Source organism: Streptomyces sp. NPDC001137 (assembly GCF_040298885.1).
Classification (GTDB): domain Bacteria; phylum Actinomycetota; class Actinomycetes; order Streptomycetales; family Streptomycetaceae; genus Streptomyces.
This window is the reverse complement of sequence record NZ_JBEPBA010000032.1, coordinates 1-57671: the sequence shown is the minus strand read 5'-3', so window position 1 is coordinate 57671 and position 57671 is coordinate 1. Positions and strand designations below refer to the sequence as shown.

Here is a 57671-nt window from a genome sequence, read left to right as displayed (position 1 = left end):
GCAGCCGCCCGAAGTCGCAGCCGCGCAGCTGGCCGCGCTTGCGGGCGACGCGGTGGACGGAGACGAAGTGCCGTGGCCGGATGACGACTTCGGCCGGGATGTCGGCGTCGCGCAGCACGCCTCGTACCTCGTCGGCGATCTCGGCGAGCGGGTCGTCGGCGCGGGAGGCGTTGTCGACGATCAACTCGCGTGTGTGCTCGTACTCTTCGGGGTGGAGGATCGCGAAGACCAGGTCCTCAAGCTCGGTCTTCAGCGCCTGGACGCCGAGCCGCTCGGCGAGCGGGATGAGGACGTCGCGGGTGACCTTGGCGATGCGCGCCTGTTTCTCGGGGCGCATGACGCCGAGGGTGCGCATGTTGTGCAGCCGGTCGGCGAGTTTGATCGACATCACACGGACGTCGCTGCCGGTGGCGACGAGCATCTTGCGGAAGGTCTCGGGTTCGGCGGCGGCGCCGTAGTCGACCTTCTCCAACTTGGTGACGCCGTCGACGAGGTAGCGGACCTCCGAACCGAACTCCTCGCCGACCTGATCGAGGGTCACGTCCGTGTCCTCGACGGTGTCGTGGAGCAGAGAGGCCGTCAAAGTCGTGGTCTCCGCGCCGAGTTCGGCGAGGATCAGCGTCACCGCGAGCGGATGCGTGATGTACGGCTCGCCGCTCTTGCGCATCTGGCCGCGGTGCGAGGACTCGGCCAGCACGTAGGCCCGGCGCAGGGGTTCGAGGTCGGCGCTCGGGTAGTGGGCGCGGTGGGCGTCGACGACATGGCTGATGGCGCTGGGCAGCCGGTCACGGGTGGCGGGGCCGAGCAGGGCGGCACGACCGAGGCGGCGCAGGTCGATCCGCGCCCGCCAGCGCGCCGCCGGGCCTGTTACCGGACCTGGGGTCGCGGGGTTCGTGGCCTCCGCACTCATGGGCACCTCCGGCTGCGTGGACCGGCGGACGGGGTGCCCCATGGCGGACACGGCTCAGGGGATGGCAACGGTCCCCCGTCCGGGCCGGTGCTTGATGCTACCGAGCCCATCACGTGCGGCTGACCGCCTCTCGCCGAGCGTGAAACGGATCACCCATTCGAGCGAAGGTCTGTAGGTTTACGATTTCGCGCCACGCGGCCGGGAGCCGCCCATGATTTCGAGCGTGCGGTCGGCGCCCCGGAGCAACTCCCGTGCACCATCCGGCACACAGGCCTCGGATCCCAAGCCGCCATCGCGTTCAGCGAACGTATGTTTCCAGCCACTCGGGGGCGATCTCGCCCTCCGCGACGATCACCGCGGGTCCGGTCATCTCGATCTCGCCGTCCGGGTGTTCGGTGATGACCAGGGTGCCGCCGGGCACATCGACGGTGTACGTCGCCGGGCTCCCGGTGACGGCCGGGTCGGCGCCGTCCCGGCGGGCGGCGGCCACGGCGACGGCGCACGCGCCCGTGCCGCACGAGCGGGTCTCGCCGGCGCCGCGCTCGTGCACACGCAGGGCGACGTGCCGGGGGCCGCGGTCGACCACGAACTCCACGTTCACGCCGTCCGGGTATGCGGAGGCCGGGCTGAACGGCGGCGGCGCGTACAGGTTGCCGGCGTGCGCGAGGTCGTCGACGAACGCGACCGCGTGCGGGTTGCCCATGTTCACGTTCCGCGCGGACCAGCTGCGCTCGCCGACGCTGACCGTGACGTCCCCCTCGGGGAGGCGGGCCCTGCCCATGCCGACGGTGATGTCACCCGCGGCGGAGCCGCTGTCGGATGCGGTCTTCGCGATGTGCACGCGCTTCACGCCCCCGCGGGTGGCCACCGCGAGATCGCCCTCGGCGACGTACCCGGCGCGCTGGAGGTAGCGCGCGAACACCCGCACGCCGTTGCCGCACATCTCCGCGATCGAGCCGTCGCCGTTGCGGTAGTCCATGAACCACTCGGCCTCGGCCGCCATGTGTCGCGCCTCGGGGTGCGCGGCGGACCGCACCACGTGCAGCAGACCGTCGCCGCCGATGCCCGCGCGGCGGTCGCACAGGGCGGCGACGGCGGCCGGGGGCAGGTCGATGAGGTTCTCGGGGTCCGGCACGATCACGAAGTCGTTCTCCGTGCCGTGGCCCTTGAGGAAGGCGATCCGCGTGCGCGTGCTCATTCCTCGATCGTAAGGGACCACTCCGCCGGGAGTGACAGACGGAGGGGACGCCGATTCCGTGCGGGCCGGTGGGGCTGGTCGCGCCCACGCGGCGAACCGCATGTCGACACAGCCCCGCGCCCCTTTCAGGGACGCGTCAGCGGAGCCTTGCCACGCGCCACACCGCCAGCACGATCACGGCGGCCACTACGACCACGTACGCCAGGACCACCCGCCAGTCCGGTCTGCGGCCGGAACCCCGCGGTGGGAGCCCTGGGCCCGTGTAGCCCACCCGGCGGGCGGCCATCATGCCCCAGCCGGCCGCGCAGGAGCAGATCAGCAGTCCCAGCATGGCGATCACGGCCCCGCTGTCGCCGAAGTCGAAGGCGAGCGGGAAGGCGAACATCAGGGACCCGACCGCGGCGAGGGCGACGATGGGGGCGAGCTGCCAGATGCGCAGGCGGCGCTGCGGGCGCAGCTCGACCTCGACCTCGGGGCCACCGGCGAACATCTCGTCCGGCTCGGGGCCGTCGGCGGTCACTCCGCCCTGCGTCTCGTCGGGCCCGTCGGGGCTCAGACGGTTCTCGTCCGGCTCCGGTCCACCGCTCTCGACGGTGAGGGGCTCGGTGCCTTGTGCGGTGTCGCGAGGGCCGGCCTCCATCGCCACGCGCCCTCCCAACTAGGACTCCACTTGGTCGATCGAAGCTCGATGATGGCACGGCACCGGATGCCGGAACGGCGGCCGGAGCGTCCCGATGCCATGACGTGATCAGGCTGTAACCGGTCGTTCGACCAACGCCAGTGCACGCTGCGGAAGTTCTGTGAGATCCGCCGCAGCCCCGCTCAGCCACTGCACCCGGGGGTCGCGCCGGAACCAGGAATCCTGCCGGCGCGCGAAGCGCTTGGTGGCGCGCACGGTCTCGGCCCGCGCCTCCTCCTCGGTGCACTCTCCGGCCAGCGCCGCGAGCACCTGCTGATAGCCGAGCGCCCGGGCTGCCGTACGGCCCTCGCGCAGGCCCTGCGCCTCCAGCGCACGCACCTCGTCCACGAGCCCGGCGTCCCACATCCGGTCGACCCGGCGGGCGATGCGCTCGTCGAGTTCCGGGCGGGCCACGTCGACGCCGATCTGCACGGTGTCGTAGACCGAGTCATGGCCGGGCAGGTTGGCGGTGAAGGGCTGACCGGTGATCTCGATCACTTCGAGGGCCCGGACGATACGGCGGCCGTTGCTGGGCAGGATCGCCTGCGCCGCCTCGGGGTCCGCGGCGGCGAGTCTGGCGTGCAGCGCGCCCGAGCCGCGCAGTGCGAGCTCCTCCTCGAGCCGGGCCCTGACCTGGGGGTCGGTGCCGGGGAACTCCAGGTTGTCGACGGCTCCCCGGACGTACAGGCCGGAACCGCCGACCAGGATCGGCCAGCGGCCTTCGGCGAGCAGCCCGTCGATCTTGGCGCGGGCCAGCTTCTGGTACTCGGCGACCGACGCCGTGACCGTCACGTCCCAGATGTCGAGGAGGTGGTGCGGAATGCCGCCGCGCTCCTCGGGCGTCAGTTTGGCGGTGCCGATGTCCATCCCCCGGTAGAGCTGCATGGAGTCGGCGTTGACGACCTCGCCTCCGAGCTGCTGGGCGAGAAAAACGCCCAGATCGGACTTTCCGGCCGCGGTCGGTCCGACGACGGCGATGACTCGGGGGGCGGGGGGTGCGGTGCTCACGGCACCAGTCTCGCAAACCCCGCGGGCGCTCCTCGAACGAGTTACGTGACGGCACGGGTGCCGGGTCGTTGCCCGTTGCGAGGTTCTCGCCGCCGGTTTCGGGGGGCGGCGACCCGGGCGGCGCAAACGGACGCACCGGACGACGCGGGATTTCGCCCGCACGAGTAGCGTATGGAGTGGATATGGGCGTTTTCGCACGGCTTCTGCGGAGGTCGAAGGCTACGGAGGAGGCGTCAACCGCCGAGGCTCAGGCCGACACACCGACGGCCGAGCCCACGGCTGAGGAGGCGGCAGAGGCGAAGGGGACGGCCGAGGCCGAGGAGCAGACCGAGGGCGAGCCGGAGGCCTCTGAGGCCGCCGAGTCCGCCTCCGGTGAGGGCGTCGAGATCCCCAAGCAGCAGTCCGCCGAGGAGGCGGCCGACAGCGACGCCGGCGAGGACGCCCGCACGTAACGGCCCCTGGTGGCGAGTGAGCCGCAGGGGCGTGCCGAGCCCGGGAACAACGGAAGGTGGACCATGGGTCTCCTGAACAACCTGAAAGCCAAGCTCAGCCCGGCCAAGGACAAGGTCTCCGGCCTCGCGCAGCAGCACGGGGACAAGATCACGCACGGTCTGGACAAGGCCGCGAAGGTCGTCGACGAGAAGACCAAGGGCAAGTACCGGGACAAGATCCACACCGGGACCGGCAAGGCCAAGGGCGCCATGGACCGACTCGCGCACAAGGACGACACGGGGGCAGGCGGTGGCACGACCGCACCGCCCGACTCCCCGCCGCCTGCCTCCTGAACGGCACGGCACACCGACGGACGGCCGCGGAGCCCGAGGGCTCCCGGCCGTCCGCCGTTTTCCCCCGGGTCTCTACGACCAGGTCGCGACCATGTAGCCCACGCCGTACGGCGCGTCCTCGTACAGCAGCGCGCCCGCGAGGTCCGTGCCCTCGGCCGCGCCCGCGAGGACCTGCCAGCAAGCCCGGCCCGATGCCTTCAGCTCGGACGCCAGCTCGGTGTCCAGTGCCTTGAGGGCCGCCACGTCCGCCGCCCCCAGCGCACGTGCGACCTCCGCGTCGAAGGGCGCCGCGCGCTCGTCGAGGTAACCGGGGGCCTTGAGCGTGCGGCAGGCGCTGGCGTCGCCCATGACCAGCAGCGCCACCCGCTCGGCCCCGGCGGCGATGTCCCTCCCGGTTTGAATACACCGCTCGGCTGCCAGAGGTTCCCCCACACCGAGTCCCTCGATCGGGGCGGCGGACCAGCCGGTGCGCTGCAACAGCCACGCGGCCACCGCCAGCGAGGGCGGAAGCGACCGCTCCGACGCCGGCGGGGCAGGGGCTTCGGCCGCGGCGTGCTCGGCCCTGCCGAGCCGTACGTCCACGTCGACGCCGAAGCCGCGGAAGGAGCCCTGCGCGCCCTCGGGATACGTGCCCGGGCCGCTCTGCTCCGCGGGACCGACGACGACGAGCCGGTCGGGCCGGGCGGCCGCGAGCACGCCGACCGCGTCCGTGCACGCGGCACGCGCGACGTCCATTTCGGCGGCGGCACCCGCGGCGACCTCGGGCACGAGCAGCGGCGGGCAGGGACAGACTGCGGCGGCGACAAGCATGATCGGCAGGGTAACCCCGCCGACCGGCGCCGGACACCGCGCCGGGCGGAGCGGTCAGTCGCAGCCGCAGCCGCTCCCCGTGGCCACCGGCAGCGGCTCGGGCACACCGATCTTCGGCAGGCCCAGCAGGACGCCTGCGGGCTTCGCCGCCTCGGCCGCGTTGCGCTTCTCCCAGGCGTCCCCCGCGCGCGTGCGGCGCACGTCGAGGACGGCTCCCTCGGCGAGGAGGTGGTGCGGGGCGGCGTACGTTATCTCGACGGTGACCACGTCGCCGGGCCGCACCTCCTGCTCGGGCTTGGTGAAGTGGACCAGGCGGTTGTCGGGGGCACGGCCGGAGAGGCGGTGGGTGGCGCCGTCCTTGCGGCCCTCGCCCTCGGCGACCATCAGCTCCAGAGTGCGGCCGACCTGCTTCTTGTTCTCCTCCCAGGAGATCTCCTCCTGGAGGGCGACGAGACGCTCGTAACGCGCCTGGACGACCTCCTTCGGGATCTGGTTCTCCATCGTCGCGGCCGGGGTGCCGGGGCGCTTGGAGTACTGGAAGGTGAAGGCCTGCGCGAACCGCGCCTCACGGACGACGTGCAGGGTCTGCTCGAAGTCCTCCTCCGTCTCGCCCGGGAAGCCCACGATGATGTCGGTGGTGATCGCGGCGTGCGGGATGGCGGCGCGTACCTTCTCGATGATCCCGAGGTAGCGCTCCTGCCGGTAGGAGCGGCGCATCGCCTTCAGGACGGTGTCCGAGCCGGACTGCAGCGGCATGTGCAGCTGCGGCATCACGTTCGGGGTCTCGGCCATCGCCGCGATCACGTCGTCGGTGAAGTCGCGCGGGTGCGGGGAGGTGAAGCGGACGCGCTCCAGGCCCTCGATCTTGCCGCAGGCCCGCAGCAGCTTGCTGAAGGCCTCGCGGTCGCCGATGTCGGAGCCGTACGCGTTGACGTTCTGCCCGAGCAGGGTGATCTCGGAGACGCCCTCGGCGACCAGGGCCTCGATCTCGGCGAGGATGTCGCCGGTACGGCGGTCCTTCTCCTTGCCGCGCAGGGCCGGGACGATGCAGAAGGTGCAGGTGTTGTTGCAGCCGACGGAGATCGACACCCACGCCGCGTACGCGCTCTCGCGGCGCGTCGGCAGGGTGGAGGGGAACGCCTCCAGGGACTCGGCGATCTCGACCTGGGCCTCTTCCTGCACGCGCGCGCGTTCCAGCAGCACCGGCAGCTTACCGATGTTGTGCGTGCCGAAGACGACGTCCACCCAGGGCGCCTTCTTCACGATGGTGTCCTGGTCCTTCTGCGCGAGGCAGCCGCCGACCGCGATCTGCATCCCGGGCCGCGAGGCCTTCTTCGGCGCGAGACGGCCGAGGTTGCCGTACAGCCGGTTGTCGGCGTTCTCGCGGACGGCGCAGGTGTTGAAGACGACGACGTCGGCGTCGCCGTCGGAGCCCTCGGGCGCGCGCACGTACCCGGCCTCTTCGAGCAGCCCGGACAAGCGCTCGGAATCGTGGACGTTCATCTGGCACCCGTAGGTGCGGATTTCATAGGTCATAGATGATCGAACGTCCACTGCCGGGCTCCGGTCGCTGCTGCTGGTCATAGCTCAAGGGTAGGCGCTTCGCGGAGCCCCTTGCCCCGGCGCTTCTCTCCTCCGAGTTTCCGGCAGGGCACGAGACATCAACGGCATCGCGCCGGGCTGCCCTTCCTGTGCGGGTCTGACCACGGCGTGACGCAACTCGTCCCGGCTCATCGGGCCCGGGGAGACGGAGTTTGTGACACGGGATGCCACATAGGTATATCCGGAGGAGACTCGTCAAGAAGTACAGCACCGACGCGACTACGCCGAGAGCCCCCGAAGTTACAGCGAAACACGGAAATAGAAAGGATATGCCGATATGTCGCAGGTCGAGGAGGTCGTCTCTGCATGGGAGCGCATCGTCAGTTGGCTTCGAAAGCGCGCTCCGGCCAGTGCGGAGGCGCTTCGCCCGGGGGCTTCGGATGAGGAGATCGCACGCCTGAACGAGCAGCTGGGATTCGAAATCCCGGCCGTTCTTGAGATCTGGCTCCGCCTGAACAACGGGAGTACCGCGAAGGATTCCGCCAAGCCCATCCCCGGTGGCGGGATCGCCCGTCTGCCACACCGTGATTCGATCATATTCCCGGGCGGTATGAGGTTCCTCGGCTGCAAGGAGATCGCCAACCGGCGCGCAGAGTATCTGCACATTTCCCAAGACATCGGAGACAGTGATTATTGGAAGTCACCCTGGCTCCCCATCATGGAGAAGAGCGACACGCCTCACGGAATCATTCTGGATGCGCAGAACCCTCACGGTTCACCTCTTCTAAAATTCCGCGAGGGTGACTATCCGAGCTTCTTCCTGGCATCTCTCGGTGATTTTCTCCACCCTCTGTCCGATCTGCTGGAGACCGGTGAGGCGCCTGAGTCTGTCATGGAGTACGAGCGATTCTCCGTTGCCGAGGGAAGGATTTGCTGGACGACTTGATCGGCAGAGAGAAGCAAGATCCGGCGAGGCTGGAATGCGCCTCACCGGATCTTTTCGCACTGTCAGGCCGCCTCAGTTGGGCTTGGCCACGTCAAGCCAGTAGTCATCCTTGTCCATGACTCGGTTGTTCCGGCGGAAAGTCGGAAACAGAGACATGGACTGTGTGTTCTGGTTGTTGGACATACTGGAGCGTCCGCAGACTTCCTTCCAGGTCGCAAGGGGGTAGCGCAGGTCCGGGTGGAGCCGCCACAGGCCATCGGCGTCCTTCTTGGCGTAGGTCTGAAGGCAGTCGTCACCGGAGCCGACAGGGTTGGTGCCGCCCAGAGAGGTGGGCGTGCCGCCACTCTGGTACGTCTTGGCAAAGGCCAATTCGTCGCAGCTCGCCGTGTCTTCCAGCTTGGAGGAAAGCTCCGGGGAAAGCGTGATGTTCTGGTTGCGTTCCCAGCTGTCCGGGCACATGAGGTCCCTGTTGGCGTCGCTCTGCATCTTGTTCGGATTCGTCGGCGACATCACGTTGTCGCCGAGGAAGGTCAGGGGTTGGCCCTGGCCCTTGAGTCCGAGGTGGGCAGGCAGCATGTGTTGAACCAGCCATGCGTGGGCCGCCGCAGCCGGGAACTTCTGGGAGTTCATGACGTACGTCGGCTTGTAGTAGTCGAAGATGCAGCCGGGCGTTGCGGTGACGTTGGTGTCGCAGCGCAGTTCGGTGTATCGGTTGGTGCCGATGGCAGCGACGTTCTCCGACGGAACGTCCGCGACGAGGGCTCCGAGTTCCCACGTCATGCCGAGGAGGTCCACCGAGCGGGATTGTCCCCAGATCAGGCCTATTTGTATTTCCCCGACGTGCCGGTCTCCTGCTGCCCAGTCCCAGGTGGCAGAGGTGTTCCAGATCTGTTTGGTGGTGGTGCAGTCGATGGAGCAGACGCCGGCCGAGGTGATGGTGACGGGTGCTGTCGCTCCCACACCGGTCGCGGCGGTGGGGATGAGTTTCAGCATGGCGTTGGAGGTCGCGCTGTCGGAGTAGGCCTTGAGTTCGGCCTGCTCGTCGAACTCCATGGTGCCGATGATGGCTTGGTCCTGGTCGACGATGACGACGGTGACGTGGTCCTTGATACATGCCTCGGAACGGTTGACCCACTGCTGACCGTGGTTGAAGGGCTCGTCGTTGCACCAGGGGACGAAGCCGTTCGGGCGTTGCACGTTGACCGCCTTCACAGAGACGGCGGAGGTGGCGGACGGTCCGGCCGGCCCGCTTCCACCGATGACGCTCATGCTGACATCGGTCGGCGTCGTGACGTCCGCCGGCTGTACGGCGTTGACGTCGGGGTCGTGGAAGGTCAGGTCGGAGGGGATACCGCTGTAGTCACCGGGCACGAACGCAACGGCGTCATAGGCGACGTCCTTCTCGGCGGTGCCGTCCGGTGTGGAGTTGGACAGTTGCACCTCCGGCACCTGGTCTCTGAAGTTGTAGGCGCCAAGGGAGACCCAGCTGTTGTTCTGGGCACCCTGGTCGATGGTCTTGGTCACTGCACCGAACGGTGTAATGACCTTGTACGAGGCGTTGGAGACCTGCGCGCCCGTGTCGGGGATGTGCACGTAGACCTTGGCCTGGCTGCCGGAGATGGCCGAGTTCAGCTTCCAGTCACCGAGGATGGTCATGCGTCCCCCGTCGCCGCCCAGGTGGTCGGTGTCACGTGCGTGCGTGTACCAGAAGTGACCCTGGTAGCCGCCCCCGACCTGATGCAGGTCGGCCTTCGCGTCGAACTGGCCGAAACCGGGGCCGGTGGCGTACGGGTCGGGGTAGAACGTGAACTGGAACGATCCCTCCGTTGTGGTGCTGCCGCAGTCACTCCAGGTGTTGGTGCCCGCCGGCACGGACTGGACGACCTTCGCGCCAGAGGGCGCACCGGAGCAGACGGGCGTGCCGTACTGGAGGCGGTTTCCGCGTCCGGGCTCGTTGATCAGGGTCTGGTACTTGATGTTCTCGAAGCCGCAGCTGGTGGCGCAGTCGGACTTCCAGGTGGCGTTGGAGGCGTTCCACCAGTACTGGGTGTAGCAGGCGGCGTTGGGGCAGTTGGGCGGGTTGGCTGTGTCGCAGTTGTTCTTCGTGTTGCAGAAGGTGTCCAGCGGTGGCGAGACGTGGGCCCGGCGGTATTTCGCGCTGGACGGATCGATGACGGTCCCGAGGGTGCCGTTCCAGTAGGCGGGGCGGAAGCCGGCGGAGGAGAAGCCGGACTCGCCCGGCCAGTCCTGGCGGCCGGAGGTGGCGTAGGAGTGGCCGGTGTCGATGGACCAGGCGGCCCAGCCCATCACCTTCTCCTCGTAGGGCCACTTCTGCGGCTGTGCGGCGTCCTTGGCGGCCAGCGGGTCGAGGTCCGTGTTCATGAAGGCCAGCCGGGAGGCGGGATAGACGGGGTTGGCGGGGTTGTTGTACCAGCCCAGGCCCCAGTTGCCGTTGGTTCCCGCGTCCGCCTTCTTGTTGAAGCCGAGGTTGTAGTTCCACACGGCGGTGAACCAGTTCTCGGGCTTGGACGGGTCGTCGTTGTTCACGGCGATCGTCTGGCCGGACTCGTGGACCTCGTTCCATTTGTCGGCGAGGATGTGCAGCGAGGCGGCGATGTTGGTGGCGTAGTCGATGGCGACCGCGCGCTGGATGTTCGGGTCGAGAAGTTTTTCGCCGTCCTTTGCGTATCCGGCTTTGCGCATGCCGTCGGTGACCTGGCCGACGCCGTAGCCGCAGTCGGACTTGTTCCAGTTGATGGTCCAGAAGGAGGCGAGGGAGCCGCCGGTCTGGTGTCCGTAGAAGCCGTCGACGGCCGCGAGCGGATTGCCCATCTGGCCGGGGATGGCGCCCGATTCGGCCTGCCACAGGTTGGATTCCTGGGCAAGGATGCCCAGTTCGACCTGCGCGGGTATGCGTTGTCCGCTGCCGGTGTTCAGCGGCGGGACGGGGAACAGCCCCTGTGGGTCGATGGTGGAGATCCCGGTCTGGGAGCGCCAGCCGCCCTGGGTGAGGTAGCCGGAGCGCAGGTTGCCCCGGATGGCCATGTCCACGGCCCATTCGACCTGGTTGGGGGTCGGCTGGAGGGCCTGGGTGTCAACGTCGTTGCGGGGCACGGAGCACCAGCGGTCCGGGTCGACGGGGTCGTGCTCGATGCTGGTGGTGTCGGCGGACGTGGTCGGCAGACTCATGGTCGACATCTGCGGCTTGGCGGAGCCGGTCAGTGCCGGCGAGGGCCTGCCGCCCGCGGTGGTGCCGGGCTCGGCGACCTTCTGCTTCGTCTGCCTGCCCGTGCCGGGGACGGTGCCGTTGATGATCAGGGCATGGCTGATGCGGCCCGGAGTGGTCGCGGCTGCGGGTTCCTTGGTCGCGGTCTTGGTGAAGCCGCGGCCGGCGTTCTTGATGTTGTCGATGCCCGCCTGCACGGCCGGGGAGACCACCGGATCGACGGCCAGGCGTCCGCGGGTGGAGACGTCCGCGTCGGGTGAGACGTTCAGGGGCTTGATGCCGCTGGCCGCAAAGCCCTTGCCGTGGCTGGCCTTTCCGGTGAGGTAGACCGTGCCGTCCGTGCCCTGACGCAGGTTCATCGCGGTGATCCTGCCGCTCGCGACGGTCGTCCTCATGCCGTGCGCGTAGCTTTGAACGCTGGCGTCGGTGTTGCCGGTGCGGTCGATGTAAGTGACTGTGCCGTCGCCTGCCACACGGATGCCGTACGGGGCATGCTTCGTGGCCGCCAGCACGCCTGTCCTGCCCTTGCGGTCGACGTGGACGAGCCGGTTGCCGGCGGCGGCGATCACACCGTCCTTGGTGGGCACCGCAGAGGTGATCTCGCCCGTCACGGTGGTGTCCGCGACGGTGGCGCCCTTCGTGTTCACCGTGACCAGACGGGACTTGGCGTCCCGGAGCGCGGTGAAGACGGCGGTGTGTGTGGCAGGGTTGCAGGTCGGGTCGAAGTAGGCCAGGGACGCGGTGAACGGCAGCTTGGTGACACTGCCGTCATCGAGATTCACGATCGCCGTGAACCCGCCGCCCATCATCAGGTCCGGTTTGTTCGTGAAGGCTCGGGGAGCATAGGCGACGGCCGCGTGGTGGTCGTCCATGACGCACTGGTTGCCGATCCAGGTGTCGGCCGGAAGCTGAGGCTCGCTCAGCACCGTGACCGTCTTCCACACATAGGCGTTCTTGCTGTCCGCAACGAGCAGATGCAGTCCGTCGCTGTCGGCGGCGGTGGTCACGGCCCGGTCGGTAGAGGTCTTCCAGCCCTTGCCCAGAGCGGAGTCCGGGGTTTTGACGGCACCTTTCAGGGCTGTGTGCGCCGGTTTCGAGGCCGTGGGCACGGGCTTGGGGCTGGGTTTCGCGGTGGCGGGCTGGGCTTGTATGAGCCCTGACAAAGCCGCGGTGACGGCGAGGAGCGTCACCGTGCTTCGTCTATGACGGGTTATCACTTATCCCCCTTCTTCTTTACGCTAGTGATGCGGGCATGACACGTATGAGGGGACGCCTCCATAGATGACCGCGCCCATACGTACGCATCCGCGGCGACTGCCGTGATGTTCGTTTCGGACCGTCGGCCGGGTCAGCGATTGGGCGAGTAAACGGTGAAGACGCCGCCAACCGGTGTGGACCGGCTATGAAGTGACATCACTGTGGCTTCTCTTCTGCACGTCGGTGATGGTGATGCGGACCGTGCCGGGAGGCAGGCTGCTCACACCGCCGATCGTGGCCTGGGTCGCCATGGTGCGGTGGGGCTCCAGGCCGCCGCTGGTGACCACCCGCCTGAAGGACGTCTTGGCGGCGCCGTCGCCGAACTCCACGGTGAAGTACACGCTGTACATGGCGGTTTCGTGGCCATTGTTGGTGATGGTGAAAGGGACCTGCAGCAGCTTGTAGGGAAGCCGATGCGGGGTGTAGGCGTGAACTTCGCCGTGTTCGGCAGTGGCTGCCGGCTTGCCGTAGCCGAAGGCGCTCGGCGCCCGCGTTCCGGCAGGCTGCGGAGTGACGAGCGTGGTGGGCAGTGGCCCATGATTCGACGACGGCTGCGATTCGGTGCTGGAAGCACTGGAGGTTTGCGTGGCGTGCAGGACGCCGTAGACCCCAGCACCAGCGAGGACGGCGGCTACGGCGGCTCCGGGCAAGATGCGGCGCAGACGTGGCATGGCTTTCCTACTTCCGGTCGACGAGGGGAGCGAACTCATCGCCGCAGTGACGGCGAATGCGCCTGCGGTGGTCTTCGCGCGTAGCGAGATGAGCTTCAAGAAAGTTCCCCCCTCCCCCTGGTCCGGCGTACCCAAGGTTCGCCGAAGACCCGATCAGGCAACTGGGCAGCCCAGTTGCCGGACCCGCGCACTCCACATCGGCCTGATTCCGAGAATTCCGTGAGAAGACCGCGAGGCCGTCGGGACGCTAACACGGCATGCTCATGACGTTCGATCATTTTTGCGATTTCATGGGCGGAGAGCGACAGGCGGTCTTCCTGCTGCTCACATGCCCGTCACCGAGCGCCCGTCGCGGCCCCCGCTCCGACGCCGCTGGGGGTCGAAGACCCATGCAAGCGTCTCGCCGGCCGTATGCGGACAGCTGTGCCAGACAGGGCTTCACGTACGAGCGTGTGGCCCGAGCCTCGAGAGGCCGGCCCCCGCGATGGTCCGGCCCCGTCGTGGGTCGATCGGCCGATGGACGACTGACGGCCCCCTCGCTCGCCGTCGAGGGCCGATCGGACGGCAGACGGGAGACGGCAGACCGCAAACGGCCCCCTCGACAGGCCGCCGCGGGAACGCAGGCACGTCCGACACCTGGGGCGACTGACTCAGGCCGCCGCAAGACTCACTCACCGTCGTGAATCGATCAGCCGGCGGACGACTGACGGCTCCGCCAACCGCCCGCTGCGGGAGGCACGCGCGTCGGACCCCCATGGGGCGAGCCGTTGGCCGGCCGCCGCGAAGCTCGTGCACCGCCGCGCGCTCATCAGCCGTTGAACGGCGGACCGTGCGCTCCCAGCACCGCGCGTACATCAGTCGCTGGACGGCAGGCCGGCCCCTCGGCAGCACCGCCCGCTCATCAGTCGCCGGACGGCGGACCGGCCCCTCGGCAGCACCGCCCGCTCATCAGTCGCTGGACGGCGGACCGGCCCCTCGGCAGCACCGCCCGCTCATCAGTCGCCGGACGGCGGACCGGGCCCCTGGCGGCACCGCCGCAAGGCCTCATATGCCGTCGGGCGCCCACCCCTGTCGGCGCAGTACCGCCGACACGTCCGGGGCCTCGTAGTGGTCGCCCTTGAGGACCTTGCCGTCGGCGCGGCGGGTGACCAGGCCGTCGGGACCCAGCTTGGTCATGTTGGAGCGGTGGATCTCGGCGATCACCGCGTCGAGGTCGATGCCGTGGACGAGGGCCGTGCCGTAGGCCACGTAGACGACGTCGGCCAGTTCGTGGGCGAGTTTGTCGAGCGGGCCGGTGACCGAGACCTCCGCGACCTCGGCGGCCTCCTCCGCGAGCAGTTCTCCACGGTGGGCGGCCAGCGCGGGCGACACCTCAGTGGGCGTACTGCGGGCGTCGAGCCCGACGGCGAGGTGGAATTGGCGAACCAGGTCGGCGGGCGAAGCACTCATACGGCCACTGTATCGACCGCCACTGACAACGCCCGGTCGTGATCCCGTTGTGACCCCTCCCCTGGTCAGCAGCCCTGGTCAGCACCGCGTTCCGGCTGGCAGGATCCCTCGCATGTCCCAGATGTTCCCCCGGATCGGCAGACGTCGCGCCCTGCAGGGCGCGGCTGCCGGCGTCGTCGCGCTCGGGTTGCTGCTGTGGTGGCTGCTGCCCCTGGGCGAGGCCCCTCCGAGCGGAACGATCACGATCAGCACGGGTACGCAGGCCGGGGTGTACCAGCAGTACGGCAAGCTGCTGCGCACGGCGCTCGACAACGACATGCCGGACCTGAAGGTGAAGCTGCTGACCAGCCACGGCTCCCAGGAGAACGTCAGACGCGTGGCGACCGGCAAGGCCGACTTCACCATCGCCGCGGCCGACGCGGTGGAGACGTACGAGCTCGCCGGCCACAACCCCGGCGCCGACCAGCTGCGCGGTGTCGCCCGTCTGTACGACGACTACGTACAGCTCGTCGTCCCGCGCGACTCCGACGTCCAGTCCGTCGCGGACCTCAAGGGCAAGCGGGTGGCCATCGGGCCGCCCAGCTCAGGTGTGCGGCTGATCGCCAACCGAGTGCTCAAGGCGGCCGGCATCGACGCGACGAAGGACATCACGCCGTTCGCCGACGGCATCGACACCGGGCCGGACCGGCTGAAACACGGCAAGATCGATGCGTTCTTCTGGTCGGGCGGGCTGCCCACTCAGGGGCTGCAGAAGCTCGCCGACACCTTCACCTTCCGGTTCGTGCCGATCACGCCCGACCTCGTCGCCGAGCTGCACAAACACGACCGTGCCACCCGCTACTACCGCGCCACGAACATGCCGGAGTCCGCCTACCCCAGCATCCAGGGAGGGTTCGCCGTGCCTACGCTGGCCGTGTCCAACCTGCTGATGACGCGCAAGGACATGGACCCCCGGCTCACCGAGTGGATGACCCGCACCGTGATCAGGAGCCGGGACGGCATCGGCACGAGGGTCCACTCCGCGCAGCTCGTCGACCTGCGCACGGCCATTTACACCGACCCACTGGCCCTGCACGAGGGCGCCCGGCGCTACTACCGCTCGGTCAAGCCGTAGCCGTTCCGCCTGCCCCTTCGGCCAGCCCGTGGCCGTTCCACCCCTTCGGTCAAGCCGTGGCCGTTCCGTCCCGTGGGTCGAGCCTGATCGGTATCGCCCCTCGGTCAGACCGCAGGGCTGTTCCTCGGCACGGACACCGTCACCGTGAGCCCGTGCGGCTCGTGACGGCCGTACGAGATCGAGCCGCCACCCGCGGCGAGCAGCGTGCGCGAGATGGACAGACCGAGCCCGGATCCCTTGATGTTCTGATGGCGGCTGCTGCGCCAGAAGCGGTCGCCGACGCGGGCGAGTTCCTCGTCGGTCAGGCCGGGGCCGTTGTCGGTGACCACGACCGTCGAGGTGTCCCCGTCGGCCGCGACCGTGACCTCGACGCACTCGTCCTCCGGCGTGAACTTGACCGCGTTGTCGATCACCGCGTCGAGCGCACTGGAGAGCGTGACCGGGTCGGCCCATGCGGTGGTCGGCGGGCAGTTTCCCACCAGGCGGACACCCTTGGCCTCGGCGGTCGGTGTCCAGGCCGCGACGCGCTCGGCGGTCAGCGCGCCGATGTCGGTGATCCGCAGGTCTGCCTCGGTGTGCTCGGCCAGGGCCAGGTCGAGCAGGTCGTCGAGGACCTCAGCGAGGCGCTTGCCCTCGGTGCGGACCGATGCGATCTCCTCATTGTCCTCCGGCAGTTCGAGAGCGAGCAGTTCGATGCGCAGCAGCAGCGCCGCGAGGGGGTTGCGCAGCTGGTGCGAGGCGTCGGCGACGAAGGCGCGCTGCTGCTCCAACACGTCCTCGACGTTGTCCGCCATCTCGTTGAACGAGCGGGCCAGGCGCCGGAGTTCCGGAGGACCGCCGGCCGCCGCCACCCGGGACTTCAGACGGCCGCTCGCGATCGCGTGAGTGGTGGCGTCCAGCACGCGTACCGGCCTGAGCACCCAGCCGGTCAGCCGGAGCGCGGCGCCGACGGCCAGCAGCATCGCGGCGATCTCACCGACACCGATGACCAGCCAGCCGTGCAGGACCCGCGAACGCAGCGCCCCGGTCGGCGAGTCGGTGACGACGACCGCCACGACATCACCGTCCCGGATGACCGGTGAGGCGACGACCAGACGGTGGCGCTGCCAGGGCCACACCTGCTTGGGGTCGTGGCTGCGGCGGCTGAGCAGGGCCTCGGCGAAGGCATCGCGCACCTCGCCCTGGTCGGGGAGGAAGAAGGACTGCGGCGCCTGCGCCATGGGGATGTCGGTACGGCAGAACACCCCGGCCCGGATGCCGTAGACGCCGTAGTAGCTGGCGAGTTCACTGCGCAGGGTCTCCAGCCGCTCGTCCGTGGACGTACGCGTGGAGCTGCAGGCGTCGGTGACGAACTGGGCGAGGGACGCGAAGCGCGCCGTGTCGTCGATCCGGTCGACGACGACCTTCTGCTGCTGGGCGGAGGCCACGCTCACGGCGAGCGGGATACCGAGCGCGAGCAGCACGGCCGCCATCAGGACGATCAGCAGCGGAAGAAGACGAGTACGCACCCGTGCACGCTACGAGGACGGGGCGACAAGCCGGTAACCGACGCCGCGTACGGTCTCGATGAGGGCCGGCATGCGCAGCTTGGCGCGCAGGGACGCGACGTGCACCTCCAGGGTGCGTCCGGTCCCCTCCCAGCTGGTGCGCCACACCTCGCTGATGATCTGCTCCCGGCGGAAGACGACCCCGGGGCGCTGCGCGAGGAGGGCGAGAAGATCGAACTCCTTACGGGTCAGTTGGACAACCGAACCGTCCACGCTGACCTGCCGGGTGGGCAGTTCGATGAGCATCGACCCGAGGCGCAGCTCGTGGTCGCCGCCCGTCCCCGCGTCCTCGTGGACGCTGCGCCGGCTGACGGCGTGGATACGGGCGAGCAGTTCCCCGGTGTCGTACGGCTTCACCACGTAGTCGTCGGCGCCGAGGTTGAGGCCGTGGATGCGGGAGCGGACGTCGGAGCGCGCAGTGACCATGATCACCGGGGTGCTGGTGCGCTTGCGGATCTTGCCGCAGACCTCGTAGCCGTCCTGGTCGGGCAGGCCCAGGTCGAGCAGGACGACGCCGAAGCCGTCGCCCTCCGGAACGAGCGCCTGGAGAGCTTCCTCGCCGCTACGCGCGTGCGTGACGTCGAAACCGTGCCGCGCCAGAACCGCAGAAAGAGCGGCGGCGACATGGTTGTCGTCCTCGACGAGGAGCAGTCTCATCCGGGCCTCCTTCGGTTCATCGGACGTACGATCGGGGTGGGTACAAAACGCCTGGCACGCGCGCGTGCACCAAGGCAGTCACGCTGATTGACGAGTGCGCCGTCAAGTGGGTTCCGGTTGCGAGCCGCTTTAGTTACCCGGCCGAGACCGACCCCCTCGCAACTGCTACGACATGTGTCCGATTGCTATCGGATCGTGATGCTCAGATTCCCCTCAGATGTAATGACGCTGGTGGAACGGGGTTACTACTGTCCTCCGAAACCGAGGAGGACGGAGCCCGATAGCGATGACCGAAGTATCGGTGGCCAAGGAAGATGTGGCCGCGACCGGCGAACTGGTCGTCCTGAAGAGCGTCAACAAGCACTTCGGCGCGTTGCACGTACTCCAGGACATCGACCTGACGATCGCCCGCGGCGAGGTCGTCGTGGTCATCGGGCCCTCCGGGTCCGGTAAGTCCACCCTCTGCCGCACCATCAACCGCCTGGAGACAGTCGACTCGGGCTCGATCACGATCGACGGCAAGGCGCTGCCCCAGGAGGGCAAGGAGCTGGCCCGGCTGCGCGCCGACGTCGGCATGGTCTTCCAGTCCTTCAACCTTTTCGCGCACAAAACCGTGCTCGAGAACGTGATGCTGGGCCAGATCAAGGTCCGCAAGGCCGACAAGAAGAAGGCCGAGGAGAAGGCCCGGGCCCTGCTCGACCGGGTCGGCGTCGCCACCCAGGCGGACAAGTACCCCGCACAGCTCTCCGGCGGCCAGCAGCAGCGCGTCGCCATCGCCCGGGCCCTGGCCATGGACCCGAAGGTCATGCTCTTCGACGAGCCGACCTCGGCCCTCGACCCGGAGATGATCAACGAGGTCCTCGAGGTCATGCAGCAGCTCGCCCGCGACGGCATGACCATGATCGTCGTCACCCATGAGATGGGCTTCGCACGATCGGCTGCAAACCGCGTGGTGTTCATGGCGGACGGCCGGATCGTCGAGGAGGCTGCGCCGGACCAGTTCTTCAGCAATCCGCGCAGCGACCGCGCCAAGGACTTCCTGTCGAAGATCCTCCACCACTGACGCCTCGCCCCGCTCAGCCGGTCACCGCCGACCCTCATCTCTTCACCAGCCAAAGGATGTTCACCATGAAGCTCCGCAAGGTCACCGCCGCTTCGGCCGCCGTGCTCGCCCTCGCTGTGGGGGCCACGGCGTGTGGTTCCAGCAACAACGACAGCAGCAGCAGTTCGTCCGGTGGCGGCAAGAAGATCAAGATCGGCATCAAGTACGACCAGCCCGGCATCGGTCTGAAGGAGCCGAACGGCAGCTTCTCCGGTTTCGACGTGGACGTGGCGACCTACGTGGCCGGCAAGCTGGGCTACAAGCCGAACCAGATCGATTTCGTCGAGACCAAGAGCGCCGACCGCGAGAACGCGCTCCAGCGCGGCGACGTCAAGTTCATCGTGGCCTCGTACTCGATCACCGACGAGCGCAAGCAGAAGGTCGACTTCGCCGGTCCCTACTTCCTGGCCCACCAGGACCTGCTGGTCAAGAAGGACTCGAAGATCACCAAGGGCACGGACCTCAACGGCAAGAAGCTGTGCTCCGTGACCGGCTCCACCTCGGCACAGAACGTCCAGAAGACGATCGCCCCCAAGGCGAACCTCAAGGAGAACAGCGGCTACTCGGAGTGCGTCGCCAGCCTCCAGAGCGGTGCCGTCGACGCGCTGACCACGGACGACTCGATCCTCGCGGGCTACGCCGCGCAGTCCCAGTACAAGGGCCAGTTCAAGCTCCTCGGGCTCAAGCTCAGCAACGAGAACTACGGCATCGGCGTGAAGAAGGGTGACACCGCGACCCTCAACAAGATCAACGACGCTCTGAAGAGCATGGTCAGCGACGGCACCTGGAAGAAGGACGTCGAGAAGAACTTCGGCCCGGCCAACTACAAGTACGAGCCGGCCCCGCAGATCGGCCAGATCGTCAAGTAAGGCAAGGGCGGCCCAGGGCCACCGCAGGGTTCCACAGGGGCGCGCCGTCGCCCGTCGCGATCACGGCGGCGGCGCGCCACGCCCTCCTCGTACGCCACACACCCGGAAGCGCGGGAGATCGTGTTCGACTTTCTTCATGGTTATGACGTCCTGGGGGCGTTCTGGATGACGGTGAAACTCACCGCCCTCTCCGCCCTCGGCTCCCTGATCTGGGGCACCCTGCTGGCCGCGATGCGGGTCAGCCCGGTCCCGCTGATGCGCGGGTTCGGCACCGCCTACGTCAACATCGTCCGGAACATCCCCCTGACGGTCATCATCGTCTTCAACTCGCTCGGCCTCGCCGACATCTTCGGCGTGACGCTGGGCGCCTCCGACTTCAAGGTGCAGGGCTTCAGGCTGGCGGTGCTCGGTTTCATCGCCTACACCGCGGCCTTCGTCTGCGAGGCGCTGCGCTCCGGCATCAACACGGTGCCGCTGGGACAGGCCGAGGCGGCCCGTGCCATCGGGCTGAGCTTCAGCCAGACCCTCCGGCTCATCGTGCTGCCGCAGGCGTTCCGCGCGGTCATCGGCCCGCTGGCCAACGTACTGATCGCCCTGACCAAGAACACCACCGTGGCGGCCGCGATCGGCGTGGCCGAGGCCGCCGCTCTGATGAAGACGATGATCGAGAACGAGGCCCAGACGCTGCTCATCGGCGCGGTCTTCGCCTTCGGCTTCGTGGTTCTGACCCTTCCCACCGGCCTCATCCTGGGCTGGCTGGGCAAGCGACTGGCGGTGAAGCGATGACCTCGATCCTCTACGACGCCCCCGGCCCCCGGGCCAAGCGGCGCAACGTCCTCCTGTCGGTGGTCTTCGTCGTCCTGCTCGCCGTGCTGGTGTGGTGGATCTGGCGGACGATGGACGACAAGGGCCAGCTGAAGTGGGTCCTGTGGCAGCCGTTCACCACGTCCGAGGCGTGGACGACGTATCTCCTCCCGGGCCTCGGCAACACCCTGAAGGCCGCCGCACTCTCCATGATCATCGCCCTCCCGCTGGGCGCCTTCTTCGGCATCGCACGCATGTCGGACCACCGGTGGGTGCGGGTGCCCGCCGCAGTCGTGGTCGAGTTCTTCCGCTCGATCCCGGTGCTCCTGCTGATGCTGTTCGCGAACGAGTTCTACGCCCGCTCCACGAACGTCACCACCGAGGACCGGCCCCTGTACGCGGTCGTCACCGGCCTCGTGCTCTACAACGCCTCGGTCCTCGCCGAGATCGTCCGGGCCGGCATCCTGGCGCTCCCCAAGGGGCAGACGGAAGCCGCCTACGCGATCGGTCTGCGCAAGGGCCAGACGATGACCAGCATCCTGCTCCCGCAGGCGGTGACGGCGATGCTGCCCGCCATCGTCAGCCAGCTGGTGGTCATCGTGAAGGACACCGCGCTGGGCGGCGTGATGATCGGCTACTCGGAGCTGCTCAGCGCGCGCAGCACGTTCGCGGCCAACTACGCCAATGTCATCCAGAGCTTCGTCGGCGTGGCAGTCATCTTCATCATCGTCAACTTCCTCCTCACCAGCTTCGCAAGCTGGCTGGAAGGCAGGCTGCGGCGCAGCAAGCGGGGCACGGGCGCGGTCCTCGCCGAGGACGCGGTGGAGGTCAACCCGGCCGCGGTGGGCGGCTCCTTCGGGACCGGCGCCGGCGACTCGATCTGATGATCGGCCAAGTGGTGTGAACGACACGGAGGCAGTGGCATGATCGCCACTGCCTCCGTCGCTTGACGCAAACCCCGCCAATGGGTTGCATACGTTCTGTGATCGTGCACCCTGCTCCAACTTCCTGTTCACATACGTCCGTCAGGACGCCGCCACGAGCAGGGGGCGCCGCGCCGTGGACCCGGTGATCATCGTCGGCGCGGGACCCGTCGGGCTCACGCTCGCCCTGGCGTTGGCCCGTCAGGAAGTGCCCTGCGTCGTGCTGGACGAGGGGCCGGGCAAGGACGAACCGCGCCCCGCGCGCACCGTGGTCCTGCGCGAGGACACCGCCGCCCTGATGGAGCGGCTGAGCGGACAGCCGCTCGCGCAGTACGGGGCCCGCTGGGCCGGATGGCGGTCGATGCGACGCAAGCAGGTGATGCGCGAGGTCACTTTCGGCGGCGAAGACCCCGCCCCGCTGCACATCGCCCAGCACGTCCTGACGGGCGCCCTGCGCTCCGCCCTGGCCACCGAGCCGCTCGTCGAGGTCGCCGTCGACAGCCGCCTCGACACCGTCGAGCAGGAGGCCTCGGGGGTCACCGCCCACACCCGCGGCCCCAGGGGCACCTGGTGGCGCGGCAGTTACCTGGTCGGCTGCGACGGCCCGCGCTCCACCGTGCGCAAACTCCAGGACATCCGCTTCCCGGGCCGTACGGCGGTGGAGCGGCACGCCGTGGCCGCGTTGCGCACGGAACTTCCGTGGGCGGACGAGGCGATGCTCCACCGGATGCCGCCGTGGCGGACGTCCGGACCCTCGGCCGGGGAGGTCACCGCCCGCCCCCTCCCGGACGGCGTGTGGCGCCTGGACTGGCTGCTGCCGCCGGGCAAGGACCTGGTCACGCCCGAGCTGCTGCTGGCCCGCATCCGGGAGACGCTGGCAGGCTGGACCGGGGGCCCGACACCGCCGTACGAACTCCTCGACACCGGAGTCCACACGGTCCACCACCGTCTGGCCCGCCGCTGGCGGGTGGGAAGGGTCTTCCTCGCCGGGGACGCGGCGCACCTGCTCGGCGCGCTGGGCGCGCAGGGACTCGACGAGGGGCTCAGGGACGCCGACAACCTGGCCTGGAAGCTGGCGCTCGCCTGGCACCACGGCCCGCACCAGGCGCTGCTCGACAGCTACCAGGCGGAGCGGCGCGGGGTCGTCGCGGGTCGGCTGCGCGCCGCCGACCAGGCCCTGCCGCTGCTGCGCGGCGGCGGAGGGCTGCGCGCATACGTGCCCGGCTCGGCCCGCGGCCACGACGCGCTGCTCACGGACGGTCATCTGGGGCGCGGAGCACTCGGTGCGCCGGGGGCGTACGCCGCTTCCCCGCTCGCTCCCCGGCGCCTCGAGGCCGAGGTCCCCGTGGACACGGCTCCCGGCGAGCCGGTCACCGATGTGCGGGTCACCGCGGAGGACGGCACTTTCGTACAGCTGCGGGACCGGCTCGGGCGCGGAGCCCTGCTGGTGGTGCTGATCGCGCCGGGCACGGCGGTGTGGGACCGCAAGCACTGGATGTCCGCCGGGATCATGCCCCGTCTGGCGGCCGCGGTGGCCGCGCTGCCGCACCGCGCCGAGCTGCTGGTCGCGGAGAGCTACCCCGGTGCGGCCGCTCACACCGTGCTGCTGGTACGCCCGGACGGGCACCTGGTCACGGCACTGGGCGGAGTGCATCCGGCCGAGCTCTACTCGGCGGCGGAGGCGACACTGGGGGGACCGGCGAAGGCGGAGGCCACGGCCGGCTCCCCCTCGAAGTGACCGTACTCACCGTCACCCTGTGGTCCACATAGTGACGGTGAGTTGACCGCTCGCGCCGTCAATGGTGTACTCCGGATCGTGACCGACACCTATGTGCGCCTGTGGCGGAGGGTCCATATGGACCTCGTCCGCTATGCGGGCTGCGTGTGTCGTCCGTCCTGCTGAATTCGCATCCCTCTTCCCGCGCGCGCCTTCCAGTGCTGCCGCGCGCCCCGCGAACGCTTCTTCAGGACGGTGCCACGTGTCTGTCTCCCCTTCCGCCCCTCCCTCTGCCGCCGGAGCCGTGCAGGCTCCGACACAGGCGGACCTCCTCGACTTCGTACGTCGTACGGCCGCAGACGCCGAGCTGATCGCCTCCCTCCCGCTGGATCCCGAGGGCCGCACCTGGGTGCGCCTGGAGGGGCCCGGCGGCAGTGAGGCCTGGCTGATCGGCTGGCCGCCCGGGACGGGCACCGGCTGGCACGACCACGCCGAGTCCGTCGGCGCCTTCGTGACGGCGGCCGGTGAGCTCAAGGAGAACTCGCTCGCCGCCCGGCTGCCCGCCGACGGCTGGAAGACCCTGGAACTCACCGACGGCGTGGACCGGGAGCGGCAGCTGCCGGCTGGCAAGGGGCGTGCCTTCGGCCGCCACCATGTCCACGAGGTGCTCAACGAGTCCACCCACCGGCACGCGGTCTCCGTCCACGCCTACTACCCGCCCCTGCCGCAGATCCGCCGCTACAGCCGCGTGGGCCAGGTCCTGCGCCTGGAGCAGGTCGAGCGCCCGGAGGACTGGCAGTGAGCGGCGACGGTCCGGTCGGCGGGCACGTGGGCGGTGCGGGTGAACAGCCCCTCGGCATCGACGAGCTCCTGGAGCGGGTCCGCGCGGGCTACGAGCGGATCGAGCCGAAGGAGGCGTACGACGCCGCCCGCGCCGGTGAGGCACTCCTGGTCGACATCCGATACGCCGCCCTGCGTGAACAGGACGGCCTGATCCCCGGCGCCCTGGTCGTCGAGCGCAACGAGCTGGAGTGGCGCCTCGACCCGCAGGGCAGCCACCGCGTGCCCGAGGCCACGAGTCACGAGGTACGGGTCGTGGTGATCTGCAACGAGGGGTACGCATCGAGCCTCGCGGCGGCATCGCTGCACAGTTTGGGGCTGGGACGGGCCACGGATCTGGTCGGCGGGTTCCAGGCGTGGAAGGCGGCGGGACTGCCGGTGACGTCATAGGCGGTCGGCGATCGGTCGGCGCCGGCGCCGGTACTCCGTAGCCGTCCGACAGGGCATCGACCTTGACGACGACAGCACCGGCAAAGAGGGACCGCGCCGCCGGGTTCGATGCTCACGCCGCTCTACGCGTGGCACGCATCTCGGCGGCCACGTCTCGTCGGCTCCTGCCCCGTCAGAACCCCTCGTCCCCGAGGAACTCCGTGTCCTCCCCCTCCTCCTCCAGCGCCTGCCGGACCACCCGCAGGGCCATGCCCTCGGAGTAGCCCTTGCGGGCGAGCATGCCCGCAAGGCGGCGCAGCCGCTTGTCGCGGTCGAGGCCGCGTGTGGAACGCAGCTTGCGGGCGACGAGTTCGCGCGCTGTCGCCTCCTCCTGCTCCGAGTCGAGCTGCGACACAGCCGCGTCGATCAGTGTGGAGTCGACGCCCTTGGTCCGCAGCTCCTGGGCAAGAGCCCGCCGGGCGAGCCCGCGGCCGTGGTGCCGGGACTCCACCCAGGCGTCCGCGAACGCGCTGTCGTTGATCAGCCCGACTTCCTCGAACCGCGACAGCACCTCCTCCGCGGCCTCGTCCGGGATCTCCCGCTTGCGCAGGGCGTCGGCGAGTTGCTTGCGCGTGCGCGGGGTCCCGGTGAGCAGGCGCAGGCAGATCGCCCGTGCCCGCTCCACCGGGTCCGCCGGGGATTCCTCCTGCTCGGCCCTCGACGAGGAGGAGGAACCCCCGTCCTCACCGGACGGCTCATCGCGGCGCCGCTGCCGGCGCCCGCGGGAGCCGCCCGCCCCGCGGGTCCGGCCGCCACGGCGCGAACCACCACCGGACGAGCCGAAACCGTCCGGTCCCCCGCCGTCCGGCCGCTCGCTGCCCCCCGGCTCGTCGCCGTACGACCCCCCGATGCCGTACGCCGTCGTGCCGCGTGACCTCGCGCGGCCGTGTCTCACCTGTGCGCCGTGGTCCGTCTCGGCCCCGTACGCATCGCCGTCCGGCCCGTCAAGAGCCGCGTCGCCTCTCCCGTCCCTTCCTCGCGGAGGGTCCGGGTAGGCGTACTCGGCCCAGTCGGTTCGCCGTGTCATAGGTCAGCTCTTGGCAGCCGGAGCCTTGGTCTTGGCTGCCTTGGCCGCAGGAGCGGGCGCCGTCTTCGCGGTGTCGTCCGCGGTGGCGGAGACGGCGGCGTCCGCGCCCGGCTCGGCGGTGGGCTCCTCCGGACGTACACCGACGCCCAGCTTCTCCTTGATCTTCTTCTCGATCTCGTTGGCCAGGTCGGGGTTGTCCTTCAGGAAGTTGCGCGCGTTCTCCTTGCCCTGGCCGAGCTGGTCGCCCTCGTACGTGTACCAGGCACCGGCCTTGCGGACGAAGCCGTGCTCCACGCCCATGTCGATCAGGCCGCCCTCGCGGCTGATGCCCTGGCCGTAGAGGATGTCGAACTCGGCCTGCTTGAAGGGCGGGGCGACCTTGTTCTTGACGACCTTGCAGCGGGTGCGGTTGCCGACCGCCTCGGTGCCGTCCTTCAGGGTCTCGATGCGGCGGATGTCGATGCGCACCGAGGCGTAGAACTTCAGCGCACGGCCACCGGTCGTGGTCTCCGGGGAGCCGAACATCACGCCGATCTTCTCGCGGAGCTGGTTGATGAAGATCGCGGTGGTCTTGGACTGGTTGAGCGCGCTGGTGATCTTCCGCAGGGCCTGGCTCATCAGACGGGCCTGGAGACCGACGTGGCTGTCGCCCATCTCGCCCTCGATCTCCGCGCGCGGGACGAGCGCGGCGACGGAGTCGATGACGATGAGGTCGAGGGCACCGGAGCGGACCAGCATGTCCACGATCTCCAGGGCCTGCTCGCCGTTGTCCGGCTGGGACAGGATCAGGTTGTCGATGTCGACGCCGAGCTTCTTCGCGTACTCGGGGTCGAGGGCGTGCTCGGCGTCCACGAAGGCGACCTGGCCGCCTGCCTTCTGCGCGTTCGCCACCGCGTGCAGCGTCAGGGTCGTCTTGCCGGAGGACTCCGGGCCGTACACCTCCACCACACGGCCACGTGGCAGGCCGCCGACGCCGAGGGCGACGTCGAGTGCGGTCGACCCGGTGGGGATGACCTCGATGGGCTCGTTCGGCCGCTCGCCGAGGCGCATCACGGCGCCCTTGCCGAATTGCCGTTCAATCTGTGCGAGCGCGGCGTCGAGCGCCTTCTCGCGGTCGGTTCCTGCCATGGGTTCCACCCGGTTTGCTTGAGTCGATCGCTTCACGTCAAAGACGCTAACGCCTGCCACTGACAATGCGCCCCGACGCCCGTCCGGCCTGTGGATAACTCGGGTACATCTCTGTCAAAACCGTGCCGAATTACCCGTCGAGAGCCTCGCCGGAGCCTCCATGAGAATGGATGTTCGATTTTCGTGTCAAGCGCACCACGCGACACCTCCGACCCTACGTCCGCGTTCCGACAACGAGCCGGACTCCAAGGCATGCGGCCGCTGTTCGCGCCTGCGCCGCGTCCGGGTCGTCCGGCTGCTCCCTGCGGCGTACGGTGGGTGTCTCCGGCCGGACGACGACCGGAGGGGGCGCTCTCGCGAGGCTGAAGGCATGGAGACCACGCAGCGCACCCAGGAGGGCGGCAGGGCGAAACGTTCCCATGTCGTCGCAGTCACGGCGGGGGACCGCCCGGCGGAGCGCCTCTGCCACGCCGTCGGCCTTGTCCTGATCCTCTCCGGACTCGTGCACCTGGTGGTGTTCGCCGTCGACGGCGGCCCCTGGGACGGGCCCGTCTCCTGGCGCAAGCCCGTCACGTTCGGGCTGTCCTTCGGGGCGACGCTGATCGCGGTCACCTGGGTGACGTCGTATCTGCGGATCGGTTCGCGGCTGCGCGCCCTGCTGCTCATCGTGTTCGCCGCCGACTGCGTCGTGGAGGTCGGCGGTATCACCCTTCAGGCCTGGCGCCGGGTGCCCTCGCACCTCGACATGGAGACACCGTTCGACACCGCGGTGTCCATGACGCTCGCGGTGGGCGGAGGCGTCCTCGTGGTGCTGCTCACCCTGTTCGCCGTCGCGTCGTTCCGGCACCGGCCGACAGGTCCCGCGGGAATGGCGCTCGCGGTACGTTCCGGCTTCGCGATCCTGCTCGTCGCGCTCGCTTCGGGCGCCGCGATGATCGCGCGCGGTGTCGTGCTCACCCGGACCGGGCACCAGGAGGCGGCCTACCACTCGACGGCCCCGCTCAAGCCGCTGCACGGAGTCGGCCTGCACGCGGTGCTCGTCCTGCCGGCGCTGGCCAGGCTGCTGTCCGGCACGTCCTGGAGCGAGCCGGTCCGGCGGCGGATCGTGGCCGCGGCGACCGGCTGCTACGTGGCTGCCGTCATCGTGGCCGGGGTGTGGGCCGTCCTCACGTACTGAGCAGGTTGCGTCGGCTCAGCGGGCCGTGCCTCAGAAGGAGGACCCCTCTCCAGCTTCCACCGCTTCGTCCTGTGCCACCCCCGGCCGCCGTATCCACAACTGCTTCGCGCGTGTGAGCAGACCCGGCCCGGATCCCCCTCTCCGGTGCCCGTGGACACGAGGGTCGTCCGTGACGGCGTACCGCTTCACATAGGCCCCCAGGAACGCCTGCAGCGTGGCGACCGCGGGGATGGCGATCAGCGCGCCGACGGCGCCGAGGAGCGCGGTGCCGGCGATGACCGAACCGAAGGCGACGGCGGGGTGGATGTCGACGGTCTTCGCGGTCAGCTTGGGCTGCAGCATGTAGTTCTCGAACTGCTGGTAGACCACGACGAAGATCAGCACCCACAGCGCGTACCAGGGACCGACGGTGAAGGCGATCAGCATGGGCAGGGCACCCGCGAGGTAGGTGCCGATGGTCGGGATGAACTGGGAGACCAGACCCACCCAGACGCCGAGCACGGGCGCGTAGGGCACACCCAGGATCTGCAGCAGGATGTAGTGCGCTATGCCGGAGATGAGCGCCATCAGGCCGCGCGAGTAGATGTAACCGCCGGTCTTGTTGACGGCGATCTCCCATGCACGCAGCACCTCGGCCTGACGCGCGGGCGGCAGGACGGAGCAAATCGCGCGGCGCAGCCGCGGGCCGTCCGCGGCGAAGTAGAACGAGAACAGCACGATCGTCAGCAGCTGGAAGAGACCGCCGAGGACCTGGGCGGACACGTCCAGCACACCGGTGGCGCTGTTCTGCACGTAGTTGCGCAGCCAGTTGGAGCGGAGCAGTCCTTCCTGGACGTCAACGCGTCTGAGCTCGGTGTGGAAGTGTGTGTTGACCCAGTTGATGACGGAGTCGAGGTAGTCCGGGAAGTCCTCGACGATCTTGATGATCTGGCCCGCGAGCATGGAGCCGAGCAGGGTGACGAAACCCGCCGCCATGATCATTACGGCGAGGAAGACGAAGCCTGTCGCCAGCCCCCTGCGTATGCCGCGCGAGGCCATCCAGCTCACCGCGGGCTCGATGGCCAGGGCCAGGAAGAACGCGATGAGAATGTTGATCAGCAGGCCGGTGAGCTGATGGAAGGCCCAAGTGCCCAGCTGGAAAGCCGCGTACAGGGCGAGGACGAGCACCACGGCGCGTGGCAGCCAGCGCGGCATACGGACGCTCGGCCCGGTGTCGTCGGCCGGGGGTCGGCCGGGCGGCGTCGTACCGAACGGGGATGCGTGCTGGGCCGTCTGCCCGGACTCGTCAGTGGGTGCCACGGATTCAGTCTCGCCCACTGGTCTGACAATCAACTACCGCCCTGCGATCTTCGTGACCGATCAGTGCTTCTCCCGCGGAACGTCCATGACGGTGCAGACCACGCGCCACACGTCCTTGGCGTCCCAGCCGGCGTCCAACGCCCCGCGCACGGTGCGACCGCCGAGCTCCGCCATCACGTGGTCGCGTGCGAAGGTGTCGGCGTATCCCGGACCGAAGTGATCCGCCATCCGCTGCCAGAAGACCGTCAACCGCATGACTCCAGTATCCCGCCCCTGAGGGTGGGCCTGAGCCGGGACCCCTTGCCGAGACCGCTTTCCGCCCTACGGTCTGACGCATGCCCGAAACAGGAGCTTCCCCCCTGCCTGCCACACCTCCGGCACGCTCCCCGCTGTTCCGCGCCGAGCACTTCGTCTGGCTCACCGCGCGCGTGCTGGAGCAGCGCCTCTTCACGCACCACTTCCTGAACGGGGGCGCCGACCCGGTGGAGACCGCGCTGGACGCGTACCGCAACGAGGACGGCGGGTACGGCCACGCGCTGGAGCCCGATCTGCGCGGCCCGGTCAGCCAGCCGCTGCACACTGTGCGCGCGCTGCGTGTTCTGGATGCCATCGGGCGGTGTGGCGGACAGCGGGTGGAGCGCGTGTGCCGCTATCTGACCGCCGTGTCCACGACGGACGGTGCCCTCCCGGCGATCCACCCCAGCCAGCGCGGCTATCCGGCGGCCCCCTTCATGCCGATCGTGGACGACCCGCCCAGTGAACTCCTCACCACGGGTCCGGTGGTGGGCCTGCTGCACCGCAACGAGGTCTGGCACGCCTGGCTGTTCCGGGCCACGGACTTCTGCTGGCATGCCGTCGAGTCGCTGGAGAAGTCCCACCCTTACGAGATCGAGGCCGCCGTGGCCTTCCTGGACTCCGCTCCCGACCGCCCGCGCGCGGAGGCGGCCGCCGACCGCCTGGGCCGCCTGGTGCGCGAACAGCGGCTCGCGGCTCTGGAGCCCGACCGCCTCGACGCTTACCCGGTCGCCCTCGGCTACGCGCCCGGTGAGCACCACTTCCCGCACGACTACGCGAGGACGCCGAGCTCACTGGCGCGCGCGTGGTTCACGGATGCCGAGATGACGCGCTCCCTGGACTACCTCGCGGACGCACAGCACGAGGACGGCGGCTGGCCCGTCCGCCGGCACCGGTGGACAGCGGGGACCGCCCTGGAGGCTCGCCCCATGGCAACGATCGAGGCACTGCACACCCTCAGAGCGCACGGGCGTCCCATCGGCTGACCCGGGCGCCGTCACCCGCCCATGGCGCGCACCCCGGCGGTCACCACGACAGCCGCCGCCACGACGAGCAGGAACGGGGCGCGCAGCACCAGCGCCACAGCGGCTGCGGCAAGCCCTGCAACCCGCGCGTCGAGCACCAGGGCGTGCCCGTCGGCGAAGGTCTGCTGGGCCGTGAGGGCGGCGAGAAGGGCCACCGGCAACAGCGCGGCCAGACGCCTGACGAGCGGCTTCTCGAGCACGCCCGCGGGTACGAGCAGTCCGGCGAGCTTGACGGCGTAGCAGCCGAAGGCGGTCGCGCCGATCGCGATCCAGGTGTTCAACGGTCTTCCTCCGGTACGTCGTTCTCGTGTGCTGCCCTGCGTGACACGCCCCGGCGGCGGCCCTCCAGGCACAGAACAGTGGGCGCTGCCAGCGCGGCCACCAGGACGGGCACTCCGGCGGGCAGCACGGGCAGCAGACAGAGCCCCAGCAGGACGGCGAGGCCGGCCACCGCGCGCTCGGTGGTGGTCTTGAGCATCGGCGCGAGCAGAGCGAGGAAAACGGCCGGCCCGGCGGCGTCGAGGCCCCACGCGTCGGTGTCCCCGATGGCGTCGGCGCCCAGTGCGCCGAGGAACGTGGTGAGGTTCCACAGCAGGTAAAGACTGAGCCCGGTGACGGCGAACCCGATGCGCGTGCTTCGCCGCGTGGGCTGTGCCAGCGCGACCGCGGTGGTCTCGTCGATGACCCATTGCGCGGCGAACGGCCGCATCGCGCGCGGGAGGGCCAGCAACTGGGACAGACGGAGCCCGTAGAAGGCGTTGCGCACCCCCAGGAAGAAGGCGCCCGCCGCTGCCGTGAGCGGGTTGCCCCCAGCCGCGAGCGCCCCCACCAGGGCGAACTGGGATGCCCCGGTGAACACCAGGAGGCTGAGCGCGCAGGTCTGCGGCAGCGTGAGCCCGCTGCCGGCCGAGGTCACCCCGAAGGCGAAGCCGGACAGTCCTACGGCGACGCCGACTGCGAGCGCATCCCGTACGACGTCGGAGTCGGCCTTCCCTCCGCCTTCCGGACGTGAGCCTGTGAGAGCTGTCTGTTCTGCCACGTACCGGACGGTAGAAGCAGTCACGCCCGGGCGTCTTGTACGTTCTTGCGCTCACGCCGGTACGCCCCAGGGGGCACGCCGACGATCCGGGTGAAGTGCCGGTTCAGATGCGGCTGATCGGTGAACCCGACGGCGACGGCGGTCTCCGCGGGCGTCGCACCGGCGTCCAGCAGCCGTCGCGCCTGCCGCACCCGCGCGTCCGTGAGCCAGGTGTGCGGCGGCATCCCGTAGGCGTCCCGGAACGCCCGCAGCAGAGCGAACGGGCTGGTACCAAGATCGGCAGCAAGCCTCTCCAGGGTCGGAGGCCCGGCCAGGCTCTCCTCCAGCACGGCACGCGCGCGTGCCGCGATCCGGGCACCCGCCGTCCGCACCTCCCGCTGCGGCAAGGCCCCGCCGTTGAGCCGTAGCAACCTCGTCACCGCGACCCGCAGCAGCGTGTCCGCGGCCAGCGCATTGCCGTCCTCCGCGGCACGCAGCACCTGATGCACAAGCCCCACGGTGTACGAATCGTCGAGCACCGGACTGACGAACCCGGGCGTCCCCCGAATGAACGTGGTCTCGGCCGCGATCTCGGCCACCACCTCGGGCGACGGATACACGGCCCCGTACCGCCACCCCTCCGGCACACCGGCCCGCCCCGTGTGCGGGGTGTCCGGATTGACCAAAGCGAGCGCCCCCGCCCCCGCGTACTGATCCGCCCCGCGATGGTGAAACACCTCAACCCCATCCGCGATGGCAGCGATGACGAAGCTCTCGTGCGTATGCCGCACGAACTCCTTGCGGATGTACCGAGCACGCAGCAGATCAACCCCGGGCAACCCGGCGTACTGCCAGTGCCGAGCCAACTCCTTCCCCGACCCCGCCATCCCCCCATTCTCCGCCACCCGACCCAAAGCAGCCCCACGCCCGCACTCCCACCCCACCCCCACGCACCCGCAGCCGCCGACGTACGGGAGCGGGTCGCGGCGGTGCGGCGCAGCCCGCCGCGTACGTCGTCCCACCGCCGGCCCCTCCCCCACCAGGCCACTCCCCCACGGGCGGCGGGCTCGCCGCACCGCCGCGACCCCGACCCACAACGAACCCCACCGCGCCCGGCCACCCAAGCCCAGCGCCGCGAACCCGCAGGTCAGCCCCATTGTCAGTGGCCGGGTGCAGGATGGACGCATGGTCAGCTCCGCACACCGAGCCCTGGACGGCTTCTCCCCCGCGACCCGCGGCTGGTTCACGGGCGCCTTCTCCGCGCCCACCGCGGCCCAGGCAGGCGCGTGGCAGGCCATCAGAGAGGGCTCGGACGTCCTGGTGGTCGCCCCCACCGGCTCCGGCAAGACGCTGGCCGCGTTCCTCGCCGCCCTGGACCAGCTGGCCTCGACACCCCCGCCCGCAGACCCCAGGAAGCGCTGCCGCGTCCTGTACGTGTCGCCGCTCAAGGCCCTCGCGGTCGACGTCGAGCGCAACCTCCGCAGCCCCCTGACCGGTATCCGCCAGGAATCCGTACGCAGGGGCCTGCCCGAGCCCGAGGTGAAGGTGGGCATCCGCTCCGGCGACACCCCGGCCGCCGAGCGCCGCGCCCTGTCCACCCGCCCCCCGGACATCCTGATCACCACCCCGGAGTCCCTGTTCCTGATGCTGACGTCAGCCACGCGCGACGCGCTGACCGGCATCGAGACGGTGATCCTCGACGAGGTGCACGCGGTGGCGGGCACCAAGCGCGGCGCGCATCTCGCCCTCTCCCTGGAGCGGCTGGACGAGATCCTGCCGAAGCCGGCCCGCCGCATCGGCCTCTCGGCGACGGTCCGCCCGGTCGACGAGATCGCGCGGTACCTCTCACCGCGCCGCAAGGTGGAGATCGTCCAGCCGAAGTCGGACAAGGAGTTCGACCTCTCGGTCGTCGTCCCGGTCGAGGATCTGGGCGAGCTGGGCGGCTCCCCGGTCGCCGACGGATCGGAGGGCACGGAGCGCCCGTCGATCTGGCCGCACGTCGAGGAGCGGATCACCGACCTCGTCCAGGCCCACCGTTCCACGATCGTGTTCGCCAACTCCCGTCGCCTCGCGGAGCGTCTGTGCAACAGGCTCAACGAGATCGCGTACGAGCGGGCCACCGGCGAGACCATGGACGAGCACCACGCTCCGGCGGAGCTCATGGGCGGCTCGGGAGCCGCGCAGGGCGCGCCACCCGTCATCGCCCGCGCCCACCACGGCTCGGTCTCCAAGGAGCAGCGCGCCCTCGTCGAGGAGGACCTCAAGGCGGGCCGTCTGCCCGCCGTGGTCGCGACCTCGAGCCTCGAACTCGGCATCGACATGGGCGCGGTGGACCTCGTCGTCCAAGTCGAGTCCCCGCCGTCCGTCGCCTCCGGCCTGCAGCGCGTGGGCCGCGCGGGACACCAGGTGGGCGCGGTCTCCACCGGCGTGGTCTTCCCCAAGTACCGCGGCGACCTCGTCCAGGCGGCGGTGGTCACCGAGCGCATGCGCACCGGCTCCATCGAATCCCTGAAGATCCCCGCCAACCCCCTGGACGTCCTGGCGCAACAGCTGGTGGCGATGACAGCACTGGACACCTGGCAGGTCGACGACCTGCTCGCCACGGTCCGCCGGGCCGCGCCCTTCGCCTCACTCCCGGAGTCGGCGTTCACGGCGGTCCTCGACATGCTCGCGGGCCGCTATCCCTCCGACGCGTTCGCCGAGCTGCGCCCGCGCGTGGTGTGGGACCGCGTCGCCGGCACGGTCACCGGCCGCCCCGGCGCTCAGCGCCTCGCCGTCACCTCCGGCGGCACCATCCCCGACCGCGGGCTCTTCGGAGTGTTCCTCGCCGGAGCCGACCCCAAGAAGGGCGGCGGCCGGGTCGGCGAGCTCGACGAGGAGATGGTCTACGAGTCGCGCGTGGGAGACGTCTTCACTCTCGGCACCAGTTCCTGGCGCATCGAGGACATCACGCGCGACCGCGTCCTGGTCTCCCCCGCGCCGGGCGTACCGGGCCGGCTCCCCTTCTGGAAGGGCGACCAGCTCGGCCGCCCGCTGGAACTGGGCCGCGCGGTCGGCCAGTTCCTGCGCGAGGTCGGCTCGCTGCCCAAGGAGGACGCCCGGCTGCGCCTCCTCGCGGCGGGCCTGGACGCCTGGGCCGCGGACAACGTCCTGTCCTACCTGGACGAGCAACGCGAGGCCTGCGGCCACGTCCCCGACGACCGCACGATCGTCGTGGAGCGCTTCCGCGACGAGCTCGGCGACTGGCGGGTCGTCGTCCACTCCCCCTTCGGTGCCCAGGTGCACGCGCCGTGGGCACTCGCCCTCGGCGCGAAGCTCTCCGAGCGGTACGGCATGGACGCCCAGGTCATGCACGCCGACGACGGCATCGTGCTGCGCCTCCCGGACGCCGACCTGATGGGCCTGGACCTGCTCGACCAGGAACCGATGAAGGCGGGCACGGAGTACGACGCCGACCAGGCACCCGTCGGCGCGGCGGACGTCGTCTTCGACAAGGGCGAGGTCGACCAGGTGGTCACCGACCAGGTGGGCAGCTCCGCCCTGTTCGCGTCCCGCTTCCGCGAGTGCGCGGCCCGCGCGCTGCTGCTGCCGCGCCGCAACCCGGGCAAGCGCACCCCGCTGTGGCAACAGCGCCAGCGCGCCTCCCAACTGCTCCAGGTGGCCAGCGAGTTCGGCTCGTTCCCGATCGTCCTGGAAGCGGTCCGCGAGTGCCTCCAGGACGTCTTCGACGTCCCCGGCCTCGTCGAGCTGATGGGCGACCTGGAGTCCCGCAAGGTACGCCTGGTCGAGGTCACCACCCCCGAGCCCTCCCCCTTCGCCCGCTCCCTCCTCTTCGGGTACGTCGCCCAGTTCCTCTACGAGGGGGACTCCCCGCTCGCCGAGCGCCGCGCCGCCGCGCTCTCCCTGGACTCGCGGCTGCTGGCCGAACTGCTGGGCCAGGCGGAGCTGCGCGAACTGCTCGACGCCGAGGTGCTGACCGAGCTGGAGCGGGAGCTCCAGTGGCTCACCGAGGACCGGCGCGTCAAGGACGCCGAGGGTGTCGCCGATCTCCTGCGCCTGCTCGGCCCGTTGACCGAAGCGGGGCTGGCCGAGCGCGGCGCAGAGCCGCAGTGGGCCCAGGAACTGGCCGGCGCCCGCCGCGCGATCAGGGTCCGCATCGCCGGTGCGGACCACTGGGCGGCGATCGAGGACGCGGGCCGCCTGCGCGACGCCCTCGGCACGGCCCTGCCGGTCGGCGTCCCGGAGGCCTTCACGGAGCCGGTGAAGGACCCCCTCGGCGACCTCCTCGCCCGCTATGCCCGCACCCACGGCCCCTTCACGTCGGCCACGGCGGCGGCCCGCTTCGGCCTGGGCGTGGCCGTGACGGAAGGCGCACTCAAGCGCCTCGCTGCGAACGGCCGTGTCGTCCAGGGCGAGTTCCATCCGGCGGGCATCGGCCAGGAGTGGTGCGACGCGGCGGTACTGCGCCGACTGCGCCGTCGTTCCCTGGCCGCGCTGCGGCACGAGCTGGAACCGGTGGCACCGGCCGCGCTCGCCCAGTTCCTGCCGCAGTGGCAGCACATCGGCAAGGGGCACGGCCTGCGCGGTGTCGACGGACTGATGCGTGCCGTCGAGCAGTTGCAGGGCGCATCCGTGCCCGCGTCGGCCCTGGAGAAGCTGGTCCTGCCGTCCCGCGTCGCCAACTACACGCCCGCGATGCTCGACGAGCTCACCGCCGCCGGAGAGGTCGTCTGGGCCGGCGCCGGCGCCCTTCCCGGCAAGGACGGCTGGGTCTCGCTGTATCTGGCGGACGCCGCACCCCTGCTCCAGCCCCCGCCCCACCCGCTGGAACTGACCGCGCTCCACCAGTCCGTGCTGGACGCCCTCTCCGGGGGCTACGGCCTGTTCTTCCGCCAGATCGCCGACCAGGTCCGCGCGACCACCCACCCCGAGGTCACCGATCCCCAACTGGCCGACGCCGTCTGGGACCTGGCCTGGTCCGGCCGCCTCACGAACGACACACTGGCCCCCATGCGCTCCCTGCTGGGCTCGGGCCGCACCGCGGGCTCCACGGCCCACCGCGCCAAGCGCAGCGTCCCCCGCGGGCGTTACGGCTCCCTGACCGCCGCAGCCCGCCCCGCCTCCCGCAGCGGTCCGCCGACCGTCGCGGGCCGCTGGTCCCTGCTCCCGGCACGCGAGGCCGACCCGACGGTGCGCGCGCACGCCGTCGCCCGCACCCTCCTCGACCGACACGGCGTGGTCACCCGGGGCGCCGTGGCCGCGGAAGGCATCGAGGGCGGCTTCTCGGCGACGTACCGCATCCTGTCCGCCTTCGAGGAGAGCGGCCAGGCACGGCGCGGCTATGTGGTGGAGGGGCTCGGCGCGGCCCAGTTCGCGATGGACGGCGCGGTGGACCGCCTGCGCGCGGTGTCCAACGCCCGCGACCGCGGCGAACCCCTGCCGCAGCCCACGGCCGGCGGCACGCCGAGCGGCTTCCCCGCCGACCCCTTCGGCTCGTCCCACGCCTTCACCGCGCCCGGCGACCCGAGCGCCGGAACGCCCCACGGCCACACACCCCACAGCTCCGACGACCCCGACACCTTCGACTGGACAAGCGGCTTCGACTCGGGGAGCGGCACCGCCCGGAGCGGGGACCGCGAGCGCCGGAACCGGCCCGAGTTCGACATCACCGGCTTCGAGGACGACTTCGGCCTCCCGCCCGCCCGCGCCTCACGGGACGAATACGTCTCGCCCCGCGACCTCGCCTCCCCAGGCGCAGGCGGCCCCCGAAGCGGCCCCGGCTCGTACGGCTCCGCCTACCCGGAGCGCCGCCCCCGCCCCACTCCCGACTCCAGAGCCGTCGTCCTCGCCGCAGCCGATCCGGCGAACGCGTACGGCGCAGCACTGCCCTGGCCGGAGCCCCCGACCGGCGCGGGGCACAAGCCGGGCCGAAAGGCGGGCTCCCTGGTGGTCCTCGTCGACGGGGAACTGACGCTCTACATGGAGCGTGGCGGCAAGACGCTGCTGGCCTGGCCCGCCGACCCGGAAGGCACCGCCGTCGAGGACCCGCGCCTGCAGGCCGCCGCGCAAGCCCTGGCCGGGGCCGCCCGAGCAGGCTCGCTCGGCACCGTCACGGTGGAGCGGGTCAATGGCGCCTCGGCCCTGACCTCCCCCATCGGCACTCTCCTGGAGGGAGCCGGCTTCATCGCAACCCCGCGGGGCCTGCGGCTGCGGGCGTAACCGCCAGGGGCCCGCTGTCCGAGCCCGCGCGCGCCCGCCCGTGACACCCTTGACCCATGCCCGAAGGAGACACGGTCTGGCAGACGGCGAAACGCCTGCACGACGCCCTCGCCGGCAAGGTGCTGACCCGGAGCGACTTCCGGGTGCCCAAGTACGCCACGACCGACCTCACGGGCCATACCGTCCTGGACGTCACCCCGCGCGGCAAGCACCTCCTGACGCGTATCGAGGGCGGCCTCACGCTCCACTCCCACCTGCGGATGGACGGCTCCTGGAAGGTGTACGCGAACGGCCGGCGCTGGACCGGCGGCCCCGCCCACCAGATCCGCGTGATCCTGGGCAACGCCGACCGCACCGCAGTCGGCTACCGGCTCCCCGTCCTCGACCTCCTGCGCACCACCGACGAACAGCGCGCCGTCGGCCATCTCGGCCCCGACCTCCTCGGCCCGGACTGGGACCCGCAGCTGGCGCTCGCCAACCTGCTCGCCGACCCCGCCCGCCCCCTCGGCGAGGCCCTCCTGGACCAGCGCAACCTCGCCGGCATCGGCAATGTGTACAAGAGCGAGCTCTGCTTCCTGCTCGGCGCCACCCCCTGGCTCCCCATCGGGGCGCTGCCCGCCGACCGGGCGGCGAAGCTGCCCGTGCTCGCCAAGAAGCTCCTGGAGGCCAACCGCGACCGCCCGGTCCGCACCACGACGGGCCGCCGCGGCCAGGACCTCTTCGTGTACGGCCGCGCGCCCCGCCCCTGTCTGCGCTGCCACACCTCCGTCCGCGTGGCGGACCAGGGCGACGGCTCCCGTGAACGCCCCACCTACTGGTGCCCCCACTGCCAGACGGGACCGGCACCGAGCACTTCCCCACCCCGCGGAACTCCACGCCGTACGACTAATTGACGACCCGTCAGAAACCCTCGTACCGTCCCTTCATGCCCGTCAAGGCGTACGAACTCACCGGACGTACCGCATTCGTCACCGGAGCGGCCGGCGGCATCGGCCGCGCCTCGGCCGTGCTGCTCGCCGAAGCGGGCGCCACGGTCCACTGCGCCGACCTCGACGCACAGGGCCTGCACGAGACGGCGACCCTGATCAAGGACGGCGGCGGCACCGCCCGTGTCCACCACCTCGACGTCACCGACCGGGGACAGCTCAGACAGGCCGTCGAGTCCTGCGAGCGCCTGGACGTGATGGCCGCGGTCGCCGGGATCATGCACAGCAGCCCGGTCCTGGAAACCCGGGACGAGGACCTCGACCGGGTCCTGAGCGTGAACTTCAAGGGCGTGCTGTACGCCTGCCAGGAGGCCGCCCGTCTGATGCTGGACCGGAGGAGCGGCGGCAGCATCATCACCATGGCCTCCGGCGCCGTCGACACCGGCCGCCCCGGCCTGCTCTGCTACGGGGCGTCCAAGGCGGCCGTCGTCCAGCTGACGAAGACCCTGGCGAACGAGGTCGGCCGGCACGGAATAAGGGTCAACGCGGTCGCCCCCGGCTGGATCCGCACCCCCATGACCGACCGCCACGAGGACGGGGCACAGGCGCAGACCGAGGCACTGATGGCCCGGATGTCACCACTCGGCCGGGTCGGCGAACCGGAGGACGTCGCTCACACCGTGCTGTATCTGGCGTCCGACGCCTCCTCGTTCACGACGGGCCAGATCCTGCGTCCGAACGGCGGGGTGGCGATGCCGTGGTGATGCGGGCCGTCCGCCAGGCCAGCCGCCACCGCCCTGCCCCTACGGCGCCCGCCGCCCCCGTCTTCGGCACACAGTGCACCGGCAGCAGACCCAGCCCCCAGCCCCCCGCAGCGACCGCCCCCTCCAGCACACCGGCACCGGGCGCAAACGCAAGCCGCAGTACCGCCCACCACCACAGCACCCCGAGCCCGAGAAACGCCCCCCACCGCACTGTCGGCCGTGCCATGGACGCCACCTCCGGCCCCGAAGCTAGACCGCCGCCTTCACCCCCGGAAAGGGCGCACCGACGGCACATGGGCGCAACGCATCGCAGGCATCCACCATGACCGCCCCGGACCACACCGGCAAACGGACCGCACAGCCGTTCGACCCTCCGACAACACGAAAACCCCGACCGCACCTCCCCAGCTCTTCCTGGAGAAGCCCCGGCCGGGGCCTTGCACGTGCACGTCGGCTCACGCAGCCACGCGCGTGAACGTCACGCGGCGACCACGTCCACCGCCTCGGCGGGCGCCTTGATGGTCACCCGTTCCGGTGGCACACCGGTCACCGACACGGAACCCAGCATCGGACGAACCGGCGCGGGCACAGGCTCGGTGGCCGCAGCAGACTGGGCCAGCTCGGCGAGGGCGAGCTCGTCGCTCACTTCTCGCATGAGCTCGGACATCCGTACGTCCAGCGCGTCGCAGATGGCGGAGAGCAGTTCGGAGGAAGCCTCCTTCTGCCCCCGCTCCACCTCGGAGAGATAGCCGAGTGAGACTCGGGCGGACGAGGAGACTTCGCGCAGAGTACGGCCCTGGCGCTGGCGCTGCCGACGCAGCACGTCACCCAGCAGGCGACGGAGCAGAATCATCGGTGGCTCCCTCCTCGGACCGCGTAGCCGCATCCTTCACGCCCCACCGTACCGCCTCGCGCTGCGGCCGTGCGGGGAGCGATGTCGTGTTCACTCAGGGCTGCAAACATCAAAACCCCCCGTTCTGTTCCGTATCCTGTGCCAGCTCATTCCCGGACTGTTCGCTCGCAAGCTCCCTCAGGAGCAGTGCGAGTACGCTCCGTACACTCTCCATACGAATTTCCGCGCGGTCGCCGTTCAACCGCAGGCCCTCGACTTTTCCGCCACCGGCGGAACCGGAATCTGCTCCGAAGGGGCCGTCCACAGCCACGAAAACCGTCCCGACGGGCTTCCCGTCCTGCGGTTCCGGACCCGCGACACCCGTCGTCGCGATGCCCCAGTCGGCGCCCAGAGCCTTGCGCACGCCGGCCGCCATCTCTGCCGCGACCTGCGGATCCACCGCTCCGCGCTGTGCCAGCAGGGTGTCGTCGACGCCCAGCAGTTCATGCTTCAACTCGGTGGCGTAGGCGGTCACCGAGCCGCGGAACGCCTTCGACGCTCCCGGGGCGGCTGTGATTTCCGCCGCAACCAGTCCGCCCGTGAGTGACTCGGCGACCGCGAGGGTCTCGCCCCTCACCGTCAGTAGTCGCACGACGTCGGCGGCCGGAGAATTCACGCTTCCGTCTCCTCCAACGCGGCCTTGCGCTCGGCGATTCCCTGCCTGCGCAGCACAATGGCCTGTCTTACATAGTCGAGCCCGGTCACCACGGTCAGCACCACCGCCGCCGCCATCACCCAGAACCTCAGGGTGGCCAGCCAGCCCGTCAGCGCCAGGACATACATCCCCACGGCCACGCCCTGGATGAGCGTCTTCAGCTTGCCGCCACGGCTCGCCGGGATGACGCCGTACCGGATGACGATGAAACGCAGCAGCGTGATCCCCAGTTCCCGGCCCAGGATGACGATCGTCACCCACCACGGCAGGTCGCCCAGCGAAGAGAGACAGATCAGTGCCGCCCCCATGATCGCTTTGTCGGCGATGGGGTCGGCGATCTTGCCGAAGTCGGTGACGAGGTCGTAGGTGCGCGCCAGATGACCGTCGAAGAGGTCGGTGATCATGGCGATGGCGAAGGCGGCCCAGGCGAAAGAGCGCCACGCCGGGTCGTACCCGCCGTTGGCCAGCATCAGGGCGACGAAGCCGGGCACGAGGAACAGCCGGAGCATGGTGAGCAGGTTGGCGATGTTCCAGACGCTGGCCTGGTTGACGGCCGCGGCCACGACCTTCGCGCCCCGCGCGGGCTTAGCGTCGCCGGCCGGCCCGGAATCGGCGCCGTCGACTCTCGGCGGCCCCGCCTTGGAGGAGCCGTTCGCCGCCGATGCCGGTACACCGGTCATCTGCCCGCCTCCTCACTACACCCGAGCGAGCCCGTCAGCGGCTCGGCCACCAGGTCGACACCTTCCGTACCGACCACCTTCGCCTCGACCATACGGCCGACGCTCAGACCTTCGCCGCTCGTGAGCAGCACCTGGCCGTCCGTTTCCGGCGCCTGGTGCGCCCCGCGGCCGTACACGCCGTCCTCGTCCACGGACTCCACGAGCACCTGCACGGTCTCGCCCAGGCGCTCCTCGGCGCGCTGCGAGACGAGTTCCTCGGCCAGCCGCGAGACACGGGCCAGCCGCTCCGCGACGACGTCCTCGTCCAGCTTGTTCTCGTACGACGACGCCTCCGTGCCCTCCTCGTCGGAGTAGCCGAAGACGCCGATGGCATCCAGTCGCGCGCCGTTCAGGAACCGCTCCAGCTCCGCCAGGTCGTCCGCGCTCTCGCCCGGGAAGCCGACGATGAAGTTGGAGCGCACGCCAGCCTGAGGAGCCTTGCTCCGGATGGTGTCGAGCAGCTCCAGGAAGCGGTCGGTGTCACCGAAGCGGCGCATCGCCCGCAGCACACCCGGGGCGGAGTGCTGGAAGGACAGGTCGAAGTACGGGGCGATCTTCGGCGTCGAGGTCAGGACGTCGATCAGCCCGGGACGCATCTCGGCCGGCTGGAGGTAGCTCACGCGCACCCGCTCCAGGCCGTCGACCTCGGCGAGCTCCGGCAGGAGCGACTCCAGAAGGCGGATGTCGCCGAGGTCCTTGCCGTACGAGGTGTTGTTCTCGGAGACCAGCATGATCTCCTTCACGCCCTGCTCGGCCAGCCACCGCGTCTCGTTCAGCACGTCACTCGGGCGGCGGGAGATGAACGAGCCGCGGAAGGACGGGATGGCGCAGAAGGAGCAGCGCCGGTCGCAACCGGAGGCGAGCTTCACCGAGGCGACCGGGGCGCCGTCGAGGCGCCGGCGGAGGGGCGCACGGGGCCCGGAGGCGGGCGCCAGTCCCTCCGGCAGATCCACCGGGGCGTGCCCGGGCAGTGCGACCTCGGCCGCGGAGTCCTGGCGCTCCGCGGGGCTGATCGGCAGCAGCTTGCGCCGGTCGCGCGGGGTGTGGGAGGCGTGGATGCCGCCGTTCAGAATGGTCTGCAGACGGTCGGAGATGTCCGCGTAGTCGTCGAAGCCGAGCACGCCGTCGGCCTCGGGGAGGGCCTCGGCGAGCTCCTTGCCGTACCGCTCGGCCATGCAGCCCACCGCCACGACGGCCTGGGTTCTGCCGTGGCCCTTGAGGTCGTTCGCCTCCAGGAGGGCGTCGACGGAGTCCTTCTTGGCGGCCTCGACGAAGCCACAGGTGTTGACGACGGCGACATCCGCTTCCGCGGCGTCCTCCACGAGGTCCCAGCCGTCCGCCTCCAAGCGGCCTGCGAGCTCCTCCGAGTCCACCTCGTTACGGGCGCAGCCAAGGGTGACGAGTGCGACGGTACGGCGTTCAGGCATGCGCTCAAGACTACTTCGTCTCACTGACAGCCCACGTCGACGGGGTTGGCCGATCTTGGCCAACCCCGTGTGGACATGCCCTGCCGGCCGGCCGTCAGCCGACCTGCGGGTCGCCCTTCGTATACGTCAGGCGCTCGACCGCGCCTGGCTGGAAGTCGTCCTCGATCTTCTTGCCGTTGACGTAGAGCTGGATAGCTCCCGCGTCGCCGAGGACGAGGTTGATCTTCTCGCTGTCCTGGAAGGTCTTGGAGTCGCCCTGCTTGAGGAGTCCGTCGAAGAGCAGCCGGCCGTTGTGGTCCTTCGCCGAGATCCAGCTGCGGCCGTCGGCTGCGCTGACCTGGACGGTCACCTTGTCCTGGGGCGCGGCCGCGATGGCGCTGTCCGAGGGGTTGGACTTCGGGATGTCGGACTTGCTGCTCTTGGGCGTGGGCGAGGCCGATTTGCTGGTCGAGGGGGTGGATCCCTCGGCGACCTGGGTCTTCGCGCCGCCGTCGTCGCCGCCCTTGAACGCGGTGAATCCGACGAAGCCGACCACCGCGACGATCGCGGCGACCATGGCCGCGGTCCAGTTGGGCCCGCGCCGCTCGGGGCGGATGCGTTCCGCCTCGAAGAGGGGGGCCGCCGGGGTCGGCGCGGGGCGGCCGCCGTGTTCGGCGTCGTACTGCGCGAGCAGCGGGGCCGGATCGAGGTGGACGGCCTTGGCCAGGGTCCGGATGTGGCCCCGGGCGTAGACGTCGCCGCCGCAGGGGGCGAAGTCGTCCGCCTCGATGGCGTGCACGATGGCGATGCGGACCCGGGTGGCGTTGGTGACGTCGTCGACGGTCAACCCGGCCGCGATGCGTGCCTGCCGGAGGGCATGGCCGATGGAGCGGCGGGCTTCCGCGCGGTCACCTTCGAACGGACGCTCGTCTTCAGGGGAGTTGCCGATGGACACGGGGGCGCCTTTCGAGCGTTTAAGCCACCTGTGCTGCAGGTTCAGTCTATGGGGGGTGCGAAAGGGTGGGGCAACCGGGCGGTCGGACTTTGTAGCCCATCGGAATGGCCGGACACGCCGATGGTGGGGTGCGCGATTGTCGCTTCCCTCAACTTGACGTACGTGGACGGGAAACGGTTGCTCAATGATCCCTTACGGGTGAGTCACGATCGGACATCGGTGGCCCTCCCGCGCGAGCCTCTTCTCAAGCCTCCCCGCGGATCACCGCGAGCACGCCGTCCAGCTCGTCAGCCTTCACAAGAACGTCACGAGCTTTCGACCCTTCGCTCGGTCCGACGATGCCCCTGGACTCCATGAGGTCCATGAGCCGCCCGGCCTTGGCGAAGCCGACGCGCAGTTTGCGCTGGAGCATGGACGTCGACCCGAACTGCGTGGACACCACCAGCTCGGCCGCCTGGCACAGCAGGTCGAGGTCGTCGCCGATCTCCTCGTCGATCTCCTTCTTCTGCTTGCTGCCCACGGTGACGTCGTCCCGGAAGACGGGCGCCATCTGGTCCTTGCAGTGCTGGACGATCGCCGCGACCTCCTCCTCGGTCACGAACGCGCCCTGCATACGGGTCGGCTTGCTGGCTCCCATCGGCAGGAAGAGGCCGTCGCCCTTGCCGATCAGCTTCTCGGCGCCGGGCTGGTCGAGGATGACGCGGCTGTCGGCGAGCGAGGAGGTGGCGAAGGCGAGCCGCGAGGGCACGTTCGCCTTGATCAGGCCGGTGACGACGTCGACCGAGGGCCGCTGGGTGGCGAGCACCAGGTGGATGCCGGCCGCACGCGCGAGCTGTGTGATGCGCACGATCGCGTCCTCGACGTCGCGCGGGGCGACCATCATCAGGTCGGCGAGCTCGTCGACGATCACCAGCAGGTACGGATAGGGCTGCAGTTCCCGCTCGCTGCCCTCCGGAGACTTCACCTTGCCGTTGCGGACGGCCTCGTTGAAGTCGTCGATGTGCCGGTAGCCGTACGCCGCCAGGTCGTCGTAGCGCAGGTCCATCTCGCGGACGACCCACTGGAGCGCCTCGGCGGCCCGCTTCGGGTTGGTGATGATCGGTGTGATCAGGTGCGGGATGCCCTCGTAGGCGGTCAGCTCGACCCGCTTGGGGTCGACGAGGACCATACGGACGTCCTCGGGAGTCGCGCGGACCATGATCGACGTGATCAGGCAGTTGATGCAGGACGACTTACCGGAACCGGTGGCTCCGGCGACGAGGACGTGCGGCATCTTCGCGAGGTTGGCCATCACATAGCCGCCCTCGACGTCCTTGCCGAGCGCGACCAGCATCGGGTGGTCGTCCTCGGCCGCCGCCGCCAGGCGCAGCACGTCTCCGAGGTTGACCATCTCGCGGTCGGTGTTCGGGATTTCGATGCCGACCGCGGACTTGCCGGGGATCGGGCTGATGATCCGCACGTCCGGGCTGGCGACGGCGTACGCGATGTTCTTGGTCAGGGCGGTGATCCGCTCGACCTTCACCGCGGGTCCGAGCTCGACCTCGTAGCGCGTGACCGTCGGCCCGCGGGTGAAACCGGTGACGGCGGCGTCGACCTTGAACTCGGTGAAGACGTTGGTGAGTGACGCTACCACCGCGTCGTTGGCGGCGCTGCGTGCCTTGCCGGGGCCGCCGCGCGTGAGGAGGTCGAGCGAGGGCAGGGCGTAGGTGATGTCCCCGGAGAGCTGAAGCTGCTCGGCGCGGGCCGGCAGGTCGCCGGGCGCCTCGGGGGCGGGCTTGGTGAGGTCCGCGACCTCGACCTTCAGCTTCTCCTGCTTGGGGCGCGCGGCCGGCACGGCCTTCGGTGCCGGTGTGGGGGTCGGTGTGCTCTCCTCGCGGTCCCCGACGCTCACACCCTGGGTGAGGTCGGCGACGATCGGCGAGGGCGGCATACCGTGCAGGACGGCGCCGTCGAGCGCGGCGGCTGCAGCCGCCGCGACGTCCACGGCGTCCATGGGGCGCTGCATGTCGGGCTGCGGCACCGCCGACCTCCGCGGGCGGCCACGACGCCGTGACAGGGCCTCCTGCTCCGCGCTGTCGGGGTCGTAGGACTCGGGGGCGGGGCCGCGCCTGCGCGGGCGCGCGGGCAGCGCCTCGCGCCACTGGTCGTCGTACCGCTGCTCGTCATCGGTGAACTCGTCCTCCTCCGGATCGTGGAGGATGCCGAGCTTCACGCCGAGCAGCCGCAGCCGCTGCGGAATCGCGTTGACGGGAGTGGCCGTGACGACGAGCAGACCGAAGATCGTCAGCAGCACGAGCAGAGGTACGGCGAGGACGTCGCCCATCGTGTACGTCAGCGGGGTCGCCGCCGCCCAGCCGATGAGGCCGCCGGCGTCCCTTATCGCCTGCATGCCGTCACCGCGGGCGGGCGCCCCGCAGGCGATGTGGACCTGGCCGAGCACTCCGATGACGAGCGCGGACAGGCCGATCACGATGCGGCCGTTGGCCTCGGGCTGCTCGGGGTGGCGGATGAAGCGCACGGCGATGACCGCGAGCAGTATCGGCACGAGCAGGTCGAGGCGGCCGAAGGCGCCGGTCACCAGGATCTCGACGAGGTCGCCGACGGGTCCGCGCAGATCGGCCCAGGTGCCCGCGGCCACGATCAGCGCGATGCCGAGCAGCAGCAGGGCGACGCCGTCCTTGCGGTGGGCCGGGTCGAGGTTCTTCGCGCCGTTCCCTATGCCGCGGAAGACGGCGCCGACGGCGTGCGCGAGGCCGAGCCACAGGGCGCGGACGAGCCTGTAGATGCCCCCGGTCGGGCTCGGCGCAGGCTTCGGCGGTGGCGCCGACTTCTTCGCCGCGGCTTTCTTGGCCGGGGCCTTCTTCGCCGGGGCCTTTTTCGCCGGAGCCGCCGCCTTCTTCGCGGGCTGCTTCTTGGCAGCGGAGGGACGTGAGGCCATAGAGGTGAGGTTACCGGTGGAGGCGACAGCGGACACGTGTGCCTACTGCTTCACCCGTTCGTGTCGCCCTGAAGCGGGCGCGGAACTGACGCGTCCTCATGGGCAACAGGTCCGCGCCCGGAAGTCAGTTCTGCGAGGACACCGAGGACGCGCTGCCGGCGCCCGGCTCCAAGGCGTCCAGCGCCCGCCGCAGTCCCGTGAGTTTGCGTTCGAGATGGGCCGCGGTCGCCACGGCCGCCGCATCCGCCGACTCGTCGTCGAGCTGCTTCGACAGCGCCTCGGCCTGCTCCTCGACCGCCGCGAGCCGCGCCGACAGCTCGGCGAGCAGGCTCGCGGGCTCCTTGCTCTCGCCGACCGCGGTCTTGCCGCCCCCGCCCTCCAACTGGAGCCGCAGCAGCGCCGCCTGCTCACGCAGCTGGCAGTTCTTCATGTACAGCTCGACGAAGACCGAGACCTTCGCGCGCAGCACCCACGGGTCGAACGGCTTGGAGATGTAGTCCACCGCGCCCGCCGCATACCCACGGAAGGTGTGGTGCGGGCCGTGGTTGATCGCGGTGAGGAAGATGATCGGGATGTCCCGGGTCCGCTCTCGCCGCTTGATGTGGGCGGCGGTTTCGAAACCGTCCATTCCCGGCATCTGGACGTCCAGCAGAATGACCGCGAAGTCGTCCGTGAGCAGTGCTTTGAGCGCTTCCTCCCCGGACGATGCCCGCACCAGCGTCTGATCGAGCGCAGAGAGGATGGCCTCCAGCGCAAGCAGATTCTCCGGCCGGTCATCGACCAGGAGGATCTTGGCCTTCTGCACCATGGCCCGCCCTCCTCGCCCCGGATGTGCACCGGGCGCCGCCCCTGGGGACGACTCCCTTTCGCCGCCCGTCCTTGTGCCGGTCATCGTAGCCGCACCCCGCCTGTCGCCACACCCTGTCACCGTGATGTCACTGTGCACGTAGCAGAAACGTAGCGGGAGACCAGAAGGTTCCCCGAATCCCGTACTTCTACACGGCTTCGGCCACACTGAGTCAGCAACTCCGCGTGAACATCGATGGTTCCCGTCACTCCCCCCGCATCCACTGCTTCATCACCGACAGCAGGTGATCGGGATCGACCGGCTTCGTCACGTAGTCGGAGGCGCCCGACTCGATCGCCTTCTCCCGGTCGCCCTTCATCGCCTTCGCGGTCAGCGCGATGATCGGCAGGCCCGCGAACTGCGGCATCCTGCGGATCGCCGTGGTCGTCGCGTAGCCGTCCATCTCGGGCATCATGATGTCCATCAGGACGACTGCGACATCGTCGTGCTGTTCCAGGACCTCGATGCCCTCACGGCCGTTCTCGGCGTACAGCACCGACAGCCCGTGCTGCTCGAGCACGCTGGTCAGCGCGAAGACGTTGCGGATGTCGTCGTCGACGATCAGCACCTTCTGGCCGCCGAACCGGATCCCGTGGTGCACCTCCGGCGCCGTGTCCTGCTCGGCGGGCGACCACTGCTCCTGAGTCCCCAGACGCTGGTCGGCGTCGAGCCCGTACCTGCGGCGGCGCCTGAAGAGCGCGGCGGCGCCGTTCTGCGTCTCCCGGTACGACTTCACCTCGGCCGGCGTCTCGATCTCCACCTCGGAGCGATGGGCGGCGTCCGAGGCGGCCACCAGGTCGCCGGCCTGCAGGGAGGGCAGAGCCTGCTGGTATCCCTGGGGCGGCAGTTCGCTGGGGTGCAGCGGCAAATACAGCGTGAACGTCGAACCTCGTCCCGGCTCGCTCTGCGCATGGATCTCACCACCGAGCAGCTGCGCGATCTCCCGCGAGATCGACAGCCCCAGGCCGGTACCGCCGTACTTGCGGCTCGTCGTGCCGTCCGCCTGCTTGAACGCCTCGAAGATCACGCGCATCTTGCTGGCGGCGATACCGATACCGGTGTCGGTCACCGAGAACGCGATCAGGTCCGCGTCCGGGTCGCTCATCGACCCGGCCTCCAGCAGCTGCTCCCGGATCGCCGGCGGCACGTCCCGGCCGGCCGGTCGGATGACCAGCTCCACGGCGCCGGAGTCGGTGAACTTCACCGCGTTGGACAGCAGGTTCCGCAGCACCTGCAGCAGCCGTTGTTCGTCGGTGTGCAGCGTGGCCGGCAGCTCCGGGGACACCCGTACGGACAGATCGAGACCCTTCTCCGCGGTCAGCGGCCGGAAGGTGGCCTCCACGTAGTCGACGAGCTGGACGAGCGCGATACGCGTCGGGGAGACGTCCATCTTGCCCGCCTCGACCTTCGACAGGTCGAGGATGTCGTTGATCAGCTGAAGCAGGTCGGATCCGGCGCCGTGGATGGTCTCGGCGAACTCGACCTGCTTCGGGGTGAGGTTGGAGTCCGCGTTGTCGGCGAGCAACTTGGCCAGGATCAGCAGCGAGTTGAGCGGCGTGCGCAGCTCGTGCGACATGTTGGCGAGGAACTCGCTCTTGTAGCGCATCGACACCGCGAGCTGCTCGGCGCGCTCCTCCAGGACCTGCCGCGCCTCCTCGATCTCGGTGTTCTTGACCTCGATGTCGCGGTTCTGCTGGGCCAGCAGCTCGGCCTTCTCCTCCAGTTCGGCGTTGGACGCCTGGAGGGCCTTCTGCCGGTTCTCCAACTCGGCCGAGCGCTCCCGGAGTTGCTCGGTCAGCTCCTGCGACTGCTTCAGCAGCTGCTCCGTCTTGGTGTTGACGGAGATCGTGTTGACGCTGGTCGCGATCATCTCGGCGATCTGGTTGAGGAAGTCCTTCTGGATCTGAGTGAAGGGATTGAAGGAGGCCAGCTCGATGACACCGAGCACCTTGCCCTCGAACAGCACCGGAAGGACGATCACTTGTGCGGGCGGCGCCTCGCCGAGGCCGGAGGAGATCTTCAGGTAGCCGCTGGGCGCGTTCTCCACCAGGATCGTGCGCTTCTCCTCGGCGGCCGTCCCGATCAGCGCCTCACCCGGCCGGAACGACGTCGGCATGGAGCCCATCGAGTAGCCGTACGACCCCAGCATGCGCAGCTCGTACGCATCCTCGCCCTCGGCGTTCAGGTCCTTGCCGTCCATCAGCGGCATCGCCACGAAGAACGCGCCGTGCTGTGCCGAGACCACGGGCGTCAGCTCGCTCATGATCAGGGAGGCCACGTCCTGCAGATCGCGGCGGCCCTGCATCAGCGCGGAGATACGGGCGAGGTTGCCCTTCAGCCAGTCCTGCTCCTTGTTGGCGATCGTGGTGTCGCGCAGGTTGGCGATCATCTTGTTGATGTAGTCCTGCAGCTCCTGGATCTCGCCGGACGCATCGACGTCGATCTTCAGGTTCAGGTCACCGCGGGTCACCGCGGTCGCCACGCGCGCGATGGCGCGCACCTGCCGGGTAAGGTTTCCTGCCATTTCGTTCACGGACTCGGTGAGGTCGCGCCAGGTGCCGTCGACGTCACGCACGCGTGCCTGGCCGCCGAGCTGTCCTTCCGTGCCCACCTCGCGGGCCACTCGGGTGACCTCCTCGGCGAAGCTGGACAGCTGGTCGACCATCGTGTTGATCGTCGTCTTGAGCTCGAGGATCTCGCCCCGGGCGTCGATGTCGATCTTCTTGGTCAGATCACCCTTGGCGATGGCCGTGGTGACCATGGCGATGTTGCGCACCTGACCGGTCAGGTTGGACGCCATGCCGTTCACCGAATCGGTGAGGTCCTTCCAGGTGCCCGCCACGCCCGGCACATGCGCCTGACCGCCCAGGATGCCGTCCGTGCCCACCTCGCGGGCCACCTTCGTGACCTGATCGGCGAACGAACTCAGCGTCTTCACCATCGTGTTGAAGGTGTCGGCGAGCTGCTGCACCTCGCCGCGCGCCTCGATCGTCACCGTCCGCGTCAGGTCGCCGTTGGCGACGGCAGCCGCGACCTGGGAGATGTTGCGCACCTGCATGGTCAGGTTCTTGGCCATCAGGTTCACATTGCCGCTGAGGTCCTTCCAGATGCCCGTGACACCCGGCACGTGCGCCTGGCCGCCCAGGATGCCCTCGGTGCCCACCTCGCGGGCCACCCGGGTCACCTGCTCGGCGAAGGACGACAGCTGGTCGACCATCGTGTTGACCGTCGTGACGAGCTCGAGAATCTCGCCCTTCGCGTCAACAGTGATCTTCTTGGACAGGTCGCCCTTGGCGACCGCGGTCGTGACCTCGGCGATGTTGCGCACCTGGATGGTCAGGTTGTTCGCCATGAAGTTCACGGACTGGGTGAGGTCCTTCCAGGTGCCGGAGACACCCTGCACCTCGGCCTGACCGCCGAGCTGCCCCTCCGTGCCCACCTCGCGGGCGACCCTGGTGACCTCCTCCGCGAACGACGACAGCTGGTCCACCATCGTGTTCAGGGTGTTCTTGAGCTCCAGGATCTCCCCGCGCGCGTCCACGGTGATCTTCTGGGAGAGGTCACCTCGGGCGACCGCGGTGGCGACCTGGGCGATGTTGCGCACCTGGGCGGTAAGGTTTCCTGCCATTCCGTTCACGGAGTCGGTCAGGTCGCGCCAGACGCCGGCCACGCCGGGCACCTGCGCCTGACCGCCCAGACGGCCCTCGGTGCCCACCTCGCGGGCCACCCGGGTCACCTGGTCGGCGAATCCGGAGAGCTGGTCGACCATCGTGTTGATGGTGTTCTTGAGCTCCAGGATCTCCCCGCGCGCGTCCACGTCGATCTTCTGGGACAGGTCGCCCTGGGCGACCGCGGTCGTCACCTGGGCGATGTTGCGCACCTGGGCCGTCAGGTTGCCGGCCATGCCGTTGACGGAGTCGGTGAGCTCCTTCCACGTACCGGCCACACCCGGTACCACCGCCTGCCCGCCCAGCCGGCCCTCGGTACCCACGTCACGGGCCATCCGCGTCACCTGGTCGGCGAAGGACGACAGCTGGTCCACCATCGTGTTCACGGTGTTCTTCAGCTGGAGCATCTCGCCGGAGACGTCCACGGTGACCTTCTGCGACAGATCGCCGTTGGCCACCGCCGTCGTCACCTGGGCGATGTTGCGCACCTGCCCGGTGAGGTTGCGGAACGCGGTGTTGACCGAGTCGGTCAGGTCCTTCCAGGTACCGGCCGCGCCCGGCACCTGCGCCTGCCCGCCCAGCTCACCCTCGACGCCGACCTCGCGCGCCACGCGCGTGACCTCGGAACCGAACGACGACAGCTGGTCCACCATGCCGTTGACGGTGTTCTTCAGCTCCAGCATCTCGCCGGCCACGTCGACGGTGACCTTCTGGGACAGGTCACCGTTGGCCACCGCCGTGGTGACGGCCGCGATGTCCCTCACCTGAATGGTCAGATTCCGGAACACCGTGTTGACGGAGTCCGTCAGGTCCTTCCAGGTACCGGCCGCGCCCGGCACGTTCGCCTGACCGCCCAGCTGTCCCGCGGCGCCGACCTCGTTGGCCACACGCGTGACCTCGTCCGCGAAGATCCGCAGCGTCTCCGTCATCTGGTTGATCGTGTCCGCGAGCTGTGCCACCTCGCCGCGCGCCGACACGGTCACCTTCTGCGACAGGTCACCGTTGGCCACCGCCGTGGTGACCTGGGCGATCCCGCGCACCTGGGCCGTCAGGTTGCCGGCCATGAGGTTCACCGAATCGGTGAGGTCCTTCCACACGCCGGCCACACCCGGCACCTGCGCCTGCCCGCCGAGTTCACCCTCGGTACCCACCTCACGGGCGACTCGCGTCACCTCGGAGGAGAAGGACGACAGCTGGTCCACCATCGTGTTGACGGTGTTCTTCAGCTCCAGCATCTCGCCGGCGACATGAACGGTGACCTTCCGCGACAGGTCACCCTTGGCCACCGCGGTCGTCACCAGGGCGATGTCCCGCACCTGGGCCGTCAGCCGGTACGCCATGGTGTTGACGGAGTCCGTGAGGTCCTTCCACGAACCCGACATGCCACGCACGCGTGCCTGCCCACCCAGCTTGCCCTCGGTGCCCACCTCGCTGGCCACACGGGTGACCTCGTCGGTGAAGGTCGACAGCTGGTCGACAAGGTTGTTTACAGTCCGCCCGACCTTGAGGAACTCCCCGCGCAAGGGATGCCCGGTCCCGTCCGGCGCCTGCGTCCGCAGCTCCATGCGGGGCGAGAGATCACCCTCGGCGACCGCGGACAGCACCCGGCCGACCTCGGAGACAGGCCGTACGAGGTCGTCCACGAGCGCGTTGGACGCCTCGATGGCGGCCACCCAGGAGCCCTCGTAGGCACCCGTCTCCAGCCGTTCCGTGAGCTTGCCCTCGCGGCCCACCATGCGCCGCACCCGCGACAGCTCACCCGTCAAATGGAGATTCCGGTCGGCCACCTCGTTGAAGACCGCCGCGATCTCCGACATCACGCCGTCCCCGGACACCGTGAGCCGCTTGCGGAAATTCCCGTCGCGCATCGCCACGAGAGCCGCCAGCAGCCTGTTCAGAGCAGCCGTGTCCACCGCGGTCGTCCCGCCGCGCGGTTTGCGCTGGTTGTTCAGGGACTGTCCGCCTTTCGCGCGCGTCTTAGTGCCCCGCGTCGCTGCGCCAGACTCCACTGTGTCCCTCCCGCAGGGGTCGACCGTTACTGCTGTGCTCCGGTACTACTGCTCGACGTACCAGTTACTGCTGCCTGCTTCTGCCCGATGTACCAGGCCACACCACCGGCTGCTGCCCGCTGTACGCGGAAGTCACTCAGCCTGCCCGGACCTTCACAAGGAGCTTGCCCAGTGTTTCACCCTGCCTGAACCCGGCCATAACAGTTCGGCAGCTTCGCACATCGTCCGCACACCCTCTGGGCGGAAACACTGCAGACCGGCATCCGCATGGCCGTCGAAGGTAAGTAACCTTGCATGCGGCTGTCCAGCCGCGCCGGTCCGTCCGGCCTGGGCGGTGGCACGAGAACGAGCGGGCATCGGAGGGGCGGCCGCACACATGACCACCGGACTGATCCCGGGGGGACAGCCCCCGGACCCCCGGCCGACGGGCGGTCTGCCGCATCAGCGGCAGGAGCCGGTCGGCCAGGCAGCCCTGCCCGTCGACAACCGGCCGAGGAGTTCTGTGATCACCGCGCGCGCGGCCGCCAGCTTCGAGCCCGTCGGACGATCGGTAGCGACCGCCCGCTCCTTCGTCCGCGACACCCTCCAGGGCTGGGGCTTCGCCGACATCGTCGACGACGCCGTGGTCCTCACCAGCGAGCTGGTCACCAACGCAGTCGTCCACGCAGGCACCTCCGCTGACGTCCTGTGTCTGCGCAGTGACGAGGGCGTACGGATCGAGGTGGCCGACCGGTATCCGGAGCGCGAGATCCCCCTCCAGGGCCACCCCGTCAACATGGGCAGCCCGGACCGCGAGGGCGGCCGGGGACTCCAGCTGTGCGCCGCACTCGCGGGCCGCTGGGGCGTCGAGTACACGCCCACGCACAAACAGGTGTGGTTCCAGCTCGACCTCCCCGAACGGGCCGTGGGCACCCGCGCCGCCGGCCCGTCCCTCCCGGCCGAGCTCCTCCCCCTCGCCGACGGCCGGGTCCGCGTCGCGGTCGTCCAGATCGACCGCAGCGGCTCCATCACTTCGTGGAACGAGGACGCGGAGGACCTCTTCGGTTACCCCGCCGAACAGGTGATCGGAAAGCCCCTTACCGATCTCGCCGCCTGGCCGCACACCCCGGGCACCAGCACCGGCATCGCGGAGGCCCTCCAGCTATCCCGCTGGGAGGGCAGCTACGGCATAAGGGGCGCCAACGGCCGCGTCACCCCCGTGTACGCCTCCCACCTGCGTGTACGTGACACGGGCGGCGAGCCGTCCACCGTCTGCCTCCTCGTCCGTGACCACGAACGGGCCGTCCTGCAGACCCCGCTGCGCATCCCGTCCTCCGACACGGCATCCTCCGCCGACGGCCAGAGCACCGACCCCTTCGAGGTATTCATCGGCTCTCCGGCCCCGGACGACCTCGACGGCCTCCTCCAGCGCACGGTGGAACGCGCCCGCGACATGCTCGACGCCGACTCCGCCTTCCTGCTCCTGGCGACCGACGACGAGACGGAGCTGGAGGTCCGCGCCTCCACCGGCCTGCCCTCCGCCCGCCAGCGCTTCGCGCGCGTCCCCGTCGAGGCGGGCCCCGGCCGCTACGGCTCGGCCCGTATGCCGGCCGTCCACGACGACCTCACGGCCGTACCGGGCGCCGTCCCGCTTCTCAGTGGCACGGGCATGCGCTCGGTCGTCACGGTCCCCCTGAAGGTCGAGGGCCGTCTCACCGGCTCCCTCGGCGTGGCGGCCGAGAGCCCCGGCAGATACTCGAACGAAGAGGCCTTGCGCCTCCAATTCGCCGCCGACCGCATCGCGTTGGCCGTCGAGTCGGCCCGCCTCGGCGAACTGGAGCGCCTGCGCCGAGGCTCCCTGAGCTTCCTGGTCGAGGCCTCCGACCTCCTGGCGGGCACCCTGGACCGCGACCAGACCCTGGCCCTGATGGCCCAGATGACGGTCCCCACCCTCGCCACCTGGTGCGCCGTCTACACGATCGCCGACCAGGCCTCGGAGCCGTATCTCTCGTACGTCCTGCACGAGGACGAGGAACTCATCGACGGCATCAAGTCGTTGCTCTCGAAGGTACCCCCTCCCGACCCGGTACCGACCCCCGGCGCCCGCGTCTGGTCGACCCCCGGCGAGGTCGCCCACCAGGCGGCCCTGCGCAGCTCCATGCGCAGCCTGGGCCTGAGCGGCGGCCCGACCCGCCAGATCGCCTCGGGCATCGGCCCCACGCTCGCCACCGCCTCCGCGGTGGGCGGCGAAACCGTCGTCCTCCCGCTGGTGGCGCGCAACCGGGTCATCGGCATGCTCACCCTCGGCAAGCCCACCGACGAACACTTCCGCCAGGAAATCCTGGAACTGGCCGAGGACCTGAGCCGACGGGCCGCCCTGGCCCTCGACAACGCCCGCCTGTACTCGGAGCGCACGGCCATCAGCCAGTCCCTCCAGCGCAGCCTCCTGCCCCCGGAACTCCCGGAGATCGACGGCGTGGAGGTCGAGGTCATCTATCGCGCGGCCGGCGAGGGCAACGAGGTCGGCGGTGACTTCTACGACCTCTTCCCGATCAGCGACGGCGCCTACGGCTTCGCCATCGGCGACGTCTGCGGTACGGGCCCCAACGCGGCGGCGGTCACGGGCCTCGCCCGGCACGCGCTCCGCCTCCTGGCCCGCGAGGGCCTCAGCGGCCCGGCGGTCCTGGAGCGCCTGAACTCAGCGATCCTCGACGAGGGCGCCCGCAGCCGCTTCCTGACCCTCCTCTACGGCGAACTGCGCCCCCAGGAGGACGGCAGCGCCGAACTGAAGGTGGTCTGTGCCGGCCACCCGCTGCCCCTCCGCCTGCGCCAGGACGGCACGGTCGAACCGGCCGCCGAACCCCAGCCCCTCCTGGGCGTCATGGAGGACCTGGAGCTCTACGAGCAGACGGTCACCCTCGACCCGGGCGACGTCCTCCTGTGCGTCACGGACGGCGTCACCGAGCGCCGCGAGGGCACCCGCATGCTCGGCGACGACGGCCTCACCGACGTCCTCACCACCTGCACGGGCCTGACGGCCGGTGCGGTTGCCGCCCGCATCATGCGCGCGGTGGAACGCTTCGCATCCGACGCCCCGTCCGACGACATGGCAATCCTGGCAATGCGGGTCCCGGGCCTGCACAAGGACTGAGGGAGCCGCGAGCACGAAAAAGGCCCCGCCCAATTGGGCGGGGCCTTTCGAGTGGAGCCCCCAAACGGAATCGAACCGTTGACCTTCTCCTTACCATGGAGACGCTCTGCCGACTGAGCTATAGGGGCCTGTCGCCTTGAGGAGATTTCCCCCGCGGCAACGGAATAGATCATACCCCGAACAGACACGTGCTCCAACCGCGTCCTGCAGTGCCGACAGCCCACTCAGAAAGCAGGCTGAAGCAATCCGCCCAGCGCATTGCATGCGCCCACGATCCGCTGCATGTCCCGCTTGGTCAACGAGGCGTCCACAGGCAGCGCGAGGGTCTCGTCGGCGGCCCGCTCGGTCTCCGGCAACGACACGCACCGGCGGAATTCCGGCAGCCGGTGCACGGGCGTCTTCACCGGCACCCGGCACTCAACTCCCCTGGCACGGACGGCCCGAGCGAAGGCGTCCCGATCCGGCCGCCCGTTCCCCGGCACCCGCACGACGTACTGCTGATAGGTGTGCCCGTCACCACCGTCGGGCGTCCGCACACCCCTCAACTTGGCGTCGAGATAGGCGGCCCGCTCCCTCCGCTGGGCGATTTCGTCGTACGGAACCTCGGACTCTCCCTGCTCCAGCACCAGAAGCCCGTGCCGCTGCCCCACACCGTGCAGCCGCGCGATGTCGGCCGGCCGGCCGAAGCGGTGTACGACAACGACCGCCGCGGTCCGCGGAGTTATGGCTGCCTCGACAGCGGCACGGTCAAGGCAGTACGTGAGCGGATCTATGTCGGCGAACACCGGCAGTGCGCCGGCGAGCGCGACGGCCCCGGCGACCTCGGAGTTCCCGAAGGCCGGCACGACAACCTCGTCACCGACTCCGACGCCGGCGGCCCTGAGCATTGCAGCAGTACCCATGCTTCGGATGGTTGTTGCGCAACGTGAACTTCAAGTGACGGAGAACAAAAAAGGGTTGGACCCCGAACCGAAGTTCAGGATCCAACCCTTTGAATAATTGTTCGGCGGCGTCCTACTCTCCCACAGGGTCCCCCCTGCAGTACCATCGGCGCTGTAAGGCTTAGCTTCCGGGTTCGGAATGTAACCGGGC

General features: G+C 69.8%; 45 protein-coding genes, 1 tRNA gene, 1 rRNA gene and 1 pseudogene (1 of these 48 running past the window's edge). 18 read left to right on the top strand and 30 right to left on the bottom strand.

The window, feature by feature from the left end; genetic code table 11:
- The 4 genes from ABT254_RS41095 to miaA all read right to left on the bottom strand — a co-directional run.
- Positions 1-910 carry the 5' end (the start) of a RelA/SpoT family protein gene (locus ABT254_RS41095; protein ID WP_351482470.1) on the bottom strand. It extends 1214 nt beyond the left edge of the window, so 910 of the gene's 2124 nt are visible here — the first part of the coding sequence; its start codon is at positions 908-910; its stop codon lies off the left edge, out of view.
- Positions 911-1208: 298 nt separating this feature from the next.
- Positions 1209-2108 carry a diaminopimelate epimerase gene (dapF, locus tag ABT254_RS41090; RefSeq protein ID WP_351482468.1) on the bottom strand — a complete coding sequence of 300 codons (900 nt, stop codon included), beginning with the start codon at positions 2106-2108 and terminating at the stop codon, positions 1209-1211.
- A 136-nt stretch (positions 2109-2244) separates the two neighbouring features.
- Positions 2245-2748: a hypothetical protein gene (locus ABT254_RS41085; protein ID WP_351482517.1), complete on the bottom strand. Its 504-nt coding sequence runs from the start codon at positions 2746-2748 to the stop codon at positions 2245-2247.
- Positions 2749-2856: 108 nt separating this feature from the next.
- Positions 2857-3795: a tRNA (adenosine(37)-N6)-dimethylallyltransferase MiaA gene (gene miaA / locus ABT254_RS41080; protein WP_351482466.1), complete on the bottom strand. Its 939-nt coding sequence runs from the start codon at positions 3793-3795 to the stop codon at positions 2857-2859.
- Positions 3796-3977: 182 nt separating this feature from the next.
- On the opposite strand from miaA, the gene ABT254_RS41075 reads away from it, so the two are divergent.
- Together ABT254_RS41075 and ABT254_RS41070 are read left to right on the top strand one after the other, a co-directional pair.
- Entirely contained in the window at positions 3978-4247 is a 270-nt protein-coding gene (locus ABT254_RS41075; protein WP_351482464.1) for a hypothetical protein, read from the top strand.
- Between the two features lie 63 nt (positions 4248-4310).
- A complete protein-coding gene (locus ABT254_RS41070; RefSeq protein WP_351482462.1) occupies positions 4311-4580 on the top strand; it encodes an antitoxin in 270 nt (89 codons plus the stop codon).
- A 72-nt stretch (positions 4581-4652) separates the two neighbouring features.
- Here ABT254_RS41070 and ABT254_RS41065 read toward each other — a convergent pair whose 3' ends face one another.
- Both ABT254_RS41065 and miaB read right to left on the bottom strand, forming a co-directional pair.
- Positions 4653-5390 carry a class III extradiol dioxygenase subunit B-like domain-containing protein gene (locus ABT254_RS41065; RefSeq protein WP_351482460.1) on the bottom strand — a complete coding sequence of 246 codons (738 nt, stop codon included), beginning with the start codon at positions 5388-5390 and terminating at the stop codon, positions 4653-4655.
- A gap of 54 nt (positions 5391-5444) precedes the next feature.
- Positions 5445-6974: a tRNA (N6-isopentenyl adenosine(37)-C2)-methylthiotransferase MiaB gene (miaB, locus tag ABT254_RS41060; protein WP_351482459.1), complete on the bottom strand. Its 1530-nt coding sequence runs from the start codon at positions 6972-6974 to the stop codon at positions 5445-5447.
- A gap of 295 nt (positions 6975-7269) precedes the next feature.
- Here miaB and ABT254_RS41055 point away from each other — a divergent pair, with 295 nt between their 5' ends.
- Positions 7270-7878 carry an SMI1/KNR4 family protein gene (locus ABT254_RS41055; protein WP_351482457.1) on the top strand — a complete coding sequence of 203 codons (609 nt, stop codon included), beginning with the start codon at positions 7270-7272 and terminating at the stop codon, positions 7876-7878.
- A 72-nt stretch (positions 7879-7950) separates the two neighbouring features.
- Here ABT254_RS41055 and ABT254_RS41050 read toward each other — a convergent pair whose 3' ends face one another.
- From ABT254_RS41050 to ABT254_RS41040, 3 genes are all read right to left on the bottom strand, one after another.
- Entirely contained in the window at positions 7951-12111 is a 4161-nt protein-coding gene (locus ABT254_RS41050) for a golvesin C-terminal-like domain-containing protein (protein ID WP_351482455.1), read from the bottom strand.
- A 393-nt stretch (positions 12112-12504) separates the two neighbouring features.
- A complete protein-coding gene (locus ABT254_RS41045; RefSeq protein ID WP_351482453.1) occupies positions 12505-13131 on the bottom strand; it encodes a hypothetical protein in 627 nt (208 codons plus the stop codon).
- Between the two features lie 945 nt (positions 13132-14076).
- Positions 14077-14481 carry a pyrophosphohydrolase domain-containing protein gene (locus ABT254_RS41040; RefSeq protein ID WP_351482450.1) on the bottom strand — a complete coding sequence of 135 codons (405 nt, stop codon included), beginning with the start codon at positions 14479-14481 and terminating at the stop codon, positions 14077-14079.
- Positions 14482-14593: 112 nt separating this feature from the next.
- Here ABT254_RS41040 and ABT254_RS41035 point away from each other — a divergent pair, with 112 nt between their 5' ends.
- On the top strand, positions 14594-15595 hold the full coding sequence (locus ABT254_RS41035; protein ID WP_351482448.1) for a TAXI family TRAP transporter solute-binding subunit: 1002 nt from the start codon (positions 14594-14596) through the stop codon (positions 15593-15595).
- A 104-nt stretch (positions 15596-15699) separates the two neighbouring features.
- Here the strand turns inward: ABT254_RS41035 and ABT254_RS41030 are convergent, their stop codons facing one another.
- Positions 15700-17103, bottom strand: a complete 1404-nt coding sequence (locus ABT254_RS41030) for a sensor histidine kinase (RefSeq protein ID WP_351482446.1) — start codon at positions 17101-17103, stop codon at positions 15700-15702.
- Between the two features lie 9 nt (positions 17104-17112).
- The gene (locus tag ABT254_RS41025) at positions 17113-17799 is read right to left on the bottom strand and encodes a response regulator transcription factor (RefSeq protein WP_351482444.1); all 687 of its coding nucleotides are present in this window, start codon (positions 17797-17799) and stop codon (positions 17113-17115) included.
- Positions 17800-18085: 286 nt separating this feature from the next.
- On the opposite strand from ABT254_RS41025, the gene ABT254_RS41020 reads away from it, so the two are divergent.
- The 8 genes from ABT254_RS41020 to ABT254_RS40985 all read left to right on the top strand — a co-directional run bounded on the left by ABT254_RS41020 (position 18086) and on the right by ABT254_RS40985 (position 24444).
- The gene (locus ABT254_RS41020) at positions 18086-18862 is read left to right on the top strand and encodes an amino acid ABC transporter ATP-binding protein (protein WP_030947272.1); all 777 of its coding nucleotides are present in this window, start codon (positions 18086-18088) and stop codon (positions 18860-18862) included.
- Positions 18863-18927: 65 nt separating this feature from the next.
- A complete protein-coding gene (locus ABT254_RS41015; protein ID WP_351482441.1) occupies positions 18928-19770 on the top strand; it encodes a glutamate ABC transporter substrate-binding protein in 843 nt (280 codons plus the stop codon).
- A gap of 120 nt (positions 19771-19890) precedes the next feature.
- On the top strand, positions 19891-20556 hold the full coding sequence (locus tag ABT254_RS41010; RefSeq protein WP_351482438.1) for an amino acid ABC transporter permease: 666 nt from the start codon (positions 19891-19893) through the stop codon (positions 20554-20556).
- Complete coding sequence (locus ABT254_RS41005) at positions 20553-21458, top strand: amino acid ABC transporter permease (protein WP_351482436.1); 906 nt, start codon at positions 20553-20555, stop codon at positions 21456-21458. The genes ABT254_RS41010 and ABT254_RS41005 overlap by 4 nt, the downstream gene beginning before the upstream one ends.
- A gap of 175 nt (positions 21459-21633) precedes the next feature.
- On the top strand, positions 21634-23235 hold the full coding sequence (locus ABT254_RS41000; protein WP_351482433.1) for an FAD-dependent monooxygenase: 1602 nt from the start codon (positions 21634-21636) through the stop codon (positions 23233-23235).
- Between the two features lie 78 nt (positions 23236-23313).
- Entirely contained in the window at positions 23314-23400 is an 87-nt protein-coding gene (locus ABT254_RS40995) for a putative leader peptide (RefSeq protein WP_351482515.1), read from the top strand.
- Between the two features lie 76 nt (positions 23401-23476).
- The gene (locus tag ABT254_RS40990; RefSeq protein ID WP_351482430.1) at positions 23477-24016 is read left to right on the top strand and encodes a cupin domain-containing protein; all 540 of its coding nucleotides are present in this window, start codon (positions 23477-23479) and stop codon (positions 24014-24016) included.
- The gene (locus ABT254_RS40985) at positions 24013-24444 is read left to right on the top strand and encodes a rhodanese-like domain-containing protein (protein ID WP_351482427.1); all 432 of its coding nucleotides are present in this window, start codon (positions 24013-24015) and stop codon (positions 24442-24444) included. Before ABT254_RS40990 ends, ABT254_RS40985 begins: the two co-directional genes overlap by 4 nt.
- Positions 24445-24616: 172 nt before the next feature.
- On the opposite strand, the gene recX is transcribed toward ABT254_RS40985, so the two are convergent.
- Positions 24617-25510, bottom strand: a complete 894-nt coding sequence (gene recX, locus ABT254_RS40980; protein WP_351482424.1) for a recombination regulator RecX — start codon at positions 25508-25510, stop codon at positions 24617-24619.
- A gap of 3 nt (positions 25511-25513) precedes the next feature.
- Positions 25514-26638 carry a recombinase RecA gene (recA, locus tag ABT254_RS40975; RefSeq protein WP_351482421.1) on the bottom strand — a complete coding sequence of 375 codons (1125 nt, stop codon included), beginning with the start codon at positions 26636-26638 and terminating at the stop codon, positions 25514-25516.
- Between the two features lie 370 nt (positions 26639-27008).
- On the opposite strand from recA, the gene ABT254_RS40970 reads away from it, so the two are divergent.
- The gene (locus ABT254_RS40970) at positions 27009-27815 is read left to right on the top strand and encodes a hypothetical protein (protein ID WP_351482419.1); all 807 of its coding nucleotides are present in this window, start codon (positions 27009-27011) and stop codon (positions 27813-27815) included.
- Between the two features lie 30 nt (positions 27816-27845).
- On the opposite strand, the gene ABT254_RS40965 is transcribed toward ABT254_RS40970, so the two are convergent.
- Both ABT254_RS40965 and ABT254_RS40960 read right to left on the bottom strand, forming a co-directional pair.
- On the bottom strand, positions 27846-29114 hold the full coding sequence (locus tag ABT254_RS40965; RefSeq protein WP_351482416.1) for an AI-2E family transporter: 1269 nt from the start codon (positions 29112-29114) through the stop codon (positions 27846-27848).
- 60 nt (positions 29115-29174) lie between these two features.
- Entirely contained in the window at positions 29175-29369 is a 195-nt protein-coding gene (locus ABT254_RS40960) for a DUF3046 domain-containing protein (RefSeq protein ID WP_351482413.1), read from the bottom strand.
- Positions 29370-29449: 80 nt separating this feature from the next.
- Between ABT254_RS40960 and ABT254_RS40955 the strand changes: the two genes are divergently transcribed.
- Positions 29450-30394: a hypothetical protein gene (locus ABT254_RS40955; protein ID WP_351482410.1), complete on the top strand. Its 945-nt coding sequence runs from the start codon at positions 29450-29452 to the stop codon at positions 30392-30394.
- 11 nt (positions 30395-30405) lie between these two features.
- Here ABT254_RS40955 and ABT254_RS40950 read toward each other — a convergent pair whose 3' ends face one another.
- From ABT254_RS40950 to ABT254_RS40940, 3 genes and pseudogenes are all read right to left on the bottom strand, one after another.
- A complete protein-coding gene (locus tag ABT254_RS40950) occupies positions 30406-30714 on the bottom strand; it encodes an AzlD domain-containing protein (protein WP_351482407.1) in 309 nt (102 codons plus the stop codon).
- Positions 30711-31472, bottom strand: a complete 762-nt coding sequence (locus ABT254_RS40945; protein ID WP_351482404.1) for an AzlC family ABC transporter permease — start codon at positions 31470-31472, stop codon at positions 30711-30713. Before ABT254_RS40945 ends, ABT254_RS40950 begins: the two co-directional genes overlap by 4 nt.
- A pseudogene (locus ABT254_RS40940) lies at positions 31373-32338 on the bottom strand (helix-turn-helix transcriptional regulator). The gene ABT254_RS40945 and the pseudogene ABT254_RS40940 overlap by 100 nt, the downstream one beginning before the upstream one ends.
- Positions 32339-32636: 298 nt before the next feature.
- On the opposite strand from ABT254_RS40940, the gene ABT254_RS40935 reads away from it, so the two are divergent.
- The 3 genes from ABT254_RS40935 to ABT254_RS40925 are packed head-to-tail and all read left to right on the top strand — an operon-like array spanning position 32637 to position 39360.
- Complete coding sequence (locus tag ABT254_RS40935; protein ID WP_351482401.1) at positions 32637-37670, top strand: ATP-dependent helicase; 5034 nt, start codon at positions 32637-32639, stop codon at positions 37668-37670.
- 56 nt (positions 37671-37726) lie between these two features.
- Positions 37727-38563 carry an Fpg/Nei family DNA glycosylase gene (locus ABT254_RS40930; RefSeq protein WP_351482398.1) on the top strand — a complete coding sequence of 279 codons (837 nt, stop codon included), beginning with the start codon at positions 37727-37729 and terminating at the stop codon, positions 38561-38563.
- Between the two features lie 32 nt (positions 38564-38595).
- Positions 38596-39360, top strand: a complete 765-nt coding sequence (locus ABT254_RS40925; protein WP_351482395.1) for an SDR family NAD(P)-dependent oxidoreductase — start codon at positions 38596-38598, stop codon at positions 39358-39360.
- Here ABT254_RS40925 and ABT254_RS40920 read toward each other — a convergent pair.
- The 9 genes from ABT254_RS40920 to ABT254_RS40880 all read right to left on the bottom strand — a co-directional run bounded on the left by ABT254_RS40920 (position 39308) and on the right by ABT254_RS40880 (position 53449).
- Positions 39308-39586 carry a hypothetical protein gene (locus ABT254_RS40920; RefSeq protein ID WP_351482392.1) on the bottom strand — a complete coding sequence of 93 codons (279 nt, stop codon included), beginning with the start codon at positions 39584-39586 and terminating at the stop codon, positions 39308-39310. The genes ABT254_RS40925 and ABT254_RS40920 overlap by 53 nt on opposite strands.
- A gap of 252 nt (positions 39587-39838) precedes the next feature.
- The gene (locus ABT254_RS40915) at positions 39839-40213 is read right to left on the bottom strand and encodes a helix-turn-helix domain-containing protein (protein WP_030947329.1); all 375 of its coding nucleotides are present in this window, start codon (positions 40211-40213) and stop codon (positions 39839-39841) included.
- A gap of 109 nt (positions 40214-40322) precedes the next feature.
- Entirely contained in the window at positions 40323-40868 is a 546-nt protein-coding gene (locus ABT254_RS40910; protein ID WP_351482388.1) for a CinA family protein, read from the bottom strand.
- Positions 40865-41587 (bottom strand): CDP-diacylglycerol--glycerol-3-phosphate 3-phosphatidyltransferase, encoded by a 723-nt coding sequence (pgsA, locus tag ABT254_RS40905; protein ID WP_351482385.1) that lies wholly within the window; start codon positions 41585-41587, stop codon positions 40865-40867. The genes ABT254_RS40910 and pgsA overlap by 4 nt, the downstream gene beginning before the upstream one ends.
- Positions 41584-43053: a 30S ribosomal protein S12 methylthiotransferase RimO gene (rimO, locus tag ABT254_RS40900; protein ID WP_351482382.1), complete on the bottom strand. Its 1470-nt coding sequence runs from the start codon at positions 43051-43053 to the stop codon at positions 41584-41586. The genes pgsA and rimO overlap by 4 nt, the downstream gene beginning before the upstream one ends.
- A 94-nt stretch (positions 43054-43147) precedes the next feature.
- Positions 43148-43987: a helix-turn-helix domain-containing protein gene (locus tag ABT254_RS40895; RefSeq protein WP_351482379.1), complete on the bottom strand. Its 840-nt coding sequence runs from the start codon at positions 43985-43987 to the stop codon at positions 43148-43150.
- 244 nt (positions 43988-44231) lie between these two features.
- The gene (locus tag ABT254_RS40890) at positions 44232-46925 is read right to left on the bottom strand and encodes a DNA translocase FtsK (protein ID WP_351482377.1); all 2694 of its coding nucleotides are present in this window, start codon (positions 46923-46925) and stop codon (positions 44232-44234) included.
- A 124-nt stretch (positions 46926-47049) separates the two neighbouring features.
- Complete coding sequence (locus ABT254_RS40885; RefSeq protein WP_351482375.1) at positions 47050-47733, bottom strand: response regulator; 684 nt, start codon at positions 47731-47733, stop codon at positions 47050-47052.
- A gap of 244 nt (positions 47734-47977) precedes the next feature.
- The gene (locus ABT254_RS40880) at positions 47978-53449 is read right to left on the bottom strand and encodes a HAMP domain-containing protein (protein ID WP_351482373.1); all 5472 of its coding nucleotides are present in this window, start codon (positions 53447-53449) and stop codon (positions 47978-47980) included.
- A 376-nt stretch (positions 53450-53825) separates the two neighbouring features.
- Between ABT254_RS40880 and ABT254_RS40875 the strand changes: the two genes are divergently transcribed.
- Positions 53826-56579, top strand: a complete 2754-nt coding sequence (locus ABT254_RS40875; RefSeq protein WP_351482370.1) for a SpoIIE family protein phosphatase — start codon at positions 53826-53828, stop codon at positions 56577-56579.
- 52 nt (positions 56580-56631) lie between these two features.
- On the opposite strand, the gene ABT254_RS40870 is transcribed toward ABT254_RS40875, so the two are convergent.
- The 3 genes from ABT254_RS40870 to rrf form a co-directional block, all read right to left on the bottom strand.
- A tRNA-Thr gene (locus ABT254_RS40870) sits at positions 56632-56707 on the bottom strand.
- 96 nt (positions 56708-56803) lie between these two features.
- Positions 56804-57466 (bottom strand): DegT/DnrJ/EryC1/StrS family aminotransferase, encoded by a 663-nt coding sequence (locus ABT254_RS40865; RefSeq protein ID WP_351482513.1) that lies wholly within the window; start codon positions 57464-57466, stop codon positions 56804-56806.
- A gap of 114 nt (positions 57467-57580) precedes the next feature.
- Positions 57581-57671, bottom strand: a 5S ribosomal RNA gene (rrf, locus tag ABT254_RS40860); the annotation flags it as partial.

What these genes read in the sequence shown, in the direction of transcription:
- dapF (WP_351482468.1), bottom strand. Translation starts at nt 2,108, where the DNA reads ATGAGCACGCGCACGCGGATCGCCTTCCTCAAGGGCCACGGCACGGAG.
- ABT254_RS41085 (WP_351482517.1), bottom strand. Translation starts at nt 2,748, where the DNA reads ATGGAGGCCGGCCCTCGCGACACCGCACAAGGCACCGAGCCCCTCACC.
- ABT254_RS41075 (WP_351482464.1), top strand. Translation starts at nt 3,978, where the DNA reads ATGGGCGTTTTCGCACGGCTTCTGCGGAGGTCGAAGGCTACGGAGGAG.
- ABT254_RS41070 (WP_351482462.1), top strand. Translation starts at nt 4,311, where the DNA reads ATGGGTCTCCTGAACAACCTGAAAGCCAAGCTCAGCCCGGCCAAGGAC.
- ABT254_RS41065 (WP_351482460.1), bottom strand. Translation starts at nt 5,390, where the DNA reads ATGCTTGTCGCCGCCGCAGTCTGTCCCTGCCCGCCGCTGCTCGTGCCC.
- miaB (WP_351482459.1), bottom strand. Translation starts at nt 6,974, where the DNA reads ATGACCAGCAGCAGCGACCGGAGCCCGGCAGTGGACGTTCGATCATCT.
- ABT254_RS41055 (WP_351482457.1), top strand. Translation starts at nt 7,270, where the DNA reads ATGTCGCAGGTCGAGGAGGTCGTCTCTGCATGGGAGCGCATCGTCAGT.
- ABT254_RS41040 (WP_351482450.1), bottom strand. Translation starts at nt 14,481, where the DNA reads ATGAGTGCTTCGCCCGCCGACCTGGTTCGCCAATTCCACCTCGCCGTC.
- ABT254_RS41035 (WP_351482448.1), top strand. Translation starts at nt 14,594, where the DNA reads ATGTCCCAGATGTTCCCCCGGATCGGCAGACGTCGCGCCCTGCAGGGC.
- ABT254_RS41025 (WP_351482444.1), bottom strand. Translation starts at nt 17,799, where the DNA reads ATGAGACTGCTCCTCGTCGAGGACGACAACCATGTCGCCGCCGCTCTT.
- ABT254_RS41020 (WP_030947272.1), top strand. Translation starts at nt 18,086, where the DNA reads ATGACCGAAGTATCGGTGGCCAAGGAAGATGTGGCCGCGACCGGCGAA.
- ABT254_RS41015 (WP_351482441.1), top strand. Translation starts at nt 18,928, where the DNA reads ATGAAGCTCCGCAAGGTCACCGCCGCTTCGGCCGCCGTGCTCGCCCTC.
- ABT254_RS41005 (WP_351482436.1), top strand. Translation starts at nt 20,553, where the DNA reads ATGACCTCGATCCTCTACGACGCCCCCGGCCCCCGGGCCAAGCGGCGC.
- recX (WP_351482424.1), bottom strand. Translation starts at nt 25,510, where the DNA reads ATGACACGGCGAACCGACTGGGCCGAGTACGCCTACCCGGACCCTCCG.
- recA (WP_351482421.1), bottom strand. Translation starts at nt 26,638, where the DNA reads ATGGCAGGAACCGACCGCGAGAAGGCGCTCGACGCCGCGCTCGCACAG.
- ABT254_RS40970 (WP_351482419.1), top strand. Translation starts at nt 27,009, where the DNA reads ATGGAGACCACGCAGCGCACCCAGGAGGGCGGCAGGGCGAAACGTTCC.
- ABT254_RS40960 (WP_351482413.1), bottom strand. Translation starts at nt 29,369, where the DNA reads ATGCGGTTGACGGTCTTCTGGCAGCGGATGGCGGATCACTTCGGTCCG.
- ABT254_RS40955 (WP_351482410.1), top strand. Translation starts at nt 29,450, where the DNA reads ATGCCCGAAACAGGAGCTTCCCCCCTGCCTGCCACACCTCCGGCACGC.
- ABT254_RS40935 (WP_351482401.1), top strand. Translation starts at nt 32,637, where the DNA reads ATGGTCAGCTCCGCACACCGAGCCCTGGACGGCTTCTCCCCCGCGACC.
- ABT254_RS40930 (WP_351482398.1), top strand. Translation starts at nt 37,727, where the DNA reads ATGCCCGAAGGAGACACGGTCTGGCAGACGGCGAAACGCCTGCACGAC.
- ABT254_RS40925 (WP_351482395.1), top strand. Translation starts at nt 38,596, where the DNA reads ATGCCCGTCAAGGCGTACGAACTCACCGGACGTACCGCATTCGTCACC.
- ABT254_RS40920 (WP_351482392.1), bottom strand. Translation starts at nt 39,586, where the DNA reads ATGGCACGGCCGACAGTGCGGTGGGGGGCGTTTCTCGGGCTCGGGGTG.
- ABT254_RS40915 (WP_030947329.1), bottom strand. Translation starts at nt 40,213, where the DNA reads ATGATTCTGCTCCGTCGCCTGCTGGGTGACGTGCTGCGTCGGCAGCGC.
- pgsA (WP_351482385.1), bottom strand. Translation starts at nt 41,587, where the DNA reads ATGACCGGTGTACCGGCATCGGCGGCGAACGGCTCCTCCAAGGCGGGG.
- rimO (WP_351482382.1), bottom strand. Translation starts at nt 43,053, where the DNA reads ATGCCTGAACGCCGTACCGTCGCACTCGTCACCCTTGGCTGCGCCCGT.
- ABT254_RS40890 (WP_351482377.1), bottom strand. Translation starts at nt 46,925, where the DNA reads ATGGCCTCACGTCCCTCCGCTGCCAAGAAGCAGCCCGCGAAGAAGGCG.
- ABT254_RS40885 (WP_351482375.1), bottom strand. Translation starts at nt 47,733, where the DNA reads ATGGTGCAGAAGGCCAAGATCCTCCTGGTCGATGACCGGCCGGAGAAT.
- ABT254_RS40875 (WP_351482370.1), top strand. Translation starts at nt 53,826, where the DNA reads ATGACCACCGGACTGATCCCGGGGGGACAGCCCCCGGACCCCCGGCCG.
- ABT254_RS40865 (WP_351482513.1), bottom strand. Translation starts at nt 57,466, where the DNA reads ATGCTCAGGGCCGCCGGCGTCGGAGTCGGTGACGAGGTTGTCGTGCCG.